Genomic DNA, 55,718 nt, shown 5'->3' with positions numbered 1-55,718 from the left:
AGCTGGGCACCGGAGCTCACGACCTACGAGTGACGCCCGGTCGACACGGATGACGGAAGGTGCGGATGCGCTCGGTTGAGGAGCAGCAGTCGAGAGTGACGGCTGCAGCGGTTGCCCCCCGGCCGGTGCGAGTCGCCATCTCCGAGGCGCAGGGTCTGCTCTGCGCGGAGGAAGTGGTGACCGAGCGCCCGCTGCCCGGGTTCGATCAGGCGGCCATCGACGGCTACGCGGTCCGCAGTGTGGACATCGCTGCCGCGGGGTCGGCCACCGACGACGACGGCGCGCCCGTCGACATCTCGCTGCCCGTGGTGGGCGAGGTCGCGGCGGGGTCGCGTCAGCCCATCCGTCTGCAGCCGCGGCAGGCGGTGCGCGTCGACACGGGTGCACCGCTGCCCACCCTCGCGGATGCCGTTCTGCCCGTGGATCGAGCGAAGTTCGCGCGCGGCCGCATCGAGGTGCTCGCACCCGTGCGTTCCGGAGAGTACGTGCGCCGCATCGGCGACGACGTGCAGCCCGGCGACGTCGCCGTGCGGTCCGGGACCATCATCGGCGCAGCGCAGGTCGGGCTCCTCGCAGCTGTGGGCCGCGACAAGGTCCTGGTGCATCCCCGTCCCCGCCTCTCGGTCATCTCGATCGGCGGCGAACTCGTCGACATCGAACGCACTCCGGGCCAGGGCCAGGTGTACGACGTGAACAGCTACGCCCTCGCTGCCGCGGCGCGGGACGCGGGCGCGGACGTCAACCGCATCGGCATCGTCAGCGGTGACGCGAAGCGGCTGCGCGAGGTGGTCGAGGGGCAGCTCATCCGCTCCGAGATCGTCGTCATCGCCGGAGCCGTCGGCGGCAGCGCGTCCGAGGAGATCCGCGAGGCGCTCGAGGACTTCGGCGACATCGAGGTCGGCCGCGTGGCCATGCACCCCGGATCGGTGCAGGGCTTCGGCCAGCTCGGTCGCGACGAGGTACCCACCTTCCTGTTGCCGTCCAACCCGGTGAGTGCGCTCGTCGTCTTCGAGGTGATGGTGCGGCCGCTCGTGCGCATCGCGCTCGGTCGACGCCAGCCCATGCGCCGCATCGTCACGGCCCGCACCGTCGGACCCATCACGTCCATCGCCGGGCGCCGCGCCTACCTGCGCGGCCAGCTCATGCGGGACGAGGGCACGGGGGAGTACCTCGTGCAGGCACTCGGCGGTGCTCCCGGCAGCTCGTCGCACCTGCTGGCGACGCTGGCGGAGGCCAACTGCCTGGTCATGGTCGACCCCGAGGTGACCGAGGTGCGGACCGGCGAAGAGGTCGACGTCGCATTCCTCGCGCAGCGCGGCTGACGCTCCGTCCTCTTCGCTAAGGTTTCGAAGTATGCCGCGATCGTGGTCGAGCCATCCCGGATGGCCGGCGAAGCTGGGACCTCTCGTGGTTCCCGCGGGCGAGGTGACGGTCCGACCGGTACGTCTGCGTGACGCCGCGGTGTGGTCGCGGACCCGCATCGACAACCGCGCGCACCTCGAACCGTGGGAGCCCACCGGTGAGGCGCCGTGGGACATGCGGCACGCGATGTCGTCGTGGCCGCCCCTGTTCTCGAGCCTCAAGGCCGAGGCCAGGCGCGGGATGATGCTGCCCTTCGCCATCGAACTGAACGGCACCTTCGTCGGGCAGCTGACTGTCGGCAACATCGTTCGCGGAGCCCTTCGATCGGCGTGGATCGGCTACTGGGTGGCCAAGGACGTCGGCGGGCAGGGGGTCGCCACGGCAGCACTCGCACTCGGCGTCGACCACTGCTTCTCGTCGGCCGGGCTGCACCGGCTCGAAGCCACCGTGCGGCCGGAAAACGCTGCCAGTCAAGCGGTTCTGCGCAACGTCGGGTTCCGCCAGGAGGGCCTGCTGCAGAGGTACCTCGACGTGGACGGTGCGTGGCGCGACCACATCCTCGTCGCCATGACGGTGGGGGAGACGCCCGGGACGGTGGCGGACGTGCTGGTGCGCAGTGGTCGGGCGGCGTGGGCTCGGTAGTTGCCTCGCGATTCCCGTAGGGGTTCCGTGTTCCCGCGCGTGCTGCAGTGTCCGCGGGAACACGCAAGCACTACGGGAAGTTCGGCCTGTGACTGGAGTGACATGAGTGCACTCGTGTTCGGCGCGTCGTCGTCGGCGGTTCACCGCGCCCCACTACGCTGACGTGCAAGCTCACATGAATGTGATTCACGTCAGGAGGTGGTGGGTGTGCCCAATTCGGTGATCTGGATCGGCCTCGTCGCCATCTGGCTGTTCGTGCTCGTGCCGATGGTGGTCACATCGCGCCCGCGTATCCGCCGCACCACCGACGTCGCGCTCGCGACACGGGTCCTGCACCGGGGCGGAGCACGGCTCCGCGTCGATCCCGGCCCCGCGGCAGGGCATCGCAGCGACCCCGACTGGCGCCCGTCCGACGACGACCTGCACTCGACCGACTCGCTTTCGGAGGATCCGATGGAGACCCAGCACGGCCACGAGAGCGACGAGCACGTCGACGAGTACTTCTCGGAGGACTTCGTGCCGCAGCGACGCGGCCGCGGCGGCTTCGATCCCGAGGCCGACGCCATCGCCCGCGCCGCCCGCTACGCGTTCCGTCAGCGCACGGTGCTCGGCTCCGTGTTCGTCATCGCGATGTCTGCAGCGCTGGGATTCCTTGCGAGCCCGATCTTCTGGTGGGTCTTCGCCGTCACCATCGTCGGGCTGTCGTCCTACCTGTTCTACCTCCGCCGCCAGGTGCGCATCGAGGAGGACATCCGTCGTCGTCGTATGCAGCGTCTGCAGCGCTCGCGCCTCGGTGTCGAGTCCAGCACCGACCCGGAGCTCAAGCTCACTCCCGAGCGCCTGCGTCGTCCTGGCGCCGTGGTGCTCGAGGTGGACGACGAGGACCCGGCGTTCGACCATCTCGAGCACTACGACGAGCGCGTCGGCGACTCCCACCTCGACGTCCGCATGCGCCGCGCAGCGGGGGAGTGACCGGATTTCTGGCAGTCCCGCGGGGCTGCTAGAGTTCAATTCGATCCTGGTTCGCCGGGTAAGGGGCTGTGGCGCAGTTGGTAGCGCGTCTCGTTCGCATCGAGAAGGTCAGGGGTTCGATTCCCCTCAGCTCCACCACGTTCGACTCTCGTCACAGCGCATCGCGGAACTCGTCCAGGAACGGCGACGGCGTCTCCCGTCGGATCCGCCACGACCGCACCAGCCACATCTCGACGAGCTCGGGCCGTACGCGGCCCAGTCTCGCCCACTCGTCGAGCACCTCGCAGTAGTCGAGGTAGCGCCGCACGGTCATGGCCGACACCGAGGGATTGTCCACCCACCCCAGGTGCACGAGTTCCGACAGCGCCTGCTGGTCGAGGAGTTGCGGGCGGTGCAGCATGTTCTCCGACCCGATCGCCCACACGTACAGGGACATCGGAACGCGCCCGAATCCCGTGGCCCTCGGCCAGCCCGACCAGTCCCGGTGCGGACCGACGTCGATGAGCGCCGGCGCGCGGCGGCACTCGTCCAGTGCCTGCCGAACGCCGTGCAGCCGACGGTCGCCGGCCGGCTCCTCGAGGTCCCGCGCATCGGGGAAGCGGCGAGCGCGGTCTCGGTCTCGATGACCGACGAGCCATGCGGCGCAGTGGTAGACGGTGGTCAGATCGCACCCGCTCCCGATGGTCTGCAGATCGCCGCGCCGCAGGAACCCGGTGCCGGTCTCGACGACGTCTCCGTCCAGACCTCGGGCGCGGACCCGCACCGGGATGCGCGCGCTCGTGAGACGACTGTTCCACCAGTCGAGGTCGATCTCCGCGAGATCACCCAGCACGTCGTACTCGTACGAACGGGTGCTGCACCACGCGAGGCACGCTTCGGGTAGCGCCGGCGTCGTCGTCATGTCGGCGATGGTGGCAGGTCCCACCGACAGCCTCGGTCGGGTTTGCAAAGTGTCTGTAAAGACTGCCCGCAGCCGTGCCTCATATGGCGCCGGTCACACCTAGTGTTCGTTCGGTGCATCCCCTGCACCGGACCGAAAGGTGACCATCCATGGCCACGACAGCCATCCCCGCGGGGCCTCCCTCGACGAAGCGGGCGGTGTTCAACACCATTCGCGGATCACTCGGCAACCTCGTCGAGTGGTACGACGTGTACGTCTACACGGTCTTCGCGTCGTACCTGCAGTCGAGCTTCTTCGCCGACGGTGAGCCCAACGCGGGCATCTACACGATGGGCATCTTCGCAATCACCTTCGTGATGCGCCCGATCGGGTCGTGGTTCTTCGGTCGGTACGCGGACCGGCACGGGCGTCGTCCCGCGCTGGTGTTCAGCATCTCGCTCATGGCGGGCTCGTCCCTGCTCATCGCGCTGACCCCGACGGCCGCGTCCATCGGGTCGGCCGCCGTGGTCATGCTCGTCCTCTGCCGCCTGCTGCAGGGCTTCGCGACGGGTGGCGAGTACGGCACGTCGGCGACCTACATGTCCGAGGCGGCCACGCCGGGGCTGCGCGGATTCTTCTCCTCGTTCCAGTACGTCACCCTCGTGGGCGGTCACGTCCTCGCCCAGGTCACGCTGCTGATCCAGCAGAGTGTCCTGACCGACGAGCAGATCGCCTCCTTCGGCTGGCGCATCGCGTTCGGAATCGGCGCCCTCGGCGCCGTGGTCGTGCTGTTCCTGCGTCGGAGCATGGACGAATCCCTGCAGACCGAGGTCGACGGCAAGCGCAGCGGCTCGATGACCGAACTGTTCACCGCGTATCCGAAGCAGCTGCTCATCTGCTTCCTCGTCACCCTCGGCGGCACCGTCGCGTTCTACACCTACAGCGTCAACGGACCGCTCATCGTCAAGAGCACCTACGCCGATCAGGGCATGACGGCGACGTGGATCAACCTCGCGGCGCTGGTGCTGCTCATGGTGATCCAGCCACTCGGCGGACTGCTGAGCGACAAGATCGGGCGCAAGCCGCTGCTCGTCGGGTTCGGCATCGCGGGTGTGCTGTGGTCGTGGACCTTCCTGAACCTGCTGCCGCGCGTCGAGACGCCGATGGTGTCCTTCCTGCTGCTCGCCGGCACCTACGTCATCCTCACCGGCTACACCTCGATCAACGCGATCGTGAAGGCGGAACTGTTTCCGGCGCACGTGCGCGCTCTGGGACTGGGACTCGGCTACGCACTGGCCAATTCGATGTTCGGTGGCACGGCTCCGGTGATCTACGAGGCCGCCAAGGAGAACGATGCGCTCGACGCCTTCGGCATCTACGTCACCATCGCCATCGGTGTCTCGCTCGTCGTGTACGTCTTCGTCCTGAAGAACCGCGCACCGACCTTCCTGGACGCCGAGCAGGCACGCCGAGCGGACAGGAACGAGGCGGCCGTGTCCTGAGGTCCGTGCGTTAGGCTTTCCGCGCCGGACGGGAGGGCCTGACGATGCAGATTCTCCTCGTCGAGGACGACCTCGGAGTCGCCGACGCACTCACACAGTCGCTGCGTCGGCAGGGCTGGGCGGTGCGGCACGCCGCGACCGGGACCGCGGCGCTCGACATGGTGGACGACGCCGATCTCGTCCTGCTCGACATGGGGCTCCCGGATCACGACGGCCTGTGGGTCTGCCGCCGGATCCGGGAGCACTCGTCCGTTCCCATCGTGGCGCTCACGGCGCGGCGCACCGAGGATTCCGTGATCGGCGCTCTGCGTGCGGGTGTCGACGACTACGTCACCAAGCCGTACAGCTTCGCGGTGCTGCTCGCACGGCTGGACGCGGTCGTGCGGCGCAGTGTCGGACGCGTCGCCACCGAGCCGGCCGTCGATCTCGGCTTCGACCTCGCTCGGGACACCCGCGAGGTCACCGCACCCGACGGCACCGTGCGCACGCTCACCGCGAAGGAATGCGAACTGCTCGTGGCACTCTCCCGCACACCGGACCGCCCCGTGAGCCGCGCCGCGCTCATGGAGGAGGTGTGGGACACGACGTGGGTGGGTGCCTCGCGCACACTCGACGTCCACGTCGCGTCACTGCGGAACAAGCTGAAGGACGTCGCCCGGATCGAGTCGGTGCGCGGTGTCGGCTATCGACTGGTCGCTCCCGCCGAGCCCGACGCGTGAGGAGACGGCTGCTCGCACTGGCGATCACGTTGACGGCCGCCGTGCTGGCGGCTCTCGTCGCGCCGCTCGTGGCCGCCCACGCGGAGGAACGGGCGATCACCATCCACGAACGGCGTCTGGCCGCCGCGACCCGGTTCGCCACCCTGGCCGACAGCGTCGGTGACGCGAGCTCACTGGGACCCGATCTGATGCGGTACGGCGAGGTCACGGAGAGCACCCGCACGTGGATCGTCGACATCGACGGATCGGTGCTCGCACCGGCAGGCTCGGATCCGCCGGCCGACGTGCCGGGTCTGGCGGGCGCGGTACGCGACGCGCTCGCGGGAACACCGACCTCCGCTCCGACTGCGCTGTGGCCGTGGCAGACCGAGCCGTTGATCGTCGCGACGCCCATCGGCCGGGACGCGCAGATCCTCGGTGCCGTCGTCATGCTGGAGGACACGTCGGCCGCGCGGGACAACGTGCAGCGAGCGATGGTGCTCGCCGCGGCGGGCGGCGCCGTCGTCCTCGCGCTCGTCGCCTGGCTCGTGGGAGTGCCACTCGTCGGCTGGGTGGTGCGGCCGGTCGACGATCTGACCACCCGCGTCGAGCAGCTGTCCCGTGGCCGCACTCCGACCGAGGGACGCCACGTCGGGCCGCCCGAACTCCGGCGGCTCGCGGAGTCGTTCGACGACATGGCGGCGAACGTGGAGCACTCCCGGCAGCAGCAGCGCGAACTGGTCGCGGACGTGTCGCATCAGTTGGCCAATCCGCTGACGGCACTGCGGCTCCGGCTCGAGAACCTGGCCGTGGACGATCCGGCCGTCGAACCGGTGCTCGCCGAGACCGAACGCATGGCGCGCTCACTCGACGCGGTGATCGAGATCAGCCGCGCGGGAGGCTTCGACCGACGCTCCTCCGAGGTGGACGTCGCCCGGCAGCTTCGCGAGCGGGTCGCGCTGTGGGCGCCGTTGTTCGGGGATCTGCTGACCGTCCGGGTCGACGTCGACACCGCCCCGGCGTTCCTGGAGGAGGACCTCGTCCCCACGGTCCTCGACGTCCTGCTGGACAACGCCCTGAAGTACGCGGAGGGTCGGTCCGTCGACGTCGCGCTGGAGCAGGCCGGCGACGCGTGGCGAGTGACGGTGCGCGATCACGGTGACGGCGTCAGTGCCGCCGAAGCCGCCGAGCTGGGGCGGCGCTTCCATCGACTCGACCGGCACGCCGGCGTCGAGGGCACCGGACTGGGTCTCGCGATCGTCGTCCTCCGCATCCGCGACGCCGACGGGGACGTGGTCTTCGACCCCGCCGATCCCGGCCTGCGGACGGTCATCTCACTTCCCGCGCGTCTCGATCGCGGAACCACCGCAGCGCCCCCGGATGCAGCGGGACCGGCTGGGTGAACATCCCGGCGGCGACGGTCGGCTGCCGGACGTCGGGGACGGTTCGTGCGATCGCGTCCTGACGGTCGAAGACGACGGACGTGAACCCGTAGGCCGAGTCCTCGCGGAGCGTCGGCGTCGCGATGAGGTAGGTCTTCACGCTGACAGTCTGGACGGCGGCGGGCAGACGGTACGGCCCGGCCGGCAGCGGACCGGTGACGTACTGCGGACCCCACGTCGACACGAGTCCCTCGACCAGTCCACCGAGATCCAGCGCGCGGACCGGTGTGCGCGCGCCCAGCTCGACCAGTGCCCGCACCGGGAACCCGCTGACGAAGGCCAGCGCGTCGACGCGTCCGGTGCTCAGCGCCGCCGTCGCCTCGCCGAGCGGTTGCGCGACGAAGTCGACGTCCGCCGTGTCCACTCCTGCTGCGGCCAGGCACCTCTCGGTCACCGACCGGGTACCCGAGTCGGTCTGGCCCGCGCTCAGGCGCACGCCCGTCAGATCCTGGATGCCCGTGACCGGGGAATCCACCGGGACGAGGATCTGCAGGAAGCTGTCGTAGAGCCGGGCCAGCGCGGTCAGGGGGACCGGGGAGTCGAAGGCTCCCTCGCCGCGCACCGCGTCGAGCGCCGTGTCGCCGAGACAGAACGCGACGTCCGCGGTGCCCGACGAGAGGTCGAGCACGTTTCCCACGGAGCCGCCGGTCACGACGACCTCCGAGCGCACACCCGGCAGCACCTGCGTGGCCTCTGTGCGCAGAGCCGCGCCGTACTCGTCGAACACCGCACCCACGTTGCCGGTGGCGATGCGCAGTCGGCCGGAAGCGTCCTGCCACCACGTATCTCGGGAACACCCCGCCAGGGCGGCGGCGGCCGCAGCCGCGCCGGCCCCGCGGAGGAACTGCCGTCGGCCGAGCACGCGTTCAGCATAGGCCGGGGCCGGTCCGTCAGCGCTGAGTGAGCCGCGACCCGGTCTCGACGGAGACGACGCCCGAGCCGAAGAGCCCGTCGACGATCTGGTGCACGCCGGTGGCCAGTTCCTGTGCGGCGACCGGATTGAGCATGTCGGCCATCGACGGGATGCCGATGTCGACGGCGGCGTCGAAGGCCATCTCGACGGCGCCGTCGCCGGTCTCCCGCACCGCCCACCGGCCGTCGAACGATCCCAGGTCGCCGCTCGACTGCTCGAAGGTGACGGTGCGGCCGGGCACGTCGACGGTGTCCGTCTCGACCCACTGCAGCAGACCGCCGCGGAAGTGGGTCGACCACGACGACGATCGAACGTACCCGGCCGCGTCCCGCGACTCGGGATCCGTCACGGTGATGCGGTCGACCATGGGTACGTGATCGCCGAAGGAGGCGAAGTCGCTGACCCGATCGAACACGTCGTCCGGAGTGACGCCGGTGAGGGTGGCGATCACACTGATGATGCTGGGGGACATGAGAACTCCTCGAATGGAATCGACGGTCAGGCGGACTGCAGGACGGGATAGGCGCCGGGGGAGCGCTCCACCAGATGTCGGGCGGTGAGGCGGGCGGAGCGTTCGATGCTGCCCGCCGTCTGCGCGGGAGGGAGGGGTCCGGACCCGAGCGACGTGGGAAACGGGCTGGTGTTGAACAGGTTCGCGACGGAGGCGAGGAGATTGGCGAACTTCGTCTGCGACGCGGGGTCGAGCAGGTCGAAGAAGGCCGGCTTCCACAGGCGCTGGAACACGTCCGGGTGCAGCCGGCGAGGCGCGTCCACCGCGATCCCGAGGCGGGTGGCCTCGTCGACCAGCACGGCGACGAGCGAGTCGATGTCCAGTGCCGCGGCCCCGCTGGTGACCCACACGTGCTCGCGGTCGTACTGCCGCGGGTGGTTCACCACCGTCGCGATCGACCGTGCGACGACGTCGCACGGCACGAAGTCGTACTGCAGCGCGTCCTCGCACAGGACGACCGGCAACGTCCCGCGCAGGAAGGCGCGCACGAGGGTGTGCAGCCCCTGCAACTCGGAGATCTCACCGGTCTCGGAATCGCCGCACACGATGGACGGGCGGACGATGGTCCAGTCGAGGCCGCTGCTCCGCACGAGATCCTCGCCGTCCCTCTTGCTGGCGATGTACGCACCGGGGTGCATGGTGGCGAGTCCGCCGGTGACGTCCGGGATCACGGGTTGGCCGACGAAGGCGGTGCTGACGTGCACCAGGCGTGCCGACGCGTCCCGGCAGAGCTCCACGATGTGGCGGACTCCGTCGACGTTGACGGCCCGGGTGGACGCGTCGTCGATCCCGAAGTCCACGACGCCGGCGCAGTGCACGACGGTGTCCACGTCGCGGGTGAGGGCGGACCACGTCCGGTCGTCGAGTCCGAGGTGTGGCGCGCGGAGGTCGCCGCGGACAGTGATCCCCGAGTGCTGCACGGCCCGTCGACCTTCCAGCACGACGACGTCGTGGTCCTCGGTGAGGGCGCGGAGCGTCGGCAGTCCGACGACGCCGGAGGCTCCGGTCAGCAGAATCGTCATCGGTGTCCTTTCGAGAACGTCTCGCGCAGTGCGTCGCCGACGGCGGTGAGCATCCAGTCGACATCAGCCTCGGTCATCGTGGCCGGGGGAGTGAAACGCACGACTGGACTGGCGTTCAGGGAGTGGTTGGCCACGACGCGCCGGTCGAGCAGCGCGAGCAGGAAGCGGCCGGCGGTGCCGGCGTCGCCGAAGTCCAGCCCGATGAGCAACCCTCGACCGCGGACCTCCACGGTCCCGAGATCCGCTGTGAGTATGCGCAACTCGTCGAGCAGTCGTCCGCCCGTCCGTGCGGATCGCGCCACCAGCTTCTCGTCGTCGATGACCTCGAGCGCGGCGCACGCGGCCGCCATCCCCAGCGGCGCACCGGAGAAGGTCGACGTGTGGATGCCGAAGTCGATGTCGAAGGCACGGAAGGCGCGCGGTGTCGCGACGGCGGCCGACACGGGAATCACGCCGCCGCCCAGACTCTTTCCCACGAGGACGATGTCGGCATCGACGGCGTCCCGCTCGCTCTCCCACATCAGGCCGGTGCGTCCGAGCCCGGTCATGATCTCGTCGATCACGAGGAGGGCTCCGCGTTCACGGCACAGTGCCGAGGCGACCGCGAGGTAGTTGCGGGGCGGGAGCACGACCCCGCCCTCACCCTGCACGGGTTCGAGGACCACGCAGGCGTCGGAGGCGTCGTCGCCGAGTGCGTCCGACAGTGCCTGGACGTCGCCGTACGGAACTGTGGTCGCCGCGGTGAACAGTCGACGGAACGGGTTCTGGTACGACGGATTCGCCGTGAGGGCGAGCGCGCCGAGGGTCTTGCCGTGGTAGCCGCGGCTCGCCCCGATCAGGCGATGGTGGCCGGCGCTGCAGGCCATCTTGACGGCGGCTTCGGTGGCCTCGGTTCCGGAGGCACCGAAGTAGACCTTCGACAGCGGGTCCGGCAGGCGGGCCGCCAGTGCCGCCGCGGCCTCGGCCACCCGAGGTTCGAGCAGGGTGCGGGTGGAGACGGGATGGCGTCCGAGCTGGGCGATCACCGCGTCGACGACGCGGGGATGCCGGGCGCCGAGCAGGAGGGTCCCGTACCCGCCGCAGTTGAGGTACTCGACGTCGTCGGTCGACCACAGTCTGGCTCCGAGCGAGCGGTCCTCGACGATGTCGCCCAGCATGGAGGCCACGCGTGCACGAGACTCGGACAGATGCGCGCGGGTGTGGCTCTGCACCCGCCCGTCGAGGGACGTCGAGATCGACATGGTGTGGCTCCCGAGACGAGGAGAAGCGATGAGGCGTGCGGCCCGGCGGGCCGCCGCGATCACCGACGGTAACCCCGGCTGCAGGTGGCGTCAAAGCCACTGATGAGTCGTATGATGTTGCGCGACAACAGATGGAGCGAACCACCGTTATCCTGTGGGGCAGCTCCGAGTGGCTGGTCCGGTGACCACGGAGTGAATCCGGATCATCAGAAATTGTGCGAATATCGGTTCACCGGGACCGGCCGTCGTCAGATCTTCTTGCGGGCCCGGTACGCGGCGACGTTGGCGCGGTTGCCGCAGTTTCCGGTGTCGCAGTACCGCCTCGATCGGTTGCGGGAGAGGTCGACGAGCACCGCGTCGCAGTCCGGTGCGTCGCACAGGCGGAGCCGCTCGAGCTCGTCCGACCGCACCATGTCGGCGAGGGCGACGGCGGTCTCGGCCGTCATGCGATCGGCGAGGGGCGCGTCGTCGTCACTGACGTGCATGTGCCAGCCCCAGTCGCCGTGGCGGGTGAGGTACGGCCGGGCGTCGGATGCGGCCAGCATCGCGTTGACGACGGGTACGACGGCGTCGGGTTCGCCCGTCTCCCACAGCGCCCGCCAGGCCGGGCGCAGGGCCCGCACGGCGTCGAGTTCCTCCTGTGTGCCGTCGCGGCGCCCCGTCCACTCGTGCTCGTCGAGCATCGACGACAGGGTGCTCACGTCAGGGAGGTGGTCCTCGCCGTTCGCGGCGGTGTTGATCAGCGCCGCCGCCCAGACGAGGGCGGTGCGTGTGTCATGAGCAAAAAGCATTTGACTCCTGACCTTCCGGGTCTCTAGTGTCATGACCAATCTACAGTTACGGTCATGACATGACGGGCGACGTACCCGGCGGTGTGGCCGGATCCTCGAAAGGGCCGCTCATGGTGTCCTCCCGTTCCGGTGTCGCGTTCGCCGTGACCTCCGCGATCGCGTTCGGAATGTCGGGCCCGTTCGCGAAGGCGCTCACCGACACCGGGTGGTCGCCCGAGTCCGCGGTGCTCGCTCGCATCGTGGGCGGTGCGGTGATCCTCCTGCCCGTCGTCGTCCTGCTGCGCCGCGGCGCACTCCGCGGGGTGCTCTCGGCTCCCGTCACCGTCGTCGCGTACGGCGTCGTCGCGGTGGCAGGAGCCCAGGTCTGCTTCTTCAATGCGATCCAACACCTCTCGGTGGGTGTCGCACTCATGCTCGAGTACCTCGGGCCGGTCCTGGTGATCGGCTGGATCTGGATCACCACCCGGCGGCGCCCCCGCCCGACGACGATGGCGGGTGTCGCACTCGCGCTCGGCGGTGCGCTGGTCGTGCTCGACGTGTTCGACGGCGCCGTGTTCGATCCTGTCGGCGTGCTCTGGGGACTGTCCGCCGCCGTGTGTCTCGCGTTCTACTTCGTGGTGTCCGCGAAACAGGGTGACGCCGTCGATCCGTTGGTTCTCTCGGCCGCCGGACTGGCGGTGGGCGCCATTGTGGTCGGCGTCGCCGGAATGCTGGGAATGGTTCCGTTGCAGGTGTCGACGAACGACGTCGCTCTCGACGGCCGGGCGTGGCCGTGGTGGACTGCCGTCGCAGTGCTCGCCCTGGTCTCCGCAGCCGTCGCGTACGTTTTCGGGATCATGGCGTCCCGCGCTCTCGGGGCATCGACCGCATCGGTGATCGCGCTGGTCGAGGTGCTGTGCGCGGTGGTTGCGGCGTGGCTCCTGCTCGGCGAGACAGTGTCTCTCACTCAAATCGCAGGTGGTGCAGCAATTCTGACGGGAGCCGCCGTGGTGCAGTGGCGATCCGATGCACCGCCGCCCGTGGAGGCGTTGCCGGCCTCGGCAGGAATGGACGGATCTCACGGGGTATCCGTTCTCCCCTGACGCGGCACTGTATGGTGAGGGCGCGTCGTGGTATTCGGCGGGTGGGCACTTCTCCGGGCGGGGTCGCGAGTGCCGGTCCGCCGGAATGTCAGTGACCACCACGCGGACATCGAAGCCGTTGCACGGGAGCCCGTCATGACCATCGAATTCGTCGACCTCGCGGAAACGTGGGTTGCGGGTCTTCCTGTGCGCAGCCCGAAACGGGCGTTGGGCTCTCTCTACGACACCAATCTCGAACGTGCGTGGTCCGGAATCCTGAACCAGGACATCGGTGAACCGCTCGGGTCGGTCTACACCGACTTCGTTCCCGCGATCGGGTCCTACAGCACGCAGATCGTCGGGTACCGCGTCGCGGACGGTGACGTGCGCCGCGGGCACATCGTGGCGCGTGTGCCGGCGGGTCGCTATGCGAAATTCTCAGCAGTCGGCAATTTTCCGCAGGTCCTGACGACGCTGTGGAACGAGATCACCCACGCGGAGGAGATGGGGTCCTTCACTCGCGCCTTCACCGGTGAGTTCGAGGTGTATCCCCACGCGTACAAGATCGAGATGTACGTTCCGGTCGCGACGCCCGGCTCGCGGGGCGTCGGCGGTGCGGGATGACGTTCCGTCTCGTGGCACGTCCGAGCATGGTGTTCGGCGGACTGGTCGTGCCCGGTGTCGATCCCGGACCCGAGGGCAGCGCCAGCGATCTCGTCGTGTTCCTGCGTGAACGTATCCGCGAACGTGAACCGGAGGACGCCGACGTCTACACCGTCTACGTCCCGGATCAGCGTGGTGTCTGCAACGTCGTCGTCGGCGTACCTCGTGGGAACGTCGACGACGTGCCGATCGGCGACGTCTTCGTCACGGTTCCGTCGGGAGCGTTCGCGGTCTTCACGCCGTCGATGACTCTGCCCGACCGGGCGGAGGACGCGTGGGCGCAGGCCGAGGAGGCCATCGCCGACGGCTCGATCGTGCGCGCCGGCGGGGTGGAGTTCGAGTGCCTCTCAGCCGATGGGAACGTCGAGATCTTCGTCGCCGTCTCGCTGCAATGACGTGCGCCGACGTCCGGTGCCGGCGGACGAGAAGTCGGCTCTCGTCGAGATAAAGAACCTACCGACGAGTAGAAGCAGTCGGAGCGGTGCCTGGACTCGCTCGAGCGCTGGTCGTCATTGTGATTTTGTCTCGAGTGCATTTCTGTGGCGGTGTTCGAGTCCAACCTGTGCCTATCATGATCACGCGCAGTAGAAGGGTGTGACACGGGATTCACACCGGCGGTTCGGAGCACCGGTCCGAACGCGCGTGACTAGTGGGGAGTAACAATGGTCAGGCAATTACGTGCAGAGGCAACGCGGTCCGCGGCCCTGCGGGCTGCCGCCGATCTGTTCCTGCGGGTCGGCCACGCCACGGCGACCCTGAGCCAGGTCTCGGCGGAGTCGGGTGTGACCAAGGGCGCGCTGTACTTCCACTTCGCGTCCAAGGAAGAGCTGGCGCGCGCGCTCGTCGACGAGGGTCGTGAGCGTGTCGCGGCCGCCTGCACCGGAATGGTCGACAGCCGTTCTCCTGCACTGGAATCCGTCATCGGGATCACGTATTCCGTTCTCGACCTTGCCAATACCGACAACCTGGTGCGCATCATGTACCGCCTGCAGCTCGAGGTGGACGCACCGGACCCCACGCGGGGGAGCGTCTTCGGTACGTGGCAGAACATCTTCTCGCACCTCTTCGAGCGTGCCATCGAGCACGGTGACGTCATCGACTCGCTGGACGCCGAGACCGCGTCCTGCCTGGTCTCGGAGATGCTCAGTGGCGTGCTGATGGTCGCCGAGGGCACTGCGCGCCTCGACGGTGCCGCCGTGCGCATGGAGCAGGTCTGGCACACCATCCTGCCCTCGCTCGTGCCTCCGGCGAAGCTCCCGTACTTCCGCGAGTTCGCCTCGCGAAGCCTCTCCAGCTTCGTACGCGATCGCTCGGGTGCCGACGCCACCAGCGACACCGGCGTCTCCAGCAACCACTAGCGTTCGGCGCTCCCCCGGCGCACACTGTGACGTGAGACACACGGCATCGTGTGTCGACCGCACGAGTGACGTCGGGAGAGACCCATGGAAGACATCGCCACGCGCGAACGCACCGACCGCCGCATGTCCGACAACGAGCTGCGCAAGGCCATCCGCGTGCTGCAGTCACGCGCGGACGACGCTCGGAAACGCGGTGACGCCGACGATGCCGCACGCATCGAACGCACTGTCCGCGACTACCAGGACGAGATGACCACCCGCCTCTGAACTCGGCCGGGCGGGGACGGTTGTCAGCTGGGTCCGAAGCGCTCCGTGCGGATGTTCGCCGGTGCATGTCCTCGCTCGACCAGCATGTCCGCGACCGTGTCGACGAAGCTCGTGGGCCCGCAGATGTAGCACCGCGGCTCGAACTCGGCGGGCCACCCGTGCGCGTCGAGATCCTCGATCGTGATGCGGCCGAGCGGCCTGCGGGAGCCGGTGGGAGCGCGCCGCGTGTAGAGCGTGGTGACGTCGACTCCCGCGGGCGGATGCGCCCACTCGTCGGCGAAGTACACCTCTGCCGGTTCACGGACCGAGTAGAGCACGCGGAACGGCACCCGGCCGCCGCTCGATCCCGCCGCGGCCTGCGCGCGGACCATCGCGCGGAGCGGAACGATGCCCGAGCCGCCGCCCACCAGCAGGACTGGCGGCGACGGGGTCTCGGTGGGTGCCGACGGCCGCCAGACGAACCACCGGCCGACGGGTCCGCGGATCTCGAACCGGTCGCCCACCTCGACGGCGCCGACGAGGTAGGGGGACACCTCGCCGTCGGAGACGTTCTGCACGGCGATCTCGATGCGCGACGTGCCGTCCGGTGCGGAGGCGAGGGAGTAGCTGCGCTGCGCGCTGTACCCGTCCTCGGCGGTCAGCTTCACGTCCACGTGCTGTCCGGCGAGATGTCCCGGCCAGCCGTCGACGTCGAGCACCAGCGTCGAGGCGGTCGGTGTCTCGCGCCGCACCTCGAGCACCCTCGCGACGAGCCAGGGCCGGGCCCCGACCCCGGCGGTGGCTCCGGTGGTCACGTCAGTCGCCTTGGTATCGCTGCTCGCGCCACGGGTCGCCGTAGTCGTGATAGCCGCCGCGCTCCCAGAATCCCTGTTCGTTCTCCTCGGTGAGCTCGATGCGCGAGACCCACTTCGCCGACTTCCAGAAATATAGGTGCGGCACGAGAAGCCGTGCGGGACCGCCGTGTTCGCGTGCGAGCGGCTCTCCGTCGAACTCGGTGACCAGCCAGGCCTTCCCGTCTCGCAGGTCCTCGAGGGGCAGATTGGTGGTGTATCCGTCGAAGCCATGCACGACGACGTATCCGGCCTCGGTGTCGAGACCGTCCAGCAGCACGTCGAGACTCACGCCGTTCCAGTTGGTGTCGAGCTTCGACCACTTGGTGACGCAGTGGATGTCGACCGTCGGGGTCTCGTGCGGCAGCGCGGCCACCTCGTCCCACGTCCAGGTCCGGGTCTCACCGGTCTCGGACGTGATGGAGAACGACCACGTGTCGGTCGCGACCACGGGCGCGGGCCCGATGGCGAGAACCGGGAAATCGTTGGTCAGGTACTGGCCGGGGGGAGTCCGACCGTCGTCGCCGCGCCGGCGGCCCACGAAGCCCTTCGAGATCAACGCCATGGTGGCAGATTCTGCGCCGGTCGTCGGGCCTCTGACAAGTCGGAGCGCGCACACTCGACCGGTAGTGTCGGGCACCACAGCAGGCCGGCGAGGGGGAGTGCGACGCGATGGTGCAGAGCAGGCTGAGAGGGAGACGTCCGCGACGGTCGTGGACCGACCTGCGCGGGGCGATCGTGCTGGTCACCGGCGCCGCCAGCGGCATCGGTCGCGCCACGGCGATCGAGGCCGCGCGGCGTGGGGCGCGGCTGGTCGTCACGGACATCGCGGAGGCGGGACTGGCGGCCACGGCCGCCACCATCGCCGAGAACGGCGGCAGCGTCGTCGCCTCGCGTGCGTTCGACGTCTCCGACCACGACGCCGTCGCCTCGTTCGCGGACGCCGTGCACGCCGAGGTGGGGAGCGTCGACGTCGTCATGAACGTGGCCGGGATCTCCGCGTGGGGCACCGTCGAGAACATGGCCCACGAGACGTGGAAGGCGCTGATCGACATCAACCTGATGGGCCCGATCCACGTCACCCAGTGCTTCGTTCCCCCGATGATCGCGGCGGGTCGCGGTGGGTACCTGGTCAACGTGTCGTCGTCGGCCGGCCTGCTCGCGTATCCGTGGCACGCGGCGTACAGCGCCAGCAAGTTCGGCGTGCGCGGCATGTCCGAGGTGTTGCGCTACGACCTCGCCCGGCACGGCATCGACGTCTCGCTCGTGGTCCCCGGGGCGGTGCGGACACCGCTCGTCGAGACGGTGGACATCGCCGGCGTGGATCGCGACGACCCACGCGTGAGAAAGCTGACCGCACGCTTCGAGGCCCACGCCGTGTCGCCCGAGGTGGTCGCGGAGAAGATCCTGACCGGGATGGCGAAGCGGCACTTCCTCGTATACTCGAGCAACGACATCCGGGTGGGGTACTGGGTGTCGCGCAAGTTCGCGCGCCCCTACGAGATGACCATGCAGGCGGCCAACGACTACTTCTCCCGACTGCTGCGCTGACCTCACGCGCGTGTCGCGGCGGAGCGCGTGCCGAGTCGGCGCTCACGCACTACCGTTCTGGCATGGACGCGACGGCTCCGCTGGGAGCGGATTCCGAGGTGGGAACGCTCCGGACGGTCATGCTGCACCGCCCTGGCGACGAGCTGCGCCGACTCACCCCCCGCAACAACGATCAGCTGCTGTTCGACGGGCTGCCGTGGGTGGACCGCGCTCGCGACGAGCACGACGCCTTCGCCGACCTGCTGCGAGGACGCGGTGTCGAGGTCCTCCTGCTCGGTGATCTGCTGACCGAGACCCTGGCCCTCAGCGGTGCCGCACGCGTGCAGGGTGTCGCCGCCGCGGTGGAACCCCGGCGGCTCGGACACGTGCTCGCCCGGGACCTGGCGACCTACCTCCGCGGCCTGCCCGCACCCGAACTGGCGACCGTGCTGATGGCGGGCATGACCTTCGACGAACTGCCGGTAGCGGACGACTCGGGTGTCTCGCTGGTCCGGCGCATGCACCACGGCGGCGACTTCGTCATCGAGCCGCTCCCGAACCTGCTGTTCACCCGCGACTCGTCGTTCTGGATCCAGCAACGCGTCGCGATCACGTCGCTGGCGCTGCGGGCCCGCGCTCGGGAGACGTCGCTGACGGATCTGATCTACGCCTTCCATCCACGATTCCTCGGTGTGCGCCGGGCCTACGAGTCGCACACCGCGCCGGTGGAGGGCGGCGACGTGCTGCTGATGGCGCCCGGCGTCGTCGCCGTGGGAGTCGGTGAACGCACCACGCCCGCCGGTGCCGAAGCGCTCGCGCGCAGCCTCTTCGACGACGACCTCGCGCACACCGTGCTCGTGGTGCCCATCGCGCAGGAACGGGCGTCGATGCACCTGGACACCGTGTGCACGATGGTCGACACCGACGCGGTGGTGATGTACCCGATCATCCAGGACACGCTGTCCGCGTTCACGATTCGCCGCGAGGACACCGGTGTGACCATCACCGGCGCGGGCCCGTTCCTCGACGCCGCGGCCGACGCCATGGGTATCGGCAAACTGCGGGTCATCGACACCGGACTCGACAACGTCACCGCCGAACGTGAGCAGTGGGACGACGGGAACAACACGCTCGCACTGGCTCCCGGCGTCGTCGTCGCGTACGAACGCAACGTCGAGACGAACGCGCGCCTCGAGGCGTCGGGCATCGAGGTGCTGCGCATCTCGGGATCGGAACTGGGGTCGGGCCGCGGCGGACCCCGCTGCATGTCCTGCCCCGTCGCCCGCGATCCCGTCTGACCTCCGGCCTTCCCGCTGATGTCCGGCCGGCCTCCGGCCTTCCCGCTGATGTCCGGCCGGTCAGAGGACCGTGCTCACCGTGGCCGCCGGGCGCGCCAGGACGGTGCCCTTCTCGCCGACCACGAAGGGCCGCTCGATGAGTACCGGATGCGTCAGCATGGCGCGCAGGACCGTCTCGTCGTCGGCATTCGCGAGATCGAGTTCCTTGTACAGTGTCTCGCGCTTGCGTACAGCGGTGCGCGGGGTGAGGCCGGCATCGGAGATGAGGGCTCGCAACGTCGCCTCGTCCGGCGGGGTGGTCAGGTAGGGCACGATGGTCGGCTCCACCCCCGCGTCGCGGATGGCCGCGAGTACGTTGCGGGACGTCGAGCACCGGGGGTTGTGATAGATCGTGACGGACATGGAGCAAGTATGGCGGGAGTGGGACCGATGAGGTTCACGATCGACGGTGCGTCGGGGACGGCGCCGTTCGACCAGGTGCGGTCGCAGATCGTGGCCGCGGTGCGGTCGGGGCAGCTCATCGCGGGATCGAAACTGCCGACGGTGCGAGCTCTCGCGGCGACGCTGGACCTCGCTCCCAACACGGTGGCGAAGGCGTACCGCGAACTCGAGAAGGACGGCGTGATCGAGACCCGGGGGCGGTCGGGCACCTTCGTGGCGGCCGGCGGCGATCCTTCGGCCGGGGCAGTGCAACTCGCGGCCACGGAGTACGTCCGCGCGGCGCGTCGCGCCGGCATCGACGACGAGGTGGCTCTGCGCTACGTCCGGACGGCGCTCACGGACTCCTGACACCACTTAGGTTGACGCTTCAACCTAAAGTGTGTCATCGTGATCCCGAATCCACCCCGACCCATCAGAGGATCACTGTGAAGACACCTGTCGTCGTTCGAGACATCGCCGCACTCGTCGCGCGCATCGCCCTGGGCGTCGTGTTCGTCGCCCACGGGTGGCAGAAACTGCGTACCAACGGGCTCGATGCCACCATCGCCGGCTTCGAGGGCATGGGCATTCCGGCCCCGCAGGTGTCGGCGTACTTCGCCACCTTCGTCGAGCTCATCGGTGGAGCCGCTCTGATCCTGGGCGTGCTGACGTCCGTCGCGGCTCTGCTGCTGGTCGTCGACATGGTCGGCGCGCTCGTCTTCGTGCACCTCGACAAGGGCGTGTTCGTCGGCGAGGGCGGCTGGGAACTGGTCGTCGCACTCGGCGCCGGAGCGCTTCTCCTCGCGGCAGTCGGCTCGGGCACGTACAGTGTCGACCGCGCATTCCGCCGTCCGAAGTCACGTGCACGCGTATCGTCCTGACCTGCGAAAACAGTCTGTGAACTTGCACCGGGGCGTCGAGGCGAGCAACGTGACGTCTCATGACATCGCGTATGGACACGGACACAGGACCGGCTGACACCCCACGCGATGATGCCGCGGACGTTCCGTCGTCCGCGGCATCTGCCGTGCTGCCCACCTCCGCGCACCCCGATGCGCAGGACCCCGGGTCGCAGGAACCGGCGCCGCGGCGCGCCACCCTCGACCCCGTGGTGTTCGGCGTCGCGGCAGCCGTCGTCACGGGCATCATCGTCTGGGGACTGGCCGGACCGACGAGCCTCGAGAACGTGACGTCCTCGATGCTGGACTGGCTCGTCACCAACATGGGCTGGCTGTTCATCATCTCCGCCACCGGTTTCGTGCTCTTCTGCATCTACCTGGCGATGTCGAAGTACGGACGTATCCCGCTCGGCAAGGACGGGGAGAAGCCGGAGTTCAAGACCGTCAGCTGGATCGCCATGATGTTCAGCGCCGGTATGGGCATCGGGTTGATGTTCTACGGCGTCTCCGAGCCGCTGACGCACTTCGTCACGCCGCCGCCCGGCACCGACAGCAGTGTCGGAACGGCCATGGCCACCACGATGTTCCACTGGAGCCTGCATCCGTGGTCCATCTACGCCGTCATGGGTCTCGCCGTCGCGTACAGCACCTACCGCCGCGGCCGTCGTCAGCTCATCATCAGCTCCGCCTTCCTCCCGCTCCTCGGTCGCCGCGCCGAGGGCCCGATCGGCAAGGTCATCGACATCCTCGCCATCTTCGCGACGCTGTTCGGTACCGCCGCCTCCCTCGGACTCGGTGCGCTGCAGATCGGTTCGGGTGTCGAGGTCATCGGCTGGCTCGGTGAGGCCGGCACGCTCCTGCTCGTCGCCATCGTCGCGCTGTTGACCCTCGCCTTCGTCGCGTCCGCGGTCTCCGGCGTCGCCAAGGGCATCCAGTGGCTGTCCAACATCAACATGGTGCTGGCACTCGTCCTCGCACTCTTCGTGTTCGTGCTTGGCCCGACGGTGTTGATCCTCAACCTGATTCCCACCACCATCGGCGACTACGCGAGCCAGCTGTTCCACATGTCGGCTCGCTCGGCGGCGTCGTCCGATCCGGAGACCGCGTCGTGGCTGTCGTCGTGGACGATCTTCTACTGGGCCTGGTGGGTCTCCTGGACCCCCTTCGTCGGCATGTTCCTCGCCCGCATCAGCCGTGGCCGCACCGTTCGTGAGTTCATCATCGGTGTCATCGTGATCCCGAGTGCCGTGAGCCTGGTGTGGTTCTCGATCTTCGGCGGAGCCGGTATCGGCGAACAGCGCGACGGCATCGACCTGGCCGCGCGCGGCAGCAGCGAGTCTCAGCTGTTCGGCATGCTCGAGAACCTGCCGCTCTTCGGACTGTCCACGGTCGTCGTGATGATTCTCGTGGCCGTCTTCTTCGTCTCCGGTGCCGACGCGGCGTCCATGGTCATGGGCACCCTCAGTCAGCGCGGAACCCTCGAGCCCAGCCGCTGGGTCGTCGTGTTCTGGGGAGCCATCACCGGTGGCACCGCCGCGATCATCCTGTGGACGGGCGGCGCGGACGCGCTCAACGGCTTGCAGACCATGACAATCATCGCCGCGGCGCCGTTCGTGCTGGTCATGATCGGGCTGTCGGTGTCGCTCTACCGCGACCTGTCGCACGATCCACTGGTGCTCACGCAACGTCGTCGACGTCTCCGGCTGACGAAGGCCGGGCGCACCGAGCTCTGAGCGGTCAGCGCCAGCTCGGCAACCAGAGCTGCTGCTGCCACGTCTCCTGACTGATGGGCAGACCCGTGAGGATCGGCCAGAGCCACACGAAGTTGGCGATCACCACGGCGACGTACAGCGAGACCAGCAGCAGACCGAGCGTGCGGCGCTCGCGACCCTGCCCACCGCGGAGTCCTCGCCCGAGGATGTCGCCGAGGACCAGGGTGACGCCCATGACGAGGAAGGGCGCGAGCGCCGCGGCGTAGAAGAAGTACATCTGACGGTCGAGGGTGAGGAACCACGGCAGGATGCCGGCGCCGTAGCCGACGAGCACGGCGGCGTAGCGCCAGTCGCGGCGGGCCACGGTGCTCCACAGCGCCCAGCCGAGCATCGGGAACGCGACCCACCACAGAGCAGGCGTGCCGATGAGCATGACGGCCTTGACGCAGTTGCCGCCCGTCGAACAACCGGTGATCTGCTGCCCGTCGGCGAAGTAGTAGAGCATCGGCCGCAGACCCATCGGCCACGTCCACGGCTTGGACTCCCACGGGTGGCGGTTACCGGCCGAGTTGGTCAGGCCGGCGTGGAAGTCGAGGACGTTGCCGCTGTAATACCAGAGCGAGCGCAGAGCGGCGGGCACGAACGAGAACGGTCCGCCCGTCCCGATGTCGGTGCCCACGGCGTTCCGGTCGACGCCGGTCTCACTCGCGAACCAGCCGGCGTAGGTGGCCAGATAGACGACGAGCGGAATCGCCACCAGCGCGTACAGCGCGGGTCCGACGTCGCGCACGGCGGTGCCGACCCACGGCCGGGTGACCCCGTACTGGCGACGCGCCGCGACGTCGAAGGCGACGCTGAGCAGTCCGAAGAACGCGACGAAGTAGATACCCGACCACTTCGTTCCGCACGCCAGACCGAGCAGGAGTCCGCCGCCGAACCGCCACCAGCGGACGCCGAGACGCGGGCCCCACGTGGTCATCTCCATGCGGCCCTCGACGGCGACCCGGTGCAACCGCTCCCGGACGTCGTCCCGGTCGCGGACCAGAGCGCCGAACGCGGCGACGACGAACACCACCATGAAGATGTCGAGCATGCCGACTCGGGACGTCACGAACGTGACGCCGTCCACGATCATGAGGATCCCGGCGATCGCGCCCAGCAGCGTCGAGCGCGTCATGCGGCGCACGATGCGGACGACGAGGAGAACGAGGATCACACCGAAGACGGCCGACGACAGCCGCCAACCCCATCCGGTGTAGCCGAACAGTGCCTCGCCGACGGCGATCAGCTGCTTGCCGACGGGCGGGTGGACGACGAGGCCGTAGGCCGGGTTGTCCTCGACGCCGCCGCCGGTGAGCACCTGGTACCCCTGCGGGGCGTAGTGCTTCTCGTCGAACACCGGGGTGCCGGCGTCGGTCGGATAGCCGAGCATCGTGAAGCGGGTGACGGCCGCGAGGACCGTGAGGACCGCGGTGACGATCCATCCGCGCATGCGGTCGGTGGGCCCGAACACTGCGGGCGGGAGAGCCGGGCGCGGCGAGGTGAGGTACTCGTCGGAACCGTCGCGACCGGTGGGGATACGCGCGGTCACGAGGGTCACGATTCGATCGTAGGCTAGATGCCGACGGCGACCGCGGTCGTGACCGACGAGCGAGATGAGGACGACGCGTGCTGGTACTCGGTGCGACACCGATGGGGGACCCCGCAGACGCGTCGCCCCGACTGCGCGACGCACTGGCCACGGCCGATGTCGTCGCGGCGGAGGACACGCGTCGCACGAAGACCTTGGCCACGGCACTCGGGGTGCAGATCACCGGTCGCGTCGTCAGTTTCTACGACCAGGTCGAGGTCGATCGGGTTCCCCTGCTGCTCGCCGAGATGCGCGAGGGGCGGCGGGTCCTGCTGGTCACCGACGCCGGTATGCCCTCCGTGAGCGACCCGGGTTACCGACTGGTGGCCGCGTGCGCAGAGGCGGGGATCGGCGTGACCTGCCTGCCCGGGCCGTCCGCCGTGACCACCGCACTGGCCCTGTCGGGGTTGCCGGTGGAGCGCTTTTGCTTCGACGGATTCGCCCCTCGCAAGCGTGGTCCCCGGCAGGCGTGGATGCGCACGCTGACGACGGAGAGCCGCGCCGTCGTGTTCTTCGAGGCCCCGCACCGCATCGCGGACTGCCTCGCCGACGCGTCCGAGGTACTCGGCCCCGATCGGCGCGCCGCGGTGTGCCGGGAATTGACCAAGACCTACGAGGAAGTGAAGCGAGGGACGCTGGGGGAGTTGGCCGCGTGGGCCGCCGACGGCGTGCGCGGCGAGATCACGGTGGTCCTGGCCGGAGCCGAGCCCGTCAGTGCGGATCCCGCCGACCTCGTCGCGGAGGTGGAGGATCTCGTGTCCGCCGGACTCGGCCTCAAGGACGCGTGCGCACGGGTGGCCACCACGACGGCGGCGGACGTGTCCAAGCGTGCGCTATACGAAGCGGTGCTGGCCGCGCGCGGCTGACGCCGACGCCGCGACGTCAGCCGACGACCTGCTGGCGCAGTCCGTCGGTCGCCGTCTCGAGGACGGACTTGGTCCCGCGCTTGACGATGAATCCCGGCACGGGGATCTTCGGGTCGAGCGTGATCTCGAACTCGAGGTGGGTGCCCTTGTCGGTCTCGCTGAGGCGGTACTCCGCGTGCTGCGACTTCTGCTGGGTGCTCTCGACGACGTCCCACGCCACCGACATGTCGGACCACGTGAAGCGCAGCACCTGCTCGTCGGTGAATCCCATGACGGCGACGGTCATCTCGGCGAGGACGGGACGACCCTGATCGTCACGCTCGCGCACCGAGACCTTCTTGTGGATCGACGACCAGGCCGGCAGACCCTCGAGGTCCGCGATGACCGCGAGCACGTCGGCCGGTGGTGCCTCGATCTCGACTTCTCTGTTTCCGCTGACAGCCATGGCGTGAATGTAACCGACCGTCCACACCTACAGGGCGGTTTGGGTCGGTGTCGTGATCATGTCCCGGTGCCGGCCAGGGGAACTGTGCCGCGGCGGACCTGCTCGTCGACGAAGACGGCGATCTCCGAGATCGCCCGCGCCGACTCGGGAACGAAGTCCGCGGCGTGGAACACGTGCACCTGGTCCTGCCACACCTGGAGACGGCACTCGATTCCGGCGTCAGCCAGGCGCTCCGCCATCAGTTCCGAGTCGGCGTAGACCATCTCGGTGGATCCGACCTGGATCAGGACCGGCGGGAGGGCGGACAGGTCCGCGTCGACGGGACAGACGCGGGGACCACGCTTGCCGTCAACGACGATGCGGGCCTCGACCTCGTCCGCCAGCTCGGTGAGCGCCGGCACGGCGCCCTTGGGGAAGACCGAGCACAGGGACGCGTTGGGATGCAACATCTTCCGCGTCGGATCGAGATCGGTGAGCGGAGACAGGGCGATGATGCCGCCCGCGGGCGGCAGACCCTGGCTCTGCAGGGCGAGCGCCACCATGAAGGCCAGGTAACCGCCGGCGGAGTCACCGGCGATGAAGATCTGTTCGGGCAGGTACCCCGCGTCGAGCAGGTAGCGGAAGCCGTCGACCCCGTCCTCCACCGCGTGCGAGATGGGGTTGCGCGGCATCATCCGGTAGTCGACCGACAGCACGTCGGCACCGGTGGACTGGGCGATGCGCGAGACGAGCCGGCGGTGGCTGTTGAGGCCGCACACCACGAACGCGCCGCCGTGGAGATACAGGATCACGCGATCGCGGTCCGCGCGGCGGGTCGGTCGCTCGGACCTGCCGTCGGCACCGACACGACGCGGGCTGTCCGTGCGGACCCACTCGGCCCGGCACTCGTCGAGCCGCACGGGCGCGACGGTGGTGTCACCCACGGGTGGGAGGAGTCGGCCGGCCTGGTCGACCATCGACATGGGCCACGGCAGGCTGTGGGTCCGGGCCCACACGCCCAGGAAGGGACGGACCGTGCGGCGCAGGTACGCGGCGAGAAGCTTGGACTGCATGCTGCCGCCCTCGAACTCCTGGCGGTCCACGGCGGTGCCGACGCCGAGGGCGCGTCGCACCCGGCGACTGGCGGACGTGCGTGTCAGCGACGACGGTGCGGTCATCTCGGCCGAGGCGATGCTCATGGGTGGCCCTCCACTTCCTTGCTCGTACTGGGAATCGCACGATAGGGCCGAAACGAAACACTTCTCGAGGAATAGTTGTTGCCGGGGTCACACCGTGACCCCACGTTGTCGCAATAGTTGTGGGTTCGTTACTTCCGGGTAGCACAGTGAACCTGCAGGTGAGCCGCACCGTGACCACGCGGTTCCGCAGTTCGAGAGAGGTCCGCCCCCATGCCCTTCATGCCGGTCACAGAGTCGATGTTCCTACTGGCCGAGACGCGCGAGCACCCCATGCACGTCGGGGGACTGCAGCTGTTCGTGCCCCCGGAGGACGCCGGCGACGACTTCGGGATGCAGCTCTACGAGACGTTCCAGGCCGCCACCGACGTCTACAAACTGTTCCGCAAGCGGCCGGCTCCGCCGGTGAACTTCATGGGCACCGTGCGCTGGATCTACGACGAGGAGCTCGACTTCGAGCATCACGTCCGGCGCATCATGCTGCCGCGGCCGGGCCGCATCCGCGAGCTGCTGCGCTACATCTCCGCCGAGCACAGTGCGCCGCTCGATCGGCATCGCCCGATGTGGGAGCTGCACATCATCGAGGGCCTGGCCGACGGCCGCGTCGCGCTCTACAGCAAGATCCACCACTCGCTGGTCGACGGTGTCTCGGCGCTCAAGTTGTTCGAGCGCACCCTGACCACCGATCCCGAGGCCCGTGACTGCGGCCCGATCTGGGACCCGGCGCTGTTCGAGCGGCCGAAGAAGAAGAGCACCGAGGTCGCGAAGGTCGACGACGGTGGCGTCCTGTCGCTGCTGTCCACGGGCGTCAAGGCGGCCGGTGAGCTCGCCGGGGTCGGACCCGCCGCGGCCCGGATCGGTCTGAACAAGCTGCGCGGCAACGAGATGGTGTTGCCTCTGACCGCGCCGCGGACGATGCTCAACGTGCCGATCGGCGGGGCACGCCGCTTCGCCTCGCAGCAGTGGTCCAAGTCGCGGATGAAGGACATCGCGGCAGCGCTGGGGGTCACGTTGAACGACGTGGTGCTGACGATGTGTTCCGGGGCGCTGCGGTCCTATCTCATCGACCGCAACGCACTGCCCGACCAGCCGCTGATCGCGATGGTGCCGGTATCCATGCGGGAGGCCGGCGCGGACGCGGACGGCGGTAACGCCGTCACCACGGTGCTCTGCAACCTCGGTACCGATCAACCCGATCCGGAACGCCGACTCGCCGCCGTCGTCTCGTCGATGAACGAGTCGAAGGCGATGATGCGCACCCTGTCTCCACTGCAGGCGCTCAGCTACGGCGCGGCCGTGATGGCCCCGCTGCTGCTCACACCGGTGCCGGGCTTCGTGCGCAACACGCCGCCTCCGTTCAACGTGATCATCTCGAACGTGCCCGGTCCGAAGACCGAGATGTACTGGAACGGTGCGAAACTCGACGGTGTCTACCCGGCGTCGATCGTGCTGGACGGGCAGGCGCTCAACATCACGCTCGCGACCAACGCCGACAACGTCAACTTCGGACTCGTCGGAGATCGGCGTAGCGTGCCGTCGCTGCAGCGCATGCTCACGCATCTCGACACCGCACTCGAGGAGCTCGAGAAGTTGGCCGACGGGTGAGTCTTGCGCTGCGGCCGATGGTTCCGCGGGACCCGAACGAGGAACATCGAGCGGCGAGTTCGCTGGAACTGTTCTTCGACCTGGTCTTCGTCGTCGCGGTGTCGTTCGCCTCCGTGGAACTGGCCCACCTGCTGGAAGAGAACCACATCGCGTCGGGCATCGGTGCCTACGCGATGGTGTTCTTCGCCATCTGGTGGGCGTGGATGAACTTCACATGGTTCGCCACGTCGTTCGACACCGACGACTGGCTGTACCGCGTGACCACCATCGTGCAGATGGCCGGCGTACTGATCCTGGCCAGCGGTGTCTCCGACGCGATGATCGACTACGACTTCACGCTGGTGACCATCGGCTACGTCGTGATGCGACTGGCGATGGTGAGTCAGTGGATACGAGCCGGGCTGCGCAACAGCGAGTTCCGCGCCACCGCCGTGCGGTACGCGGTGGGCATCACCGTCGTGCAGGTGTTGTGGGTCGCCCGACTCGCGCTTCCCGACAGCGTGGCCGTGCTCGGGTTCGTCGCGCTGGTGGCCGCGGAGCTCGCCGTCCCCGTGCTGGCGGAGCGCGCGGGACGGACGCCGTTGCACGGCGAGCACATCGCCGAGCGCTACGGTCTCTTCACGCTCATCCTGCTCGGTGAGTCGTTGCTGGCCTCGGCGACGGCCATCGTCGGCGGCATCGACGAACACGATCACACGGTCGAACTCGTCGGCCTCGCGATGGCCACGCTCGTCGTCGTCGCCGGCATGTGGTGGCTGTACTTCTCGGTGTCGCAGGAGGATTCGGTCGGGGCGAGACTCGGCCGCTCCTTGAGTTTCGGCTACACGCACTACTTCGTGTTCGCGGCGGCGGGCGCGGTGTCGGCGGGCATCGAGGTGGCCGTCGCGCACATCGAGGGTGACGGAGTGCTGTCGGACCGTCAGTCCTCCGCCGCGATCACGATTCCGGTGGCGGTCTTCGTCCTGGGGTTCTGGATGGTGGCGATGCGCCGCCGGTCGTCACGGCTGGTGAACGTCGTGACGCCGGTCGGCGGTGTGGCGGTGCTCGCGGCCACGGCGGTACCCGGATCGGCCGTCGTCAGTGGGGCCGTGACGGCGGTGATCCTGCTCGCCGTGGTCGGTACGACGGTCGCCGATCGGGCCGCTCACTCCTCCGGTTCGACGTAGCGGGGGAACACGCCCGCAGGCTTGGGCAACGCCACACCCGGCGTGAGACGCGTTGCCACCGAATCGAATTCGCGCTCCGTCACCCCGAGCAGGTCGAGCAGCTTCGCCGTGCTGTCGGGCATGAACGGCTGGGTCAGCAGGACGGTCACGCGGAGCACCTCGAGGGTCACGTACAGCACCGTCGCCATGCGGGCCGGATCCGTCTTGCGCAGAACCCACGGTTCCTGCGACGAGAAGTAGCGGTTGGTCTCCGCGAGTACCGACCAGATCGCGTCGAGCGCCAGGTGCATCTCGACGGCGTCCATGTGGCCGCGCACCACGGCGTGAAGGTCATCGACGCGAGCGAGCATCGCCTCGTCGTCGGCGGTGAACTCGCCGGGTGTCGGCACCTGCGCATCGCAGTTCTTGGCCACCATGGACAGCGACCGCTGAGCCAGGTTCCCCAGTTCGTTGGCCAGGTCGGCGTTGATCCTGGTGACGATCGCCTCGTGGCTGTAGCTGCCGTCCTGTCCGAACGACACCTCGCGCAGGAGGAAGAAGCGCAACGAGTCCAGGCCGTACTCCTCGATCAAGGCCGCCGGGCTGACGACGTTGCCCACCGACTTGGACATCTTCTCGCCCTTGTTGGTCAGGAAGCCGTGTGCGAACACGCGTTTCGGCAATTCGACACCTGCCGACATCAGGAACGCCGGCCAGAACACGGCGTGGAATCGCACGATGTCCTTGCCGATCATGTGGACGTCGGCCGGCCAGAACTTCCGGAACGACTCACTGTCGGTGTCGGGGTAGCCGACGCCGGTGAGGTAGTTCGTCAACGCGTCGACCCACACGTACATGACGTGGTCGGGATCGCCGGGAACCTGGACACCCCAGTCGAAGGTGGACCGAGAGATCGACAGGTCCTTGAGACCGGACTTCACGAAGCTCGCCACCTCGTTGCGGCGACCCGCCGGGAGGATGAAGTCGGGACGCTCCTCGTACAGCGCGAGCAGCTTGTCCTGGTACGCGGACAGTCGGAAGAAGTACGTCGACTCCTCCGTCCATTCCACCGGTGTGCTCGACTCGGTCGCGATGCGGGAACCGTCGTCCTGCAGCGTGGTCTCGCCCTCGGCGTAGTAGGCCTCGTCGCGCACCGAGTACCAGCCGCTGTACGAGTCGAGGTAGATGTCGCCGTTGTCGGTCATCTTCTGCCACAGGTCGCGGCTGGCCTCGCGGTGGTCGGCGTCCGTGGTGCGGATGAACCGGTCGAACGTGATCTTCAGCGACTCCTGCATGGCCTGGAACGCGTCCGAGTTCCGACGCGCGAGGTCGGCGGTGGAGATGCCCTCCTTCGACGCCGTCTGCGCCATCTTCAGACCGTGCTCGTCCGTTCCCGTCAGGAACCGCACGTCGAACCCGTCGAGCCGCTTGAACCGAGCGAGGACGTCGGTGGAGATGTACTCGTACGCGTGGCCGATGTGGGGATCACCGTTCGGGTAGGCGATAGCGGTCGTGATGTAGAACGCAGGCTTGGTCGAACCGGTCTCAGTCATGGTGCGCCTACTCTATCTTTCGTGCCGAGAGACCGTCCCGCCCCCGACTTGCCCACTCCGCTCGCACCGCTCCTGGACGCGCACACGCACCTCGACGCGTGCGGGGCCACCGATGCAGCGTCGGTCGCGGCGATCCTCGATCGTTCCGAGTCGGTGGGTGTCGGACGCGTCGTCACCGTCGCGGACGACCTGGACGCGGCCCGTTTCGCCGTCGCTGCGGCGCACTGGGATTCCCGCGTGTACGCCGCCACCGCACTCCACCCGACGCGCGCGAACGTGCTCACCGACGAGGTGAAGGCCGAGATCGAGCGCCTCGCGCGCGATCCCCGCACCGTCGCCGTGGGGGAGACGGGGCTCGATTACTACTGGCCGGGGAAGCTCGACGGCTGCGCCGCGGTGGAAGAGCAGGTCGAGGGCTTCCGGTGGCACATCGATCTGGCGAAGCGCGTCGGCAAGCCGCTCATGATCCACAACCGCGACGCGGACCACGACGTTCTCGCGGTGCTCCTCGACGAGGGCGCGCCGGAGACGGTGATCTTCCACTGCTTCTCGTCCGGTCCCGAGATGGCGCAGGTGTGCGTCGACGCCGGCTACGTGCTCAGCTTCTCCGGGACGGTGAGCTTCAAGAATTCCCACGAGTTGCGGGAAGCGGCCCAGGTGGTGCCGGACGGACAGTACCTGCTCGAGACCGACGCGCCGTTCCTGACACCGCACCCGTTCCGCGGTGCTCCGAACGAGCCGTATTGCCTGCCCTACACGGCCCGTGCGCTGGCCGAGGCGACCGGCCGAACTGCTGATGACGTCGCGGCGTCGGCGACCGCCACGGCGGAGCGGGTCTACCCGCTCTAGTTCTGGGGCGGGAACTCGCCGTACGGGGTGATGGTGTTCCCGGTGAGGTCGAACTCGACGAACGAGGTGTTCGACGGGCAGCAGAACGCGTCGTCGGGGTTCAGCCACCGGTAGCGCACCGTGACCGTGCTGTCGGTCGCACCGACCACCGAGGTGTAGCTGTACGCGTCCGACGTCGCGGTCCCGAGGTAGTCACCCGAGTTGGTGAAGAACAGGACGTGCGACTGCACGGTGCCGTTCCGGATGCCGGTCCCCGTCGCCCGCGCCCATTCGAGCGTCGGACATCCGTCCGCGCTGGTGCCGGGCGTGTGATCGTCGATCACGAAGGCCCCGCCCTGCGAGTCGGTGCCCAGGTTCGCCACGGCGGTGCGCACGTTCAGCGAACTGGGATCGACGCACGGCACCACCTGCGCCGGCTGCGCCGGTGCGGGTGCGGGCACGGTGACCGTCTCGGTCTGCGTCTCCACCCTCGTCTGCGGCGCGGGTGCCGGTGCGGGGGCCGGAGTGGACGACGAGGGTGCCGGGTCGTCGGCGGGGAGCGCCGTCCCGGTCGTACCGGCGGAACCGCACGACACGGCGGCGGCGGCGCAGGCCGCCACGGCGAGAACGGCCATCGAACGCGGGAGAGTGGTCACCGAGCCTCCAGGGTGTCCGTACCGAGCGTTCTGCTCGGCGGTCGAAGGGTGTGTCGGCGACCACCCCCCGATCGTTACCGATGCTCAGGTCACGATCGGGTCGCGGCGACGGATCAGTCGTCGTCTCCGTACGTCTCCACCAGTCGATCGAACTCGGCACGATCGATCACACTGGGCTCGTTGATGGCCAGAGCCTGCGCGTACTTGCCCGCGAGGTGGTAGTCGCGGCCCAGGGGACCGCGCTCACCGTCCTCGTCGTCGTCCTGCGTGCTCGCTCCGGGCGGCACCTCGTTCTGCAGGCCGTTGGTCTGCGCACCCAACCGAGCGTCGATCTTCGCCGTGATCTTCTGCATGATCTCTTGGTCGTCGCTCACTGTCGTGCCTCTCGTCGGTGTAGCGGCTTCTCGGTGCGGGGCCCGCGTCTCACAGGACCTTGTCGAGGAAGTCCTTCGTTCGCTCGTGCTGCGGGTTGCCGAACAGGTCGTCCGGCGAACCCTCCTCGACGATGTACCCCTCCGCCATGAAGATCACACGGTCGGACACCTCGCGGGCGAAGCCCATCTCGTGCGTGACGACGACCATCGTCATGCCGCCCTTCGCCAGATCGCGGAGGACCTGCAGGACCTCGCCGACCATCTCGGGGTCCAGCGCACTCGTGGCCTCGTCGAACAGCATGATGTCCGGGTCCATCGCCAGTGCACGTGCGATGGCGACGCGCTGCTTCTGCCCACCGGACAACTGCGCCGGCTTCGCGTTCTCCTTGTCGGCGAGGCCCACCTGGGCCAGCAGACGAACGGCGTTCTCGCGCGCCTTCGACTTGTCCGACTTCTTCGTCTCCACGGGCGCGAGCATCACGTTCTCGATGACGCTCATGTGGGGGAAGAGGTTGAAGTGCTGGAACACCATGCCGATGTGCTGGCGCACGGAGTCGAGGTCCACCTTCGGATCGGTCAGGTCGAAACCGTCGACCACGACCGTGCCGCCCGTGATGTCCTCGAGCTTGTTGAGGCACCGGAGGAAGGTGCTCTTGCCGGAACCGGACGGGCCGATGACACACACCACCTCGCCCGAGTGGACGTCGACGTCGAGGCCCTTGAGCACCTCGAGATCGCCGAACGACTTCTTCAGTCCGATGGCGCGGATCTTGACCTCGGCCGCAGCGGCGTCGGGCGCGGTGGTCTCGGTGCTCACTTGTTGATCCTCTTCTCGAGACGGTTCGACAGCATCGTCAACGCCATGATGATGACGAAGTACATGACGCCGATGATCAGCCACATGTTGAACGACTGGAAGTTGCGGGCGATGATGATCCGCCCCGACTGGGTGAGTTCGGCGAGGCCGATCACCGACAGGATCGAGGTGTCCTTCAGCGTGATGACGAACTGATTGATGTACGACGGGATCATCGTCCGGATCGCCTGTGGCATCACGACCTTGCGCATGGACGTCAGGTAGCTGATACCGAGACTGCGCGAGGCCTCCATCTGGCCCTTGTCCACCGACAGGATGCCGCCGCGGACGATCTCCGCCATGTACGCACCGGCGTTGAGCGACAGCGTGATGATGCCGGCGGTGAACGCCGACATCTGGAAGCTGAGCGCGGCGGGAATGCCGAAGTAGATGAAGAAGGCCTGCACCAGCAGTGGCGTGCCGCGGAAGATGGCCACGTAGGTGGCGCCGATCCCGCGCAGCCACGCCTTCGTCGACACCCGGAAGAGTCCGAAGACGGCGCCGAGGATCAGGGCCAGCACGATGGAGATGACTGTCAGGACGATGGTGAGCCAGAGGCCCTTCAGCAGTTCCTTGTACTCGCTCTTGATCAGTCCGGGGATCGAGTTGTCCGTCTCGTCCGCCGCGGCGCCGATGTAGGTGCCGAGGATCTCGTCGTACTGGCCGGACGACCGCAGGTTGGCCAGTCCGGTGTCGAATGCGGCGAGCAGCTCGGGGTTCGCGCCCTTGTTCACGGCGAAGCCGTAGTTGCTCGGCGACTCCTTCTCCGTGACCGTCTTCAGACCGTTCCCCTGGGTGATGCCGTACTGCAGCACCGGGTAGTCGTCGAACACGGCGACCGAGTTCCCGGTGCGCACCTCGTCGTACATGCTCGCGGAGTCGGCGAAGTACCGCGTCGTGAAGCCGTACTGCGCCTTGATGCTCTCCGCGAAGTCGGCGCCCTCGGTGCCGTTCTTGACCGCGACCTGCTGCCCGGAGAGATCGTCGTACGAGGTGATCGACGAGTTCTCGAGCACGGCCATCTGCACGCCGGACTCGAAGTAGGGCTCGGAGAAGTCGAACACGGCCTCGCGTGCCGGCGTGATCGTCATGCCGGCGATGACGCCGTCGGCCTGGTTCGCCTGCACTGCCTGCAACGCCGCATCGAACCCGAGGGGCCGGATGTCGACCTGGAAACCCTGGTCCTCCGCGATCGCTCGGATCAGGTCCATGTCGATGCCGACGAACTGGCCGTCGGAGTTCTGGAACTCGAACGGTGCGAAGGTCACGTCGGTGGCGATGGCGAACGTGCGACCCTCCACCGGGCTCGGGGGCGCCGGCTGGGCCTGCGCTGCGGGTGCGAGCACCAACGCGACGAGTGCCACGACGGCGGTGATCGCCGGGAGGCGGCGCAGTCGGTGCCACCGTCCGCGTTCGGATCGCGGTGGGGAGGTCGGATTCACGAAGAGCCTTCCGTTCTGGTGCAGGTGAACAGTCGGCTCGGACCCTATCGGCCGGGGGCTCGCGACGACCCTTACCGGAAGGTAGGAACGGTCGACGGGCTGCTCGAGGCCGTGAAGTTGCCGAACCTGTGCCCGCTCGTTACCGTATCGTGATCGTATGACCCCGATGCGAGCCTCTCGGCCTCGTGATCGTCTCGACCCGGCAAGGAAATCGAAGTTGCGTTATTCGTCCGTGATGTCCGTTCGACCAGTCGTGTCCACCGGGGCGGGAGCGCGGTGACGATGTCGCACGTCGCCAGACTCAACTCCGCCCGGTCCCGCCTGCTGTACGTCGTGGTGGCCGCGCTTCTCGCCACACTCGTCGTGGGAGCGAGCGTCGCCGTGGCCCGCCACAAGACCGTCACGATCGACGTCGACGGGCAGCAGGTCCAGCTCTCCACGATGACCACCGACGTGCGCAGCGCCCTCGAGGCCGCCGGATATCAGCCCACCGAGCGGGACGAGGTCGCGCCCGCCGCGGACGCGACCCTCGCCGACGGAGAGACCGTCACGCTCAAGCGGGCCCGCGAGGTGACTCTCACCGTGGACGGTGCGCCGACGACGGTGTGGACCACCGCCTCCACCGTCGCCGAGGCCAAGGATCAGTTGGGCATCGCTCCCGACGTCCACATCGACGAGTCGGAGTCCGACCCGCTGCCGCTCGACGGTGCCTCCGTCAACGTCGTGCTGCCGAAGTCCGTGACACTCGCCGACGGGGCCGCGTCGCCCGCACCGATGCGGCTCGCCGCACCCACCGTCGGCGAGTTCCTCGCCGCGGCCGGTGCGCCTCTCGAACAGAACGACACGGTCGCCCCCGCGGCGGACGAGCCGCTCGTCGAGGGCGCCGTGGTCACGGTGACCCGCGATCGGACGGAGACCGTCAGCGTCACCGAACCCGTCGTCGCGCCGGATCAGCGCATCGAGGACCCGACGATGAACATGAGCAAGACGATCGAGGAGTCCGCCGGCGCTCCGGGCGAGCAGAACGCGACCTACTCGGTGAACAAGGTCAACGGTGTCGAGGTCTCCCGCACGCTCGTGAAGGCCGACGTCACGACACCGCCGGTCGCCAAGACCGTGCGCGTCGGTGCCAAGCCCGGCACCGAGGTGCCGCCGGTCGAGAACGGCGCCGTCTGGGACGCCCTCGCGCAGTGCGAGGCCACCGGGAACTGGGCCATCAACACGGGCAACGGCTTCTTCGGCGGCGTGCAGTTCGACCAGAACACCTGGGAGCGGCAGGGCGGGCTCAAGTACGCGGCGCGCGCCGACCTGGCCACCCGCGAGGAGCAGATCGCGATCGCGTCGCAGACCCAGCGCACCCAGGGCTGGGGCGCCTGGCCCTCCTGCACCAGCAGGCTCGGGCTGCGCTGACATACGCTCCACCCGTGTCCGAACCTCCCGTCTCCCCGCCGACGTCCGATTCGCCGGCGTCCGATTCCGCAGCCGGCCCGGCACGCGTCCGCCTGCTGGGGCCCGCGGAGGTGCGCACCCTCGCGGCCGAGCTGGGCGTCCGGCCCACCAAGACCCTCGGCCAGAACTTCGTCCACGACGCGAACACGGTGCGGCGCATCGTGACCGCGGCCGGAGTCGGTCCGGACGACACGGTGCTCGAGGTGGGGCCGGGACTCGGATCGCTGACCCTGGCGTTGCTCGACGTCGTGCACGACGTGGTCGCCGTCGAGATCGACCCCGTGCTGGCGCAGCGTCTTCCGCAGACCGTCGCCGAGCGCGCCGAGTCGCGAGTCGACCGGTTGGCGGTGGTCGGTGCGGACGCCCTGCGCGTGCGCCGCGACGAGATTCCCGGCGCGCCGACAGCACTGGTCGCCAACCTCCCGTACAACGTGGCGGTGCCGGTGCTGCTGCACCTGCTCGCCCTGATCCCCACCCTGCGCACCGCGCTGGTGATGGTGCAGTCGGAGGTGGCGGACCGGCTGGCGGCTCCTCCCGGCAGCAAGACCTACGGGGTGCCGAGTGTGAAGGCCGCGTACTTCGGCGACGTCCGCCGCGCGGGCGCCGTGGGCCGTTCGGTGTTCTGGCCGGTGCCTCAGGTGGAGTCGGGTCTGGTGCGCGTCGATCGGCACGAGAATCCGCAGTGGCCGATGGACGAGACGTTCCGCCGCACTCTGTTCGCCGTCGTGGACGCGGCATTCGCGCAGCGGCGCAAGACGTTACGTGCGGCTCTGGCGGGGTGGGCCGGATCGGCGGCCATGGCGGAGACGCGGCTCGTCGAGGCGGGGATCGACCCGTCGGCGCGCGGGGAGACGCTCGACGCCGCCGCGTTCGTCCGACTGGCGCAGACCACCGGTGGTCACGAGTCCTGACGCGGGCGGTGCTCGTCGCGGGCACGGGCGTATCGGGCGGCGACACGGTCGAGTCGCCGTGATTCGACCTGGCAGGCGTCGATCAACTCCTGTGGGCCGCACACCGTGAAGTCCACGTCGAAGGCGGCGAGCCACCGCGCCATCGACGGGTAGGTGTCCGCGGTGATCGAGACCTCGCACCGCTCGTCGTCGAGCCGGGCGAGGGTGCCCCACTGCGGATCGACGCGGTCCTCGACCCGTTCGAACGGCACGTGCAGCACGACCCGTCCGCGGGCGGCGGAGAACGCCTGATCGATGCCCCTCGACACGAACTCCGCGGCGCCGCCCTCGGGCAGGGCCCGAGGAGTGAAGCGAGGCCCCGTCGGCACCTTCGGATCGAGGCGGTCGACGCGGAACGACCGCCAGTCCTCACGGGCGAGGTCCCAGCCCACGAGGTACCACCGCAACCCCGACCGCACGAGCCGGTACGGCTCCACCTCACGCCGCATGGTGTCCCCGCCGTGGGTGCGGTAGTCGAACCGCAGGCGTTCGTGGTTCTGGCACACGGTCGCCAGTGCTGTCAGTACCGACGCATCGACGCTCGACTGCACCGGACGTGACTGCACGACGTCGATCTGCAGTGCGTCGAGTCGGTGACGCAACCGTGACGGCATCACCTGCCGCAGCTTGGTGAGGGCACCGATCGACGACTCCGCGGTGCCGGTGACGGACGCGGACGCGCCGCTCTGCAGCCCGAGCGCCACGGCGATCACCTCGTCGTCCGTCAGCAGCAGGGGTGGCATCTCCGCGCCGGCACCCAGCCGATACCCGCCGCCGACGCCGACCGTTCCGTCCACCGGATAGCCCAGCGACCGCAGCCGGTCGACGTCACGGCGCACGGTGCGCGGGGTGATCTGCAGCCGTTCGGCCAGATCGGCCCCAGACCAGTCGCGCCGGGTCTGCAGCAACGACAGCAGAGCCAGCAGTCGAGCGGACGTCTCGCGCATGTCGACATGATGCACCCGACAGCGGACAGTTCGGGTCCTCGATCCGGTTCGGTACTCGGGCGCACGCCGACTACAGTGGTGAGACGTGCTCACAGTCGTTCCGCGGCCGGTCTCCGTCCGCGCTCCCGCCAAGGTCAATCTGCACCTTGCCGTGGGTGACCTGCGCCCCGACGGCTACCACGAACTCACCACCGTCTTCCACGCGCTCTCCCTCGTCGACGACGTCTCCGTCGTGGCCGCGGAGACACTGTCCGTCAGCGTGTACGGGGACGATGCGGGCATCGTTCCCACCGACCACACCAACCTGGCATGGAAGGCGGCCGAACTCGTCGCCGCCCATGCCGGTCGTCGGCCGGCCGTCGCCATCAGCATCGACAAGGGCATTCCCGTCGCGGGGGGCATGGCCGGGGGCAGCGCCGACGCGGCCGCGACCGTCGTCGCGCTGGACGCGCTCTGGAACCTCGGCCTTCCCCGCGAGAAGATCATGGACTTCGCGGCGCAGCTCGGCAGCGACGTCCCGTTCTCCGTCGCCGGTGGCACGGCCGTCGGCACGGGTCGCGGCGAGAAGCTGCTGCCGGTGCTCTCACGCAACTCCTTCCACTGGGTGCTCGCTCTCGCGAAGGGCGGTCTCTCGACTCTCGCGGTCTACCGCGAACTCGACCGGCTGCGCGAACGGGGAGCGCCGCCGCGCCTCGGCGCACCCGACGAGCTGATGCAGGCCCTGGCGTCGGGCGATCCGGCGCGGGTCGGGCCGCTCCTGGGCAACGACCTCCAGGCCGCGGCGCTGTCCCTCGAACCAGGCCTTCGCCGCACCCTGCGCGCCGGCACCGAGGCGGGTGCCATCGCCGGCATCGTCTCCGGGTCCGGCCCCACCTGCGCCTTCCTCTGCGCCTCTGCCGACCATGCGGTCGAGGTCGGCGCGGAACTGTCCGGCGCCGGCGTCTGCCGCACGGTACGCGTGGCACGTGGACCGGTGAGCGGAGCGCGAGTGCGCACCGAACGCGACCAGAACGACACGAACCGGGGACAACACTGATGGCCAACCTGATCAACCTGGAGCAGGTCTCCAAATCCTTCGGCGTGAAGCCGCTCCTCGACGGAGTCTCGCTCGGTGTCCAGGAGAACGAGCGCATCGGCGTCGTGGGCCTGAACGGCAACGGCAAGACCACCATGCTCGAGGTGCTCGCGGGCGTCGAGCAGCCCGACTCGGGCCGGGTGAGTCGCGTGGGAGGACTCCGGATGGCCGTCGTGACGCAGCGTGGTGTCCTGCCGCCCGGGTCCACCATCGGGGACATCGTCCTCGCGCCGCTCGGTGTCGCCGAGCACGAGTGGGCCGGTGACGCCCGGATCCGCAGCGTTCTGGACGGCATCGGCATCACCGGTCTCGGGCTCGACGCACCGGTCGAGCAGTTGTCGGGCGGTGAGCGCCGACGCACGGCGCTCGCCGCCGCGCTGGTGCAGGACCTCGACCTGCTCGTGCTCGACGAGCCGACCAACCATCTCGACGTCGAGGGCGTCCAGTGGCTGGCCGAGCATCTGGTGAACCGGCGGTCCGCACTGGTCGTCGTCACCCACGACCGGTGGTTCCTCGACACCGTTGCCACCCGCACCTGGGAAGTGGTGAACGGTCAGGTCGAGACGTACGAGGGCGGCTACGCCGACTGGATCTTCGCTCGCGCGGAGCGCTCTCGCCAGGCCGATGCCGCGGAGGATCGTCGCCGCAACCTCGCCCGCAAGGAGCTGGCCTGGCTGCGCCGCGGCCCGCCCGCTCGAACCTCGAAGCCGCGCTACCGCATCGAGGCCGCCGAGGCCCTCATCTCGGACGTGCCGCCGCCGCGCGACTCGGTCGCGTTGTCGAAGTTCGCGCAGACCCGGCTGGGCCGCATCGTCATCGAGCTCGAGGACGCCACGCTGGCGACCCCGGACGGTCGCGTACTGGTGGAGGACTTCACGTGGCGCCTCGCGCCGGGGGAGCGCATCGGTCTCGTCGGTGTCAACGGCTCCGGCAAGACGACGTTGCTCCGCACCATCGCCGGCGAGCTCGAACCCGCCAAGGGCCGCCGCATCGAGGGCAAGACGGTGCGCATCGGCTGGCTCCGCCAGGAACTCGACGACCTGCCCGTCGGGATGCGCGTGCTCGAGGCGGTCCAGGACGTCGCGGAACGAATTCAGCTGGGTGACAGGGAGATCTCCGCCGGACAGCTCGCCGAGCGGCTGGGCTTCACGCCTGCACGGCAGCGCACGCCCGTCGGTGACCTGTCCGGTGGCGAGCGCCGTCGACTGCAGCTGACACGCGTGCTGATGTCCGAGCCGAACGTCCTGCTCCTCGACGAGCCGACCAACGACCTCGACATCGACACGCTGCAGCAGCTCGAGGATCTGCTCGACGGCTGGGCCGGCACCATGATCGTCATCAGTCACGACCGGTACCTCATCGAGCGCGTCTGCGACTCGACGTGGGCTCTGTTCGGCGACGGCAAGCTCACCAACCTGCCGGGTGGCATCGAGGAGTACCTGCGGCGTCGCGCGCGAATCGCCGCAGCCGACGACGCGGCTCCGGGGATGACGTCGGGCGGGGGAGCGAAGCCGGCGGCGGCCAAGGGCGGTGCCGACGAGCGCGCCGCTCGCAAGGAACTCTCGAAGCTCGAGCGCTCCCTGGTCAAGCTCGACGATCGGGTGCGCGCACTGCACGTCTCGCTGGCCGAGGCGGCGACGGACCCGGCGACGTTGCAGTCGCTGAACGCCGAGTTGCTCACCGTCGTCGCGGAGAAGGACTCCGTCGAGGAGCGCTGGATGGAGCTGGCCGAGGAACTGGGCTGACACGGTCTACCCTCGCGTTCAGGCGGTCGATCGGCGACCGCGTTCTGCGCGAGGAGTGACGATGACATCCGTCGTGTCCGAGGTCATGGGCTCGGAGTTCGAGAAGCTTCACCCGAAGGTGCAGTGGCGCTTCGGTTTCGGTGCGGACGATCATGTGGCGCAGTTCGGCACCGGTGTCATGGAGACCATCACGCACTCTCCGCTGCTGCCGCCGCCGGCCCTGTGGCTCGGTGGCAAGCGGCGGATGGTCCCCTCCGACTCGGGCGAGAACATCCCCTTCACCATCGCCAACTACGCGTACACGGACGAGCTGGGCAGGCCCACGCTGGCGTTCGTCCGACGGTTCCAGTTCCCCGGCCACGAGGTGGCACTCGACTCGGTGATGGTCGTGGGATCGCGCGGCGCACTCGACTACATCGGTGCCGGCCCCGACATGGTGGTGCACACCCAGTGCTCCGCGGACGCCGACGGTGGCCTGCGGCTCGACAGCGGTCTGCCCCGGTTCCTCGCTCCGCGTGGGTCGATCAAGCCGCCGGGTCTCCTGTCGGCGGAGACCATCGGCCGCGAGTGGTGGGACGAGGAGCAGCAGCGCCACCGCATCGACATCGAGGTGCGTGGCCGCACGCTCGGGCGGTTGTTCCGCTACACCGGATGGTTCACGGCCACACAGGAAACCTGCCTTCCGACCGATCTGCCCGCCGAATTGGGGCCGGGGCGTACCGATCCCAGGGAGTGATCCCTGGTCGGACCCCGAAGTGACTGGTGGGGAATTTTTCTCACAACCGTCACCAATCCCCCATGGGACCCGGATCCGAATGGTGGATGACACAACCGACAGCGGCCGGTGATCATCACCGGCGGTGAGCGGCTATCAGATCCGTACAAGAAGGGTTCTCGCCATGAGCGTCACCAAGAGCAAGAGTGCAGTAGCAGTCGGCTTCGCAGCAGTTGCACTCCTCGGACTGTCCGCATGTTCGTCCGACGACAGCAGCAGCACCACCGAGACCACCGCGAGCAGCAGCATGGAGTCGATGACCTCGTCGGCCATGTCCTCCTCCACCGCGATGAACTCGAGTGCCGATCCGGCCTCCAACCTCGTCGGCTCGGGCTGCGCCGCCTACGCCGAGCAGGTCCCGGACGGTGCGGGCTCCGTGAGCGGAATGGCTGCCGATCCGGTCGCCGTCGCCGCCTCCAACAACCCGATCCTCACCACCCTGACCGCAGCGGTCTCCGGTGGCCTGAACCCGGGCGTCAACCTGGTCGACACGCTGAACGGCTCCGAGTTCACCGTCATCGCCCCGACCGACGACGCGTTCGCGAAGATCGACCCGGCCACCATCGAGACGCTGAAGACCGATTCCGCGCTGCTCACCAAGATCCTCACGTACCACGTGATCCCCGGCCAGATCGCTCCCGACGCGATCGCCGGCGAGCAGACCTCGGTCGAGGGCCAGGCAGTCAACGTCACCGGTGAGGGCGACACGCTGAAGTTCAACGACTCGAACCTGGTCTGCGGTGGCGTCAAGACCGCCAACGCGACCGTCTACCTGGTCGACTCGGTCATGATGCCCCCCGCCTGATCCTTTTCCACAGGGATCATGAGGACGAACACTCTCTTCGCGGCGGTCGTCCCCCGACTGTGTCCGTCGTGAAGTAGTACGAGGCGACCCGAGATTCTTCTCGGGTCGCCTTCGTGCGTCACGGGGACGGATGACGACAGCACGAGAATGGCCCCCGGCGATGCCGGGGGCCATTCTCGTGTGTCAGGGGAGGATCAGCGGAAGCCCTTGGCGGGGTTCTGCAGATCGAGCACCACCGTCGTGCCGTTGGAACGCACGTGCAGCTCGGGGCTCGCGAGCCCACCGGAGGTGAGGTACTCACCGAGGAGCTGCAGCAGCTCGTCGGGTCCGGTGGAGGAATCCATCGGGCGCGTGTCGCGGCTGGTGATCTCGTTCTGGGTCAGCCGTCCCGCGATGCGGATGGACGCGATGCCCATGGCCGTGCGGCGATCGGGGCTCGGGTGACGACCCGAGGCGAAGCTGCTGCCGTTCGACGATCCGTTGGTGGACGTGCTGCCGCCAGGCAACGCGTGTTCGGAAATCTGATCACTGGTTGTCATGTCGACCTCACTTTTGCTCGGAGTGACGCTCGAAGGTGTCCCGTTGGATCGGTGGGCTGGTGCCTTGCCGATCTTGATCCCCGTGAGGGGCCCACTTGATCCATCGCTCATTACTCGGACTGCTCCTCGATCGTCTCGGTACGTGACTCGAGTACTTCCGAAGAACAAACCAGAAGTACGTTCGAACAGAGAAAAAGTACCACGGGAAGGAAACAGCGAACAGTTTTGACCCTATGGATTGGAGATGACACCAATCTTGGGGTGAGGTGGTGTGGAGATGTCCCAGAGAATCAGTCGGCCGCGGCGACCAGCGGCTCGAGCAGCAGGTCCGGCAGCTCCTTCTGGATGTACTGCAGCCGCCACTTGTCACTGACCAGCGCCAACATCACGCCGTCCGTGCGGGTGAACACCTCGACGCCGCGCTGGCGACCGAGCTCCCCGGCGGACGCCGCGTCGGTGCGTCGAGCGATCGAGTAGCCCAGGGGCTCCATGCGCGCCTCGACGCCGAACTCGGACTTCATGCGCGCGGACACCACCTCGAACTGCATCGGCCCCACGGCGGCGAGGACGGGTGACGCGTCTCCGCGGATGTCGTTGCGCAGGATCTGGACGACACCCTCCTGATCCATCTGGTCCACGGCGCGACGGAACTGCTTGTACTTGCTCGCGCTCTCCGCGCGGAGGACGGCGAAGTGCTCGGGAGCGAAGGACGGGATCGGCGGGAACTCGACCTTGCGATCCGCGTACAACGTGTGGCCGGGAGCGAGCGCGGTGGCGTTGACCAGCCCGACGACGTCGCCGGGGTAGGCGTTCTCCACCGTGGTGCGCTCGCGGCCGAACACCGTCAGCGCGTACTTCGTCGTGAACGGTTTGCCCGTCTGGGCATGGGTGACCACCATGCCGCGCTCGAAGACTCCGGAGACCACGCGCATGAAGGCGAGGCGGTCGCGGTGTGCGGTGTCCATGCCGGCCTGCACCTTGAACACGACCGCGCTGAAGGGGTCGGTGACCTCGCGCTCACCACCGGCCACATCGGGACGGGGGCCCGGGGCCGGAGCGAACGAGACGAGGGTGTCGAGGATCTGGTGCACGCCGAAGTTCAGCATCGCCGACGCGAAGATCACCGGAGACGTCCGGCCCGCGAGGAACTCGTCCTCGTCGTGGCGCTGCCCGCTCTCGACGAGCAACTCGCTCTCCTCGACGGCGGTGGTCCAGTCGTCGCCCTCACGGGACTGCGCCGCCTCGGAGTCCATGAACTCCTCGGGTGCGATGGTCGCGCCACCGGCCGTGCGGGTGAAGTGGATGTACTGGTGCTCCGACACGTCGAGCAGTCCGCGGAAGTCACCCGCGATACCGACGGGCCAGTACAGCGGGGTCGGCGTCAGACCGATGCGCTCCTCGATCTCGTCGAGCAGCTCGAGGGGGGAGCGGCCCGGCCGGTCCCACTTGTTGACCACGGTGATGACCGGGATGCCGCGGTGCCGACACACCTGGAACAGCTTCAGCGTCTGCGGTTCCAGACCCTTCGCCGCGTCGATCAGCATCACGGCGGCGTCCACCGCGGTCAGCACGCGGTAGGTGTCCTCCGAGAAGTCGGCGTGACCCGGGGTGTCCACCAGGTTGATGGTGTGATCGGCGTAGTCGAACTGCAGCGCCGTCGAACTGACGGAGATACCGCGCGCCTTCTCCATCTCCATCCAGTCGGAGACGGTCGAGCGGCGACCCGACTTCCCGTGGATCGCACCGGCCTCGGAGATCTTCCGCGCGTGCAGAGCCAGGGCCTCGGTGAGCGTCGACTTGCCCGCGTCGGGATGCGAGATCACTGCGAAGGTGCGACGACGCTCCACCTCGCGCCGGAGGTTCTTCGGCGGGGTGGTGCCGGCGGCGGTGACCGCGGTGGTGGTGTCGGTGTCGACGGACGGGGTGCTCACGAAGGCCTTTCTTCGGTGACCGCAGCTGTGCGGATCACTGGTCGGAACGTACCCAGGGTACTCGGCCGACACGCCGAGCCCGTCCGTCCGTAACAGCGGTCACCGTCGTCCGGATGTAACAGTGGTGCGCGCACCCGGCACGCACCACCGACGAGGGAGTGACGTTGAGCAGGTTCACCGAGGAGATGTACGCGACCGCGGCCACGACCGAGCGGGGTCTCGTCACCGGTGAGCCCGACGCACCGTTGCGGCAGACGTGGGGCGACATCCATGCGGTCGCGCGCCGGATGGCAGGCGGGCTCGCCGCGGCAGGGGTCTCCCGCGGGGACGCGATCGGCATCCTGGCCGGTCAGCCGGTGGACATCGCGCCGTCGTGTCAGGCGGCGTGGATGCGCGGCGCGTCCGTGACCATGCTGCATCAGCCGACGCCGCGCACCGATCTCGCCGTGTGGGGTGCCGACACCGAGACCGTCATCCGGATGATCGACGCCGCCGCGGTGGTGCTCGGTGCACCGTTCGACGCCGCGGCGCCCATCCTGGAGGAACGCGGGATCACCGTGCTGACGATCGACGACCTGCGCGGCGGTGAGGACACCGATCCCGTGCCCACCGACGAGTCCGACATCGCGCTGCAGCAGCTCACGTCCGGGTCCACCGGATCTCCCAAGGCCGTGCGCATCACCCACGAGAACTTCTACGTCAACGCCTACGCGATGATCGATCGGATCGAGTACTCGCTCGAGGACGACGTGATGGTCAGCTGGCTGCCGCTGTTCCACGACATGGGGATGGTCGGGTTCCTGTCGGTGCCGATGCAGGTCGGTGCCGAGGTCGTCAGCATCACGCCGATCGACTTCCTGCGCTCTCCGCTGCTGTGGGCCCAGCTGATCGACAAGTACCGCGGCACCGTCACCGCCGCTCCCAACTTCGCGTACTCGTTGCTCGCGCGCAGGCTGAAGCAGGCGTCCGCCGACACGGCCCTCGATCTGTCGTCGTTGCGCTACGCGTGGAACGGTGCCGAGCCGGTGGATCCCGACACGATGCTCGCCCTCGCGGAGGCGGGCGCCCGGTTCGGGCTCGCCCCGACGGCTCTCGCACCCGTCTACGGGATGGCGGAGACCACGCTCGCGGTGTCGATCCCGGTACGCGATCAGGGCCAGGTGCTCGACGTGGTCGACGCGGACCTGCTCGAGGTGATGGGCCGCGCCGTTCCGTCGACCAAGGGCAACGTCCGTCGTCTCGCGACGCTCGGGCGGATGGTGCCGAATCTCGAGGGGCGCGTCGTCGACGCCGAGGGCCAGGTGCTCCCGAGCCGCGGTGTCGGTGTCATCCACGTGCGGGGGCCGGCGGTGACGCCCGGATACATCACGGTGGAGGGCTCGGTGTCCGCGCAGGACGACGACGGGTGGCTCGACACCGGAGACATCGGGTACTTCACGGAGGAAGACCTGGTCGTCGTCTGCGGGCGCATCAAGGACGTCATCATCATGGGTGGCCGCAACATCTATCCGACCGACATCGAACGTGCCGTGGGCACCGTCGCGGGCGTCCGGCCGGGCAATGCCGTCGCGATCCGTCTCGACGCGGGGCAGAAGCGGGAGAGCTTCGCGGTCGCGGCGGAGACCAACGAGATCGCCGACCCGGATGCGGTCAAGCGCATCGAGCACGACATCGTGCACGCGGTGTTCTCGGAAGTGGGGGTTCGTCCTCGCACGGTCGCGGTGCTCGGTCCCGGCACCATTCCGAAGACGTCCTCGGGCAAGCTCCGCCGCGCGAACTCGGCGTCGCTCCTCGGCTGAGCTCAGCGCATCAGGGTCGGTGGATGCGGTTCTGCGCGTCCTCGAGGCTGCCCTTCAGGAGCAACTCCACTGCGTCCGCGGCCTCCTCCAGCACGACCGCCACCTCGTCGCGCTCGGACGCGGCGAAGGGCTTGAGCACGTACGACGCCGGATCCATCCGGCCGGGCGGCCGCCCCACTCCGACCCGGACACGGAGGTAGTCTCTGGTGGACAACGACTTCGAGATGGAGCGCAGCCCGTTGTGCCCGCCCTCCCCGCCGCCGACCTTGAGCCGCACCTGACCCAGATCGACGTCGAGTTCGTCGTGCACGACGATGATGTCCGCCGGCGCCACGGAGAAGAACCGGGCCAGGTTGGCGACCGGGCCCCCGGACTCGTTCATGTACGACCGCGGCTTCCCCAGCACGACCGGGCGAGTCCCGAGCCGTGCCTGGAGCACGTCGGAGTTGCTGCGCTTGTGCGACGAGAACGACCCTCGCATCCGCTCCGCCAGGGTGTCGACGACGACGGCGCCGACGTTGTGTCGGGTGCGCTCGTACTGCGGTCCGGGATTGCCCAGGCCGATGACGAGAGCAGGTCGATCGGTCATGTGCGGCAGTCGCTTTCAGCTCGTGGCGTGCGGGGTCGTACGGAGTGGGGGAACGAGAAACGGCGCGCCTCCGGTGAGGGAGGCGCGCCGCGGTGGTGCTCGGTGGATCAGTTCTCGTCTGCTGCTGCGGCCTCGTCGGCGGCGGAGCTGTCCTCGACAGCCTCCTCTTCCTCGGCGGCGACGTTGCTGGCGAGATCGCCCGCGCCCTCGGCCTCGAGTGCAGCCTCGCTGGGCGCCTCGACGACGTTGACGAGGAGGAGCTCGGGATCGGAGATCAGCGTCGCGCCGGACGGCAGCTCGATCGACGAGGCGAGGATCTGGGTACCGATCTCGGCGTCCTCGACGGAGACCTCGAACTGCTCGGGGATCTGGGTCGCGTCGACCTCGATCTCGATGACGTTGGCATCGGTGGTGACGAGGGCGCCGGGCGCCGCGTCGCCGGTGACGACGACGTTGATCTCGACGGTGACCTTCTCGCCGCGACGGATGACGAGGAGGTCGGCGTGCTCGATGTAGTTACGGATCGGGTGGACCACGACCGACTTGGTGAGGGCGAGGTGCTTCTCGCCGTCGACCTGGAGCTCGATGACGGCGTTGGTGCCGTCGGCGCGGAGCACGGCGGCGAACTCGCGGGACGGGAGCGAGAGGTGCTTGGGCTCGGTGGCGTGTCCGTACAGGACGGCGGGGACGAGACCGTCGCGGCGGGTGCGGCGGGCTGCGCCCTTGCCGAACTCGGTGCGGACGGTGGCGTTGAGAACGTTGGCCATGGGACGGGGCTCCTCGGAAGATCTGGTGTGACTGCGGTCTGAAACGGCTGCGGTCCGGTGTGACTGCTGCGGGTACTACTCGCTCGGCGTGGACACGAACGAGGACGGCTGCGAGACCGCGCCTGCGTCGATCACGGTGACGTACGCACTGCGCACTCGTCACCCTCGCCGAGACAACGGCGTGAACACTACCCGAACGCGCCGATCGGCCGCGAATCGCCCCTGCTCGTCACCGTTGGCGGCGGGTCACCGCTGCGACGTCAGAGCCCGGCACTCGTCCACGGCGTGATCGATCTGATCGAGGGTCAGGAAGTAGTGGGGAGACGCCCGGACGACGGAGTCCAGTCCGCGGGCCGTCATGTCGAGCAGAGTCGACGACGCCGGGCTGACGGAGACGGTGATGTCGCGCTCCGCCAGTGCGTCCTTCACCGCGGCGGGCGCGACGCCCTCGACGGTGAAGGTCACGATGCCGGTGTGGTGGTCGCCCAGGTCGTGCACCGCGATGCCGTGCACCTCGGTGAGGGCGTTCCGCAGCCGCTCGGCCCGCACACGCACCGCGGCCTCCACCGCGCTCGGTCCGAGTTCGAGCAGAAGATCGACGGCGGCGCCGAGACCGAGCCGAGCCGCGACGTCGTGTTCCCACGTCTCGAACCGCCGCGCGTCGTCAGCGACGGCGTAGGAGTCGGGGCCGGTCCAGGACGCACTGTGCAGATCCAGTGATCGCGGCTCCAGGGTGTCGAGCACCGACGGGGCGACGTGAAGGAAACCGGTGCCGCGCGGTCCTCGCAGCCACTTGCGTCCCGTCGCGGAGAGAGCGTCCACACCGAGCTCCGCCACGTCGAGGGCGATCTGGCCCACCGACTGACAGGCGTCCAGCAGCACGAGGGCCCCGTGACGGTGGGCCAGGTCGACGATCTCCCGGACCGGGTTCAGCAGGCCGCCGTTGGTCGGCGCGTGCACGAGCGAGACCAGCGCGACGCGGTCGTCCATCATCCGCTCGAGGGCCTCGAGATCGATGCGTCCGGACGGGTCCACGGGAATGGTGTCGACCACCGCGCCGGTCGCCCGCGCCCGCTGCAGTGCGGCGATCGCGTTGGTGGCGTACTCGACGGTGGAGACCAGGATGCGGTCACCGGGGGAGAGCGGTACGGCGTAGAAGAAGTCGCACCAGGCCCGCGTGGCGCTGTCGGACAGTGCCACGGTGCCGGTCGGGGCTCCGATCAGCATCTCCACGGACGTGCGCACCGCGGCGAGATCCTCCGAGCGTTCACGCGCTGCGCGGTATCCGCCCACCTCGGCCTCACGGCGCAGGTGCTCGACGACCGTCTCGACGACGCGCTGTGGCGGCAGCGACGAGCCGGCGCTGTCGAGGAACACCCCGTGCTCGGCGGCAGGGGTGTCGGCGCGGGCGGCGAGCACGTCGACGGTGTCCGTCTCGGGGGTGGCGTTCACAGTGACGCCGACACTACCGGCGACCGCGCGCGGGAGCGATTAGTCTGTGAAGGGCGGGGGTAGACGTCATCCGGACACGCAGTGTCCGTTCCTCTTCCCGTACGCAGTGCCCGTTCCACTTCACGCTCCACCGTCACCCCGCGGAGGCATCCATGACGGCCGTTTCCGGCACTCTCAGTTCGCGGCCCGCCGCCGAGGCATACCTCGCCCGGGTCTGTTTCAAGGTGGGGCCGCCGACTCTGATCGGCGCAGAACTCGAATGGTTCACCCGGACCCCGTCCGGTGCACGTCCCACTCTCGACTCGCTCGCCGAGGCACTGGGTGCCCACACCCCGCAGTCTCTTCGGCCCGAGTCCCCCGCACTCGCCCTCCGCTCCGGAAGTGTCGTCTCCGTCGAGCCCGGTGGTCAGATCGAATTGTCGTCCTCGCCCGCCACGTCCCTCGCCTCCGTCGTCGAGGCGTTGCGCGACGACGAGCAGACGTTGACCCGCCTGCTCGACTCGCACGGGATCTCCCTCGCAGGAGGCGGCGCGGACACGCTGCGACCTCCCGACCGCCTGCTCACGCTGCCGCGCTACTGCGCGATGGAGCAGCGCTTCGAGCAGTACGGCCCGTACGGCAAGCTCATGATGTGCAACACGGCCGCGGTCCAGGTCAGTGTGGACGCCGGCGGCGACGACGAGCAGATCCGACGGCGCTGGGCCACAGTGCATGCCGTGGGTCCGGCGTTACTGGCGGCGTTCGCCACCACGCCCGCTCTGTACGGCGTTCCCGACGGTCGGTGGGCCTCGCAGCGCATGCGCACCTGGTTCGAACTGGACCGCACCCGCACGCGTGTTCCGCTCGGGGTCGATCCCGTCCGCGACTACGCACGCTGGGTCATGGACGTCCCGCTCCTGTGTGTGCGACGCGACGGGCGCCTCGCCGCGCCGCCGCGCGAGGCCACGTTCGCCCAGTGGCTCGAGGGTGACCTGGACGACGACATGGGTCGGCGCCCCACGACGGCCGACCTGGACTACCACCTGACGACGGTGTTTCCCCTCGTGCGTGCGAGCGGCCACCTCGAGATCCGGTACCTCGACGGCCAACCCGACGGGGCGTGGGAGGTGCCGATGTACGCGGTGGACGCCCTGGTGTCCTCCGACTCGGTGGCCGACCAGGCGCTGGACCTGGCGGAACCCACCCTGAACAGGTGGGAGGACGCGGCGCGGGACGGACTCGCCGACCAGGCGCTGCGGCGAGCTGCGGTGGAGCTGCTGACACTCGCGGCCGACTCCAGCCACGGCGAGGCGCGTGAAGCCCTGGGCCGCGCGGCGACGCGCTGCTCCGCCGCCCAGCCGCCGACGGCACCAGGGACAGCGGCGACACCACCACGAGGCGATGCTCGGAAGGAGTTCTCACGATGACGGCGAACACGACGGTCGACGCGGTGGCGCTGCGCGGCCGGCTCGAATCGATGCTGGTGCGTAGCCGCGCCCGGACCCTGGCGCTCACCCGGTGCCTCGACGAGGACGGGCTGCGCGAGCAGGTGTCGCCGTTGATGAGCCCACTGGTCTGGGATCTCGCCCACATCGGCAACCAGGAAGAGCTGTGGCTGGTCCGCGACGTGGGCGGCCGCGACGCGGTGCACCCGGAGATCGACGACCTCTACGACGCGTTCCGCCACGCACGGTCCACCCGGCCGGGGCTGGATCTGCTGTCGCCCGACGAGGCGCGTGCCTACGTCGACACCGTGCGCGCCCTGTCACTGGACGCGCTGCAGCGCTGCACCTTCGACGAGAGTCGGCTGGTGGAGAACGGCTTCGTCTTCGCGATGGTCGCGCAGCACGAACAGCAGCACGACGAGACGATGCTGGCGACACATCAGCTGCGCACCGGCGACGCCGTGCTGGACGCACCCGACGCTCCCCGCGCCCAGCTGCCGCCCGCCCACGACGTCGAGGTCATCGTCCCCGGTGGCGCGTTCGAGATGGGCACCGGCGACGATCCGTGGGCCCTCGACAACGAGCGGCCCGCGCACACTGTCGAGGTGCCCACCTTCGCGATCGACGCGGCTCCGGTGACCAACGGCGAGTACCTCCAGTTCATCGCCGACGGTGGCTACGACCGCGAGGAGCTGTGGACCGAACGCGGCTGGGCACACCGCACCGAGGCCGGTCTCACCGCGCCGCAGTTCTGGTCGCAGGACGACGACGGTGTGTGGTGGCGTCGAGTCTTCGGACGTGCGAAGCAGATTCGAGCAGCGCAGCCCGTGGTTCACGTCAGCTGGTTCGAAGCCGACGCCTACGCCCGCTGGGCCGGCAAGCGCCTGCCGACCGAGGCGGAATGGGAGAAGGCGGCACGCTTCGACCCCGCGTCCGGGCTCTCCCGGCGCAACCCCTGGGGCGACGACGACGCCGACGACCGGCACGCGAATCTCGGTCAACGCCACCTCGAACCCGCCGACGTCGGCGCGTATCCCGAGGGAGCCTCGCCGCTCGGCGTCGAACAGCTGATGGGCGACGTCTGGGAGTGGACTTCGTCCGACTTCGAGCCGTACCCCGGGTTCGAGATGTTCCCCTACCCGGAGTACTCCGAGGTGTTCTTCGGTGGCGACTACAAGGTGTTGCGCGGCGGCTCGTTCGGCACCGACCAGACGGCGGTCCGCGCGACGTTCCGCAACTGGGACCACCCGATCCGGCGCCAGATCTTCGCCGGCTTCCGGTGCGCCCGCGACGTGGGACACCGGTAGCGGATGTGCCGACACGTCGGCTATCTCGGACCCGCGCGCACCGTCGGAGACGTGCTCACCGCGGGCCCGACATCGCTCCTCACCCAGTCGTACGCACCCCGCGAGATGCGCGGCGGCGGCACGATCAACGCGGACGGCTTCGGTGCGGCCTGGTGGTCGAACGGCACCGCGTCGTCGTATCGGAGCGCGATGCCGATGTGGGGTGACCCGGCCGTCACCGACACGCTCACCCACATCCGCTCGGTGGCGGTGATGGGGGCCGTGCGGTCAGCCACCGTCGGCATGCCCGTCGAGCGGTCGGCGTGCGCGCCCTTCGTCGAGGGTCGATGGGCGTTCAGCCACAACGGTGTCGTGCGCGGATGGCCGCAGTCGGTCTCCGCGCTCGCCGAGAAGGTCCCCGTCGAGTCGCTGCTGCGGTTGGCGGCACCCACGGATTCCGCTGTGCTGTGGGCGATTCTGCAGCAGCGGCTACTGGACCGCGATCCAGCGGACGCACTCGCCGGTCTGCTGGCGGACGTCGACGCCGCCGCCCCGGACTCGCGCGTCAACCTGCTGCTCGGCGATGGCGAGTCGCTCTGGGCGACGACGCTTTACCACTCGCTCTCCGTCCGGTACGACGAGGACAGCGTCGTCCTCGCGTCCGAACCGCTCGACGATCTGCCCGGATGGCAGCAGGTGCCCGATCGGTGCCTCGTCTCCGCCCGACCGGGATCCGTGGACATCACCACCTTCTGACCGCTCCACCCCTGCACCTTCCATGCTCGTCAGCACCGAGGAGTTCGTCATGACAGCGCCGTCACTGGACATCCACATCACCGAGGGTGATCTACAGGAATCGCTGCGGGAAGATGCCCGCCGCGGGCTCACCGCGACGCCGAAATGGTTGCCGCCGAAGTACTTCTACGATGCCGTGGGCAGCGAACTGTTCGAGCGCATCACCGAGTTGGACGAGTACTACCCGACGCGCACCGAGCGCGCCCTGCTGACCGAACGGGCCGCGGAGATCGCTCGCGTGACGGGAGTGGAGGTGCTGGTCGAGTTGGGCTCCGGATCGTCGGACAAGACCCGGGTGCTGCTGTCCGCGGGTCTGGAACACGGCACCCTGCGTCGCTACGTCCCGCAGGACGTGTCGCCGTCGGCGTTGACCGGTGCGATGGAGGAGTTGTCGCGACAGTACCCGGATCTCGAGATCCACGGTGTGGTGAGCGATTTCACGAGCACCGGCGGCCCGGACAGTGGTCTGTTCTGGGTCCCCACCGGCGGGCGCAGGACGTTGGCGTTCCTGGGCGGCACGCTGGGGAACCTCGTGCCGCAGGAGCGCGCCGAGTTCCTCTCCGCCATCTCGAACACCCTCGACACGGGGGAGTTCCTGTTGCTCGGGGTCGGGCTGGTCATCGACCCCGCGGTTCTGGTGCCCGCGTACGACGACTCGCAGGGAGTGACGGCGCAGTTCGACCTGAACGTGCTCTCCGTGTTGAACGGGCAGCTGAACGCCGACTTCGACGTGGACGACTTCGAGCACGTCGCCGTGTGGGACGAGCGCAACGAGTGGATCGAGATGCGGCTGCGCGCACGTCGCGACCACACGGTGCGCGTCGCGGACCTCGACCTGGACGTGCAGTTCGCGGCGGGCGAGGAGATGCGGACCGAGATCTCCGCCAAGTTCCGGCGCGAGTCGATCACCGGCGAACTGGCGGCGGCGGGGCTGACGGTCGACGAGTTCTGGACCGATTCCGACGAGCGCTTCGCCCTGGTGCTTGCCCGGAAGTAGGGCGCCCGACGACGACACTCCCCGCGGACGAGGTCCGCGGGGAGTGTCGGTCGGTGACGTCGTTTCTCAGGCGTTGCCGTTGAACAGGCTGGTGACGGACCCGTTCTCGAAGACCTCACGGATGGTCTTGCCGAGCAGGGGTGCGATGGAGAGCACGGTCAGCGACGGGAACAGCTTGTCGTCACTGATGGGCAGCGTGTTGGTCACGACGACCTCCTTGGCGCCGCACGACGCGAGGCGCTCGGCGGCCGGGTGGCTCAGCACGCCGTGCGTGGCGGCGATGACGACGTCGCCCGCGCCGGCTTCCTCGAGCACCTTCACCGCGCCGGCGATGGTGCCACCGGTGTCGATCATGTCGTCGATCAGGATGCAGGTGCGTCCCTCGACGTCACCGACGACTCGGTTCGACTTGACCTGGTTGGGCACCAACGGATCTCGTGTCTTGTGAATGAACGCCAGCGGCGCCCCGCCGAGCGAGTCGGCCCACTTCTCCGCGACGCGCACGCGGCCGGAGTCGGGGGAGACCACGGTGATGTGCTCGAGGTTGTAGCCCTCGCGGATGTGGTCGGCGAGCTGGCTGTGCGCGTGCATGTGGTCGACCGGGCCGTCGAAGAAGCCCTGGATCTGATCGGTGTGCAGATCGACCGTGATGATGCGGTCGGCGCCGGCCGTCTTGAGCAGATCGGCGACCAGGCGTGCAGAGATGGGCTCGCGGCCGCGGTGCTTCTTGTCCTGGCGGGCGTAGGGGTAGAACGGCAGGATCGCGGTGATGCGCTTGGCCGATCCGCGCTTGAGCGCGTCGATCATGATGAGCTGTTCCATGAGCCACGTGTTCAGCGGGAACGGGTGGCTCTGCAGCACGAACGCGTCGGAGCCGCGGACGGACTCCTCGAAGCGGACGAAGATCTCGCCGTTCGCGAAGTCGCGGGCGGTCTGCGGGGTGACCTCGATCCCGAGTTCCTTCGCCACCTGCTCGGCGAGCTCGGGATGAGCGCGACCGGAGAAGAGCATCAAGTTCTTCTGGTTGTCGATCCAGTTGGCTGTGGTCACTGCTCTACTCGCCGTCCCTTCGGTTCGTGCACGTGTGATTCCTCGGTCGAACGGGCGCGTTCGGCGGCCTCTGCCGCCGGCGTTCCCGGACGTTTCTTCTGCACCCAGCCCTCGATGATCCGTTGCGGACCACCGGAGACGGCGAGCGCTCCCGCCGGTACATCATGGCGTAGGACGGTTCCGGCGCCCGTGTAGGCCCCGTCGCCCACGCGCACCGGCGCGATGAACATGGTGTCGGAACCGGTGCGCACGTGCGAACCGATTTCGGTCCGGCTCTTGCCGACGCCGTCGTAGTTGACGAAGACGCTGGAGGCACCGATGTTGGAGTGCTCGCCGATGCTGGCGTCGCCGACGTAGGTCAGGTGCGGCACCTTGGAGTGCGCTCCGATGGTCGCGTTCTTGGTCTCCACGAAGGCGCCGAGCTTGCCGTGGTCGCCGAGGTCGCTGTTCGGCCGCAGGTAGGTGAAGGGCCCGACCGTCGCTCCGGCACCGATCACCGAGTCGGATCCGTGCGAGCGGACCACCGTCGCGCCCTCGCCGACCGACACGTCGGTGAGTGTCGTGTCGGGCCCGATGATCGCGTCCTCGCCGATGACGGTGCGTCCGTGCAACTGCGTGCCGGGGTGCAGCACGGCGTCGCGTCCGACGGCGACCTCGATGTCCACCCACGTCGACGACGGGTCGATCACGGTCACGCCGGCGCGCATGTGGCGGGCGAGGATGTGCTCGTTGAGGATGCGGGTGACCTCGGACA

At 68.8% G+C, this 55,718-nt stretch carries 57 protein-coding genes and 1 tRNA gene (2 of these 58 only partly in view); 33 read left to right on the top strand and 25 right to left on the bottom strand.

The features are described from left to right. From QE397_RS13760 to QE397_RS13740, 5 genes are all read left to right on the top strand, one after another. Positions 1-33, top strand: the final stretch of a protein-coding gene (locus QE397_RS13760; protein ID WP_051612960.1) for a UTP--glucose-1-phosphate uridylyltransferase. It extends 924 nt beyond the left edge of the window; only the last 33 of its 957 coding nucleotides appear in the window; the start codon falls outside the window, past its left edge; it ends in the stop codon at positions 31-33. A gap of 32 nt (positions 34-65) precedes the next feature. Further along, complete coding sequence (gene glp, locus QE397_RS13755; RefSeq protein ID WP_027504112.1) at positions 66-1,322, top strand: gephyrin-like molybdotransferase Glp; 1,257 nt, start codon at positions 66-68, stop codon at positions 1,320-1,322. A gap of 31 nt (positions 1,323-1,353) precedes the next feature. Then, positions 1,354-2,004 carry a GNAT family N-acetyltransferase gene (locus QE397_RS13750; RefSeq protein ID WP_027504111.1) on the top strand — a complete coding sequence of 217 codons (651 nt, stop codon included), beginning with the start codon at positions 1,354-1,356 and terminating at the stop codon, positions 2,002-2,004. Positions 2,005-2,211: 207 nt separating this feature from the next. After that, on the top strand, positions 2,212-2,976 hold the full coding sequence (glpR, locus tag QE397_RS13745; RefSeq protein WP_056447538.1) for a gephyrin-like molybdotransferase receptor GlpR: 765 nt from the start codon (positions 2,212-2,214) through the stop codon (positions 2,974-2,976). A gap of 62 nt (positions 2,977-3,038) precedes the next feature. Beyond that, positions 3,039-3,114: transfer RNA gene (locus QE397_RS13740), tRNA-Ala, on the top strand. Positions 3,115-3,127: 13 nt separating this feature from the next. Here QE397_RS13740 and QE397_RS13735 read toward each other — a convergent pair. Continuing rightward, complete coding sequence (locus tag QE397_RS13735; protein ID WP_156380407.1) at positions 3,128-3,877, bottom strand: hypothetical protein; 750 nt, start codon at positions 3,875-3,877, stop codon at positions 3,128-3,130. Positions 3,878-4,026: 149 nt separating this feature from the next. On the opposite strand from QE397_RS13735, the gene QE397_RS13730 reads away from it, so the two are divergent. From QE397_RS13730 to QE397_RS13720, 3 genes are read left to right on the top strand one after another with little or no spacing between them, the layout of a single operon-like run. After that, a complete protein-coding gene (locus tag QE397_RS13730) occupies positions 4,027-5,358 on the top strand; it encodes an MFS transporter (RefSeq protein WP_222627659.1) in 1,332 nt (443 codons plus the stop codon). A 44-nt stretch (positions 5,359-5,402) separates the two neighbouring features. Beyond that, positions 5,403-6,077, top strand: coding sequence for a response regulator transcription factor (locus QE397_RS13725; RefSeq protein ID WP_307095337.1), 675 nt, complete (start codon positions 5,403-5,405; stop codon positions 6,075-6,077). Beyond that, complete coding sequence (locus tag QE397_RS13720) at positions 6,074-7,459, top strand: HAMP domain-containing sensor histidine kinase (protein ID WP_307095335.1); 1,386 nt, start codon at positions 6,074-6,076, stop codon at positions 7,457-7,459. The genes QE397_RS13725 and QE397_RS13720 overlap by 4 nt, the downstream gene beginning before the upstream one ends. Here the strand turns inward: QE397_RS13720 and QE397_RS13715 are convergent. The 5 genes from QE397_RS13715 to QE397_RS13695 form a co-directional block, all read right to left on the bottom strand. Continuing rightward, positions 7,386-8,360: a TAXI family TRAP transporter solute-binding subunit gene (locus QE397_RS13715; protein ID WP_307095333.1), complete on the bottom strand. Its 975-nt coding sequence runs from the start codon at positions 8,358-8,360 to the stop codon at positions 7,386-7,388. The genes QE397_RS13720 and QE397_RS13715 overlap by 74 nt on opposite strands. 28 nt (positions 8,361-8,388) lie before the next feature. After that, on the bottom strand, positions 8,389-8,883 hold the full coding sequence (locus QE397_RS13710) for a type II toxin-antitoxin system RatA family toxin (RefSeq protein ID WP_051612957.1): 495 nt from the start codon (positions 8,881-8,883) through the stop codon (positions 8,389-8,391). 26 nt (positions 8,884-8,909) lie between these two features. Continuing rightward, complete coding sequence (locus QE397_RS13705; protein ID WP_307095330.1) at positions 8,910-9,944, bottom strand: SDR family oxidoreductase; 1,035 nt, start codon at positions 9,942-9,944, stop codon at positions 8,910-8,912. Then, positions 9,941-11,185, bottom strand: coding sequence for an aspartate aminotransferase family protein (locus QE397_RS13700; protein WP_307095328.1), 1,245 nt, complete (start codon positions 11,183-11,185; stop codon positions 9,941-9,943). Before QE397_RS13700 ends, QE397_RS13705 begins: the two co-directional genes overlap by 4 nt. Positions 11,186-11,433: 248 nt before the next feature. Then, on the bottom strand, positions 11,434-11,976 hold the full coding sequence (locus QE397_RS13695; protein ID WP_027504105.1) for a CGNR zinc finger domain-containing protein: 543 nt from the start codon (positions 11,974-11,976) through the stop codon (positions 11,434-11,436). Positions 11,977-12,035: 59 nt separating this feature from the next. On the opposite strand from QE397_RS13695, the gene QE397_RS13690 reads away from it, so the two are divergent. The 5 genes from QE397_RS13690 (at position 12,036) to QE397_RS13670 (ending at position 15,325) form a co-directional block, all read left to right on the top strand. Further along, complete coding sequence (locus QE397_RS13690; protein ID WP_081821042.1) at positions 12,036-13,058, top strand: DMT family transporter; 1,023 nt, start codon at positions 12,036-12,038, stop codon at positions 13,056-13,058. Positions 13,059-13,193: 135 nt separating this feature from the next. After that, the gene (locus tag QE397_RS13685) at positions 13,194-13,661 is read left to right on the top strand and encodes an effector binding domain-containing protein (protein WP_222646166.1); all 468 of its coding nucleotides are present in this window, start codon (positions 13,194-13,196) and stop codon (positions 13,659-13,661) included. Continuing rightward, on the top strand, positions 13,658-14,095 hold the full coding sequence (locus QE397_RS13680) for an effector binding domain-containing protein (protein WP_027504103.1): 438 nt from the start codon (positions 13,658-13,660) through the stop codon (positions 14,093-14,095). Before QE397_RS13685 ends, QE397_RS13680 begins: the two co-directional genes overlap by 4 nt. 267 nt (positions 14,096-14,362) lie before the next feature. Continuing rightward, entirely contained in the window at positions 14,363-15,058 is a 696-nt protein-coding gene (locus QE397_RS13675; RefSeq protein WP_051612955.1) for a TetR/AcrR family transcriptional regulator, read from the top strand. Positions 15,059-15,142: 84 nt separating this feature from the next. Beyond that, positions 15,143-15,325 (top strand): hypothetical protein, encoded by a 183-nt coding sequence (locus tag QE397_RS13670; RefSeq protein WP_056447066.1) that lies wholly within the window; start codon positions 15,143-15,145, stop codon positions 15,323-15,325. A gap of 23 nt (positions 15,326-15,348) precedes the next feature. Here the strand turns inward: QE397_RS13670 and QE397_RS13665 are convergent, their stop codons facing one another. Both QE397_RS13665 and QE397_RS13660 read right to left on the bottom strand, forming a co-directional pair. Continuing rightward, positions 15,349-16,119, bottom strand: coding sequence for a ferredoxin reductase (locus QE397_RS13665; protein WP_056447069.1), 771 nt, complete (start codon positions 16,117-16,119; stop codon positions 15,349-15,351). 1 nt (position 16,120) lies between these two features. After that, complete coding sequence (locus QE397_RS13660; protein WP_056447072.1) at positions 16,121-16,720, bottom strand: sulfite oxidase-like oxidoreductase; 600 nt, start codon at positions 16,718-16,720, stop codon at positions 16,121-16,123. Positions 16,721-16,827: 107 nt separating this feature from the next. Between QE397_RS13660 and QE397_RS13655 the strand changes: the two genes are divergently transcribed. Together QE397_RS13655 and arcA are read left to right on the top strand one after the other, a co-directional pair. Further along, a complete protein-coding gene (locus tag QE397_RS13655) occupies positions 16,828-17,706 on the top strand; it encodes an SDR family oxidoreductase (RefSeq protein ID WP_081821041.1) in 879 nt (292 codons plus the stop codon). A 62-nt stretch (positions 17,707-17,768) separates the two neighbouring features. Continuing rightward, the gene (gene arcA, locus QE397_RS13650; RefSeq protein ID WP_027504489.1) at positions 17,769-18,983 is read left to right on the top strand and encodes an arginine deiminase; all 1,215 of its coding nucleotides are present in this window, start codon (positions 17,769-17,771) and stop codon (positions 18,981-18,983) included. Positions 18,984-19,043: 60 nt separating this feature from the next. On the opposite strand, the gene arsC is transcribed toward arcA, so the two are convergent. Beyond that, positions 19,044-19,385 carry an arsenate reductase (glutaredoxin) gene (gene arsC / locus QE397_RS13645; protein ID WP_027504100.1) on the bottom strand — a complete coding sequence of 114 codons (342 nt, stop codon included), beginning with the start codon at positions 19,383-19,385 and terminating at the stop codon, positions 19,044-19,046. A 27-nt stretch (positions 19,386-19,412) separates the two neighbouring features. Here arsC and QE397_RS13640 point away from each other — a divergent pair, with 27 nt between their 5' ends. The 3 genes from QE397_RS13640 (at position 19,413) to QE397_RS13630 (ending at position 22,035) form a co-directional block, all read left to right on the top strand. Next, positions 19,413-19,772 carry a GntR family transcriptional regulator gene (locus QE397_RS13640; protein WP_027504099.1) on the top strand — a complete coding sequence of 120 codons (360 nt, stop codon included), beginning with the start codon at positions 19,413-19,415 and terminating at the stop codon, positions 19,770-19,772. Between the two features lie 77 nt (positions 19,773-19,849). Continuing rightward, positions 19,850-20,284: a DoxX family protein gene (locus QE397_RS13635; RefSeq protein ID WP_307095323.1), complete on the top strand. Its 435-nt coding sequence runs from the start codon at positions 19,850-19,852 to the stop codon at positions 20,282-20,284. Between the two features lie 71 nt (positions 20,285-20,355). Then, complete coding sequence (locus tag QE397_RS13630; protein WP_373425235.1) at positions 20,356-22,035, top strand: BCCT family transporter; 1,680 nt, start codon at positions 20,356-20,358, stop codon at positions 22,033-22,035. A gap of 4 nt (positions 22,036-22,039) precedes the next feature. Here the strand turns inward: QE397_RS13630 and QE397_RS13625 are convergent, their stop codons facing one another. Continuing rightward, complete coding sequence (locus QE397_RS13625) at positions 22,040-23,506, bottom strand: dolichyl-phosphate-mannose--protein mannosyltransferase (RefSeq protein WP_222629038.1); 1,467 nt, start codon at positions 23,504-23,506, stop codon at positions 22,040-22,042. Positions 23,507-23,682: 176 nt separating this feature from the next. Here QE397_RS13625 and rsmI point away from each other — a divergent pair, with 176 nt between their 5' ends. Continuing rightward, the gene (rsmI, locus tag QE397_RS13620; RefSeq protein ID WP_307095321.1) at positions 23,683-24,510 is read left to right on the top strand and encodes a 16S rRNA (cytidine(1402)-2'-O)-methyltransferase; all 828 of its coding nucleotides are present in this window, start codon (positions 23,683-23,685) and stop codon (positions 24,508-24,510) included. Between the two features lie 16 nt (positions 24,511-24,526). Here the strand turns inward: rsmI and QE397_RS13615 are convergent, their stop codons facing one another. Further along, complete coding sequence (locus tag QE397_RS13615) at positions 24,527-24,955, bottom strand: SRPBCC family protein (RefSeq protein ID WP_027504095.1); 429 nt, start codon at positions 24,953-24,955, stop codon at positions 24,527-24,529. Positions 24,956-25,011: 56 nt separating this feature from the next. After that, entirely contained in the window at positions 25,012-26,007 is a 996-nt protein-coding gene (locus tag QE397_RS13610) for an alpha/beta hydrolase (RefSeq protein WP_155956926.1), read from the bottom strand. 336 nt (positions 26,008-26,343) lie between these two features. Here QE397_RS13610 and QE397_RS13605 point away from each other — a divergent pair, with 336 nt between their 5' ends. Continuing rightward, on the top strand, positions 26,344-27,735 hold the full coding sequence (locus QE397_RS13605) for a wax ester/triacylglycerol synthase family O-acyltransferase (protein WP_056447074.1): 1,392 nt from the start codon (positions 26,344-26,346) through the stop codon (positions 27,733-27,735). A 17-nt stretch (positions 27,736-27,752) separates the two neighbouring features. Then, the gene (locus QE397_RS13600; protein WP_307095318.1) at positions 27,753-28,901 is read left to right on the top strand and encodes a low temperature requirement protein A; all 1,149 of its coding nucleotides are present in this window, start codon (positions 27,753-27,755) and stop codon (positions 28,899-28,901) included. On the opposite strand, the gene metG is transcribed toward QE397_RS13600, so the two are convergent. Then, positions 28,880-30,433 carry a methionine--tRNA ligase gene (metG, locus tag QE397_RS13595; RefSeq protein ID WP_307095316.1) on the bottom strand — a complete coding sequence of 518 codons (1,554 nt, stop codon included), beginning with the start codon at positions 30,431-30,433 and terminating at the stop codon, positions 28,880-28,882. The two genes, QE397_RS13600 and metG, sit on opposite strands and share 22 nt — an antisense overlap. 21 nt (positions 30,434-30,454) lie before the next feature. Between metG and QE397_RS13590 the strand changes: the two genes are divergently transcribed. Next, positions 30,455-31,282 (top strand): TatD family hydrolase, encoded by an 828-nt coding sequence (locus QE397_RS13590; protein ID WP_307095314.1) that lies wholly within the window; start codon positions 30,455-30,457, stop codon positions 31,280-31,282. On the opposite strand, the gene QE397_RS13585 is transcribed toward QE397_RS13590, so the two are convergent. From QE397_RS13585 to QE397_RS13570, 4 genes are all read right to left on the bottom strand, one after another. Beyond that, positions 31,279-31,917: an LppP/LprE family lipoprotein gene (locus QE397_RS13585; protein WP_307095313.1), complete on the bottom strand. Its 639-nt coding sequence runs from the start codon at positions 31,915-31,917 to the stop codon at positions 31,279-31,281. The two genes, QE397_RS13590 and QE397_RS13585, sit on opposite strands and share 4 nt — an antisense overlap. A gap of 113 nt (positions 31,918-32,030) precedes the next feature. Further along, positions 32,031-32,291 (bottom strand): hypothetical protein, encoded by a 261-nt coding sequence (locus QE397_RS13580; protein ID WP_027504090.1) that lies wholly within the window; start codon positions 32,289-32,291, stop codon positions 32,031-32,033. Between the two features lie 49 nt (positions 32,292-32,340). Beyond that, the gene (locus QE397_RS13575; RefSeq protein WP_082544604.1) at positions 32,341-33,108 is read right to left on the bottom strand and encodes an amino acid ABC transporter ATP-binding protein; all 768 of its coding nucleotides are present in this window, start codon (positions 33,106-33,108) and stop codon (positions 32,341-32,343) included. After that, entirely contained in the window at positions 33,105-34,493 is a 1,389-nt protein-coding gene (locus QE397_RS13570) for an amino acid ABC transporter substrate-binding protein/permease (protein ID WP_373425295.1), read from the bottom strand. Before QE397_RS13570 ends, QE397_RS13575 begins: the two co-directional genes overlap by 4 nt. Before the next feature lie 378 nt (positions 34,494-34,871). On the opposite strand from QE397_RS13570, the gene QE397_RS13565 reads away from it, so the two are divergent. Further along, positions 34,872-35,999, top strand: a complete 1,128-nt coding sequence (locus QE397_RS13565) for a resuscitation-promoting factor (protein ID WP_222629006.1) — start codon at positions 34,872-34,874, stop codon at positions 35,997-35,999. 92 nt (positions 36,000-36,091) lie between these two features. Then, positions 36,092-36,949, top strand: coding sequence for a 16S rRNA (adenine(1518)-N(6)/adenine(1519)-N(6))-dimethyltransferase RsmA (gene rsmA / locus QE397_RS13560; protein ID WP_051613059.1), 858 nt, complete (start codon positions 36,092-36,094; stop codon positions 36,947-36,949). Here rsmA and QE397_RS13555 read toward each other — a convergent pair. Next, complete coding sequence (locus tag QE397_RS13555; protein ID WP_307095310.1) at positions 36,937-37,935, bottom strand: YafY family protein; 999 nt, start codon at positions 37,933-37,935, stop codon at positions 36,937-36,939. The two genes, rsmA and QE397_RS13555, sit on opposite strands and share 13 nt — an antisense overlap. A gap of 85 nt (positions 37,936-38,020) precedes the next feature. Here QE397_RS13555 and QE397_RS13550 point away from each other — a divergent pair, with 85 nt between their 5' ends. From QE397_RS13550 to QE397_RS13535, 4 genes are all read left to right on the top strand, one after another. Beyond that, positions 38,021-38,971 carry a 4-(cytidine 5'-diphospho)-2-C-methyl-D-erythritol kinase gene (locus tag QE397_RS13550; protein WP_307095309.1) on the top strand — a complete coding sequence of 317 codons (951 nt, stop codon included), beginning with the start codon at positions 38,021-38,023 and terminating at the stop codon, positions 38,969-38,971. After that, on the top strand, positions 38,971-40,755 hold the full coding sequence (locus tag QE397_RS13545) for an ABC-F family ATP-binding cassette domain-containing protein (RefSeq protein WP_027504083.1): 1,785 nt from the start codon (positions 38,971-38,973) through the stop codon (positions 40,753-40,755). Before QE397_RS13550 ends, QE397_RS13545 begins: the two co-directional genes overlap by 1 nt. Before the next feature lie 61 nt (positions 40,756-40,816). Beyond that, a complete protein-coding gene (locus QE397_RS13540) occupies positions 40,817-41,491 on the top strand; it encodes a DUF4166 domain-containing protein (RefSeq protein ID WP_027504082.1) in 675 nt (224 codons plus the stop codon). Positions 41,492-41,654: 163 nt separating this feature from the next. Then, positions 41,655-42,335, top strand: a complete 681-nt coding sequence (locus QE397_RS13535; RefSeq protein ID WP_027504081.1) for a fasciclin domain-containing protein — start codon at positions 41,655-41,657, stop codon at positions 42,333-42,335. A gap of 194 nt (positions 42,336-42,529) precedes the next feature. Here the strand turns inward: QE397_RS13535 and QE397_RS13530 are convergent, their stop codons facing one another. Further along, on the bottom strand, positions 42,530-42,874 hold the full coding sequence (locus QE397_RS13530) for a hypothetical protein (RefSeq protein WP_231476131.1): 345 nt from the start codon (positions 42,872-42,874) through the stop codon (positions 42,530-42,532). A gap of 290 nt (positions 42,875-43,164) precedes the next feature. Then, complete coding sequence (locus QE397_RS13525; protein ID WP_056447083.1) at positions 43,165-44,805, bottom strand: peptide chain release factor 3; 1,641 nt, start codon at positions 44,803-44,805, stop codon at positions 43,165-43,167. A gap of 164 nt (positions 44,806-44,969) precedes the next feature. Between QE397_RS13525 and QE397_RS13520 the strand changes: the two genes are divergently transcribed. Continuing rightward, on the top strand, positions 44,970-46,604 hold the full coding sequence (locus tag QE397_RS13520) for a fatty acyl-AMP ligase (protein ID WP_307095304.1): 1,635 nt from the start codon (positions 44,970-44,972) through the stop codon (positions 46,602-46,604). Positions 46,605-46,614: 10 nt separating this feature from the next. On the opposite strand, the gene pth is transcribed toward QE397_RS13520, so the two are convergent. From pth to QE397_RS13505, 3 genes are all read right to left on the bottom strand, one after another. Continuing rightward, the gene (gene pth / locus QE397_RS13515) at positions 46,615-47,193 is read right to left on the bottom strand and encodes an aminoacyl-tRNA hydrolase (RefSeq protein ID WP_307095302.1); all 579 of its coding nucleotides are present in this window, start codon (positions 47,191-47,193) and stop codon (positions 46,615-46,617) included. A 107-nt stretch (positions 47,194-47,300) separates the two neighbouring features. After that, entirely contained in the window at positions 47,301-47,960 is a 660-nt protein-coding gene (locus QE397_RS13510) for a 50S ribosomal protein L25/general stress protein Ctc (RefSeq protein ID WP_056447089.1), read from the bottom strand. Between the two features lie 246 nt (positions 47,961-48,206). Further along, positions 48,207-49,412, bottom strand: a complete 1,206-nt coding sequence (locus QE397_RS13505) for an aminotransferase class V-fold PLP-dependent enzyme (RefSeq protein WP_307095299.1) — start codon at positions 49,410-49,412, stop codon at positions 48,207-48,209. 152 nt (positions 49,413-49,564) lie between these two features. Between QE397_RS13505 and egtA the strand changes: the two genes are divergently transcribed. The 4 genes from egtA to egtD are packed head-to-tail and all read left to right on the top strand — an operon-like array spanning position 49,565 to position 53,914. Beyond that, on the top strand, positions 49,565-50,818 hold the full coding sequence (gene egtA / locus QE397_RS13500) for an ergothioneine biosynthesis glutamate--cysteine ligase EgtA (protein ID WP_222627611.1): 1,254 nt from the start codon (positions 49,565-49,567) through the stop codon (positions 50,816-50,818). Further along, positions 50,815-52,143: an ergothioneine biosynthesis protein EgtB gene (gene egtB / locus QE397_RS13495; RefSeq protein ID WP_222650159.1), complete on the top strand. Its 1,329-nt coding sequence runs from the start codon at positions 50,815-50,817 to the stop codon at positions 52,141-52,143. The genes egtA and egtB overlap by 4 nt, the downstream gene beginning before the upstream one ends. Before the next feature lie 3 nt (positions 52,144-52,146). Then, positions 52,147-52,878: an ergothioneine biosynthesis protein EgtC gene (gene egtC / locus QE397_RS13490; RefSeq protein ID WP_222627607.1), complete on the top strand. Its 732-nt coding sequence runs from the start codon at positions 52,147-52,149 to the stop codon at positions 52,876-52,878. A gap of 49 nt (positions 52,879-52,927) precedes the next feature. Further along, positions 52,928-53,914 (top strand): L-histidine N(alpha)-methyltransferase, encoded by a 987-nt coding sequence (egtD, locus tag QE397_RS13485; protein ID WP_307095295.1) that lies wholly within the window; start codon positions 52,928-52,930, stop codon positions 53,912-53,914. A 66-nt stretch (positions 53,915-53,980) separates the two neighbouring features. On the opposite strand, the gene QE397_RS13480 is transcribed toward egtD, so the two are convergent. Together QE397_RS13480 and glmU are read right to left on the bottom strand one after the other, a co-directional pair. Then, positions 53,981-54,964: a ribose-phosphate diphosphokinase gene (locus QE397_RS13480; protein ID WP_027504070.1), complete on the bottom strand. Its 984-nt coding sequence runs from the start codon at positions 54,962-54,964 to the stop codon at positions 53,981-53,983. Then, on the bottom strand, positions 54,961-55,718 hold the 3' portion of the coding sequence (gene glmU / locus QE397_RS13475) for a bifunctional UDP-N-acetylglucosamine diphosphorylase/glucosamine-1-phosphate N-acetyltransferase GlmU (protein WP_307095293.1). The gene runs 730 nt beyond the window's last position; 758 of the gene's 1,488 nt are visible here — the last part of the coding sequence; its start codon lies beyond the right edge, outside the window — the gene reads right to left on this strand; it ends in the stop codon at positions 54,961-54,963. The genes QE397_RS13480 and glmU overlap by 4 nt, the downstream gene beginning before the upstream one ends.

It is taken from the genome of Rhodococcus sp. SORGH_AS_0301 (genome assembly GCF_030818285.1).
Taxonomy (GTDB): Bacteria; Actinomycetota; Actinomycetes; order Mycobacteriales; family Mycobacteriaceae; genus Rhodococcoides.
This window is presented reverse-complemented; position numbering and strand designations above follow the sequence as displayed.

Excerpts from the sequence above, each read along its gene's own strand:
- QE397_RS13670 (WP_056447066.1), top strand. The coding sequence starts at position 15,143 with ATGGAAGACATCGCCACGCGCGAACGCACCGACCGCCGCATGTCCGAC.
- QE397_RS13750 (WP_027504111.1), top strand. The coding sequence starts at position 1,354 with ATGCCGCGATCGTGGTCGAGCCATCCCGGATGGCCGGCGAAGCTGGGA.
- QE397_RS13540 (WP_027504082.1), top strand. The coding sequence starts at position 40,817 with ATGACATCCGTCGTGTCCGAGGTCATGGGCTCGGAGTTCGAGAAGCTT.
- QE397_RS13605 (WP_056447074.1), top strand. The coding sequence starts at position 26,344 with ATGCCCTTCATGCCGGTCACAGAGTCGATGTTCCTACTGGCCGAGACG.
- QE397_RS13630 (WP_373425235.1), top strand. The coding sequence starts at position 20,356 with ATGGACACGGACACAGGACCGGCTGACACCCCACGCGATGATGCCGCG.
- arsC (WP_027504100.1), bottom strand. The coding sequence starts at position 19,385 with ATGTCCGTCACGATCTATCACAACCCCCGGTGCTCGACGTCCCGCAAC.
- metG (WP_307095316.1), bottom strand. The coding sequence starts at position 30,433 with ATGACTGAGACCGGTTCGACCAAGCCTGCGTTCTACATCACGACCGCT.
- QE397_RS13675 (WP_051612955.1), top strand. The coding sequence starts at position 14,363 with ATGGTCAGGCAATTACGTGCAGAGGCAACGCGGTCCGCGGCCCTGCGG.
- QE397_RS13640 (WP_027504099.1), top strand. The coding sequence starts at position 19,413 with ATGAGGTTCACGATCGACGGTGCGTCGGGGACGGCGCCGTTCGACCAG.
- QE397_RS13700 (WP_307095328.1), bottom strand. The coding sequence starts at position 11,185 with ATGTCGATCTCGACGTCCCTCGACGGGCGGGTGCAGAGCCACACCCGC.
- QE397_RS13600 (WP_307095318.1), top strand. The coding sequence starts at position 27,753 with ATGGTTCCGCGGGACCCGAACGAGGAACATCGAGCGGCGAGTTCGCTG.
- QE397_RS13690 (WP_081821042.1), top strand. The coding sequence starts at position 12,036 with ATGACGGGCGACGTACCCGGCGGTGTGGCCGGATCCTCGAAAGGGCCG.
- QE397_RS13555 (WP_307095310.1), bottom strand. The coding sequence starts at position 37,935 with ATGCGCGAGACGTCCGCTCGACTGCTGGCTCTGCTGTCGTTGCTGCAG.
- egtD (WP_307095295.1), top strand. The coding sequence starts at position 52,928 with ATGACAGCGCCGTCACTGGACATCCACATCACCGAGGGTGATCTACAG.
- QE397_RS13655 (WP_081821041.1), top strand. The coding sequence starts at position 16,828 with ATGGTGCAGAGCAGGCTGAGAGGGAGACGTCCGCGACGGTCGTGGACC.
- egtA (WP_222627611.1), top strand. The coding sequence starts at position 49,565 with ATGACGGCCGTTTCCGGCACTCTCAGTTCGCGGCCCGCCGCCGAGGCA.
- QE397_RS13545 (WP_027504083.1), top strand. The coding sequence starts at position 38,971 with ATGGCCAACCTGATCAACCTGGAGCAGGTCTCCAAATCCTTCGGCGTG.
- QE397_RS13535 (WP_027504081.1), top strand. The coding sequence starts at position 41,655 with ATGAGCGTCACCAAGAGCAAGAGTGCAGTAGCAGTCGGCTTCGCAGCA.
- QE397_RS13730 (WP_222627659.1), top strand. The coding sequence starts at position 4,027 with ATGGCCACGACAGCCATCCCCGCGGGGCCTCCCTCGACGAAGCGGGCG.
- QE397_RS13685 (WP_222646166.1), top strand. The coding sequence starts at position 13,194 with ATGACCATCGAATTCGTCGACCTCGCGGAAACGTGGGTTGCGGGTCTT.
- QE397_RS13725 (WP_307095337.1), top strand. The coding sequence starts at position 5,403 with ATGCAGATTCTCCTCGTCGAGGACGACCTCGGAGTCGCCGACGCACTC.
- egtC (WP_222627607.1), top strand. The coding sequence starts at position 52,147 with ATGTGCCGACACGTCGGCTATCTCGGACCCGCGCGCACCGTCGGAGAC.
- egtB (WP_222650159.1), top strand. The coding sequence starts at position 50,815 with ATGACGGCGAACACGACGGTCGACGCGGTGGCGCTGCGCGGCCGGCTC.
- QE397_RS13680 (WP_027504103.1), top strand. The coding sequence starts at position 13,658 with ATGACGTTCCGTCTCGTGGCACGTCCGAGCATGGTGTTCGGCGGACTG.
- QE397_RS13735 (WP_156380407.1), bottom strand. The coding sequence starts at position 3,877 with ATGACGACGACGCCGGCGCTACCCGAAGCGTGCCTCGCGTGGTGCAGC.
- QE397_RS13510 (WP_056447089.1), bottom strand. The coding sequence starts at position 47,960 with ATGGCCAACGTTCTCAACGCCACCGTCCGCACCGAGTTCGGCAAGGGC.
- glp (WP_027504112.1), top strand. The coding sequence starts at position 66 with ATGCGCTCGGTTGAGGAGCAGCAGTCGAGAGTGACGGCTGCAGCGGTT.
- QE397_RS13705 (WP_307095330.1), bottom strand. The coding sequence starts at position 9,944 with ATGACGATTCTGCTGACCGGAGCCTCCGGCGTCGTCGGACTGCCGACG.
- arcA (WP_027504489.1), top strand. The coding sequence starts at position 17,769 with ATGGACGCGACGGCTCCGCTGGGAGCGGATTCCGAGGTGGGAACGCTC.
- pth (WP_307095302.1), bottom strand. The coding sequence starts at position 47,193 with ATGACCGATCGACCTGCTCTCGTCATCGGCCTGGGCAATCCCGGACCG.
- QE397_RS13710 (WP_051612957.1), bottom strand. The coding sequence starts at position 8,883 with ATGTCCCCCAGCATCATCAGTGTGATCGCCACCCTCACCGGCGTCACT.
- QE397_RS13615 (WP_027504095.1), bottom strand. The coding sequence starts at position 24,955 with ATGGCTGTCAGCGGAAACAGAGAAGTCGAGATCGAGGCACCACCGGCC.
- QE397_RS13530 (WP_231476131.1), bottom strand. The coding sequence starts at position 42,874 with ATGACAACCAGTGATCAGATTTCCGAACACGCGTTGCCTGGCGGCAGC.
- QE397_RS13695 (WP_027504105.1), bottom strand. The coding sequence starts at position 11,976 with ATGCTTTTTGCTCATGACACACGCACCGCCCTCGTCTGGGCGGCGGCG.
- QE397_RS13610 (WP_155956926.1), bottom strand. The coding sequence starts at position 26,007 with ATGCAGTCCAAGCTTCTCGCCGCGTACCTGCGCCGCACGGTCCGTCCC.
- QE397_RS13565 (WP_222629006.1), top strand. The coding sequence starts at position 34,872 with ATGTCGCACGTCGCCAGACTCAACTCCGCCCGGTCCCGCCTGCTGTAC.
- QE397_RS13625 (WP_222629038.1), bottom strand. The coding sequence starts at position 23,506 with ATGCGCGGATGGATCGTCACCGCGGTCCTCACGGTCCTCGCGGCCGTC.
- QE397_RS13660 (WP_056447072.1), bottom strand. The coding sequence starts at position 16,720 with ATGGCGTTGATCTCGAAGGGCTTCGTGGGCCGCCGGCGCGGCGACGAC.